Annotated in this window: 52 protein-coding genes, 1 pseudogene and 1 other annotated feature; of the genes and pseudogenes, 41 read left to right on the top strand and 12 right to left on the bottom strand. The window is 39.9% G+C overall.

The window, feature by feature from the left end:
• Positions 1-2 precede the first annotated feature (2 nt).
• The 3 genes from purR (at position 3) to H541_RS0103385 (ending at position 3,294) form a co-directional block, all read left to right on the top strand.
• Complete coding sequence (gene purR / locus H541_RS0103395; protein ID WP_022795944.1) at positions 3-812, top strand: pur operon repressor; 810 nt, start codon at positions 3-5, stop codon at positions 810-812.
• Positions 813-881: 69 nt separating this feature from the next.
• Entirely contained in the window at positions 882-2,252 is a 1,371-nt protein-coding gene (gene glmU, locus H541_RS0103390; RefSeq protein ID WP_026501586.1) for a bifunctional UDP-N-acetylglucosamine diphosphorylase/glucosamine-1-phosphate N-acetyltransferase GlmU, read from the top strand.
• A gap of 52 nt (positions 2,253-2,304) precedes the next feature.
• Positions 2,305-3,294, top strand: a complete 990-nt coding sequence (locus H541_RS0103385; protein WP_022795942.1) for a ribose-phosphate diphosphokinase — start codon at positions 2,305-2,307, stop codon at positions 3,292-3,294.
• A gap of 398 nt (positions 3,295-3,692) precedes the next feature.
• On the opposite strand, the gene H541_RS0103380 is transcribed toward H541_RS0103385, so the two are convergent.
• Complete coding sequence (locus H541_RS0103380) at positions 3,693-4,661, bottom strand: L-lactate dehydrogenase (RefSeq protein ID WP_022795941.1); 969 nt, start codon at positions 4,659-4,661, stop codon at positions 3,693-3,695.
• Between the two features lie 278 nt (positions 4,662-4,939).
• Here H541_RS0103380 and pth point away from each other — a divergent pair, with 278 nt between their 5' ends.
• The 16 genes from pth to H541_RS0103300 all read left to right on the top strand — a co-directional run bounded on the left by pth (position 4,940) and on the right by H541_RS0103300 (position 23,594).
• Entirely contained in the window at positions 4,940-5,509 is a 570-nt protein-coding gene (gene pth / locus H541_RS0103375) for an aminoacyl-tRNA hydrolase (RefSeq protein ID WP_022795940.1), read from the top strand.
• A gap of 441 nt (positions 5,510-5,950) precedes the next feature.
• Entirely contained in the window at positions 5,951-9,493 is a 3,543-nt protein-coding gene (mfd, locus tag H541_RS0103370; protein ID WP_022795939.1) for a transcription-repair coupling factor, read from the top strand.
• Complete coding sequence (locus H541_RS0103365) at positions 9,477-11,102, top strand: polysaccharide biosynthesis protein (RefSeq protein WP_022795938.1); 1,626 nt, start codon at positions 9,477-9,479, stop codon at positions 11,100-11,102. The genes mfd and H541_RS0103365 overlap by 17 nt, the downstream gene beginning before the upstream one ends.
• A gap of 188 nt (positions 11,103-11,290) precedes the next feature.
• Entirely contained in the window at positions 11,291-11,560 is a 270-nt protein-coding gene (locus H541_RS0103360) for an RNA-binding S4 domain-containing protein (RefSeq protein WP_022795937.1), read from the top strand.
• A gap of 78 nt (positions 11,561-11,638) precedes the next feature.
• Positions 11,639-12,010, top strand: coding sequence for an FtsB family cell division protein (locus tag H541_RS0103355; RefSeq protein WP_022795936.1), 372 nt, complete (start codon positions 11,639-11,641; stop codon positions 12,008-12,010).
• 61 nt (positions 12,011-12,071) lie between these two features.
• Positions 12,072-12,503 carry a S1 domain-containing RNA-binding protein gene (locus H541_RS0103350; RefSeq protein ID WP_022795935.1) on the top strand — a complete coding sequence of 144 codons (432 nt, stop codon included), beginning with the start codon at positions 12,072-12,074 and terminating at the stop codon, positions 12,501-12,503.
• Positions 12,504-12,738: 235 nt separating this feature from the next.
• Positions 12,739-14,304 (top strand): tRNA lysidine(34) synthetase TilS, encoded by a 1,566-nt coding sequence (gene tilS / locus H541_RS0103345; protein WP_022795934.1) that lies wholly within the window; start codon positions 12,739-12,741, stop codon positions 14,302-14,304.
• Between the two features lie 136 nt (positions 14,305-14,440).
• Positions 14,441-14,983 carry a hypoxanthine phosphoribosyltransferase gene (gene hpt, locus H541_RS0103340; RefSeq protein ID WP_022795933.1) on the top strand — a complete coding sequence of 181 codons (543 nt, stop codon included), beginning with the start codon at positions 14,441-14,443 and terminating at the stop codon, positions 14,981-14,983.
• Positions 14,984-15,264: 281 nt separating this feature from the next.
• Positions 15,265-17,412 (top strand): ATP-dependent zinc metalloprotease FtsH, encoded by a 2,148-nt coding sequence (ftsH, locus tag H541_RS0103335; protein WP_022795932.1) that lies wholly within the window; start codon positions 15,265-15,267, stop codon positions 17,410-17,412.
• A 150-nt stretch (positions 17,413-17,562) separates the two neighbouring features.
• Positions 17,563-18,534, top strand: coding sequence for an Hsp33 family molecular chaperone HslO (hslO, locus tag H541_RS11445; protein ID WP_022795931.1), 972 nt, complete (start codon positions 17,563-17,565; stop codon positions 18,532-18,534).
• A gap of 67 nt (positions 18,535-18,601) precedes the next feature.
• Positions 18,602-20,098, top strand: coding sequence for a lysine--tRNA ligase (lysS, locus tag H541_RS0103325; RefSeq protein WP_022795930.1), 1,497 nt, complete (start codon positions 18,602-18,604; stop codon positions 20,096-20,098).
• 89 nt (positions 20,099-20,187) lie between these two features.
• Complete coding sequence (locus tag H541_RS0103320; protein WP_022795929.1) at positions 20,188-20,583, top strand: YbgA family protein; 396 nt, start codon at positions 20,188-20,190, stop codon at positions 20,581-20,583.
• Positions 20,584-20,705: 122 nt separating this feature from the next.
• Complete coding sequence (gene proS / locus H541_RS0103315; RefSeq protein WP_022795928.1) at positions 20,706-22,145, top strand: proline--tRNA ligase; 1,440 nt, start codon at positions 20,706-20,708, stop codon at positions 22,143-22,145.
• A gap of 106 nt (positions 22,146-22,251) precedes the next feature.
• Positions 22,252-22,920, top strand: a complete 669-nt coding sequence (locus H541_RS0103310) for a TVP38/TMEM64 family protein (protein WP_022795927.1) — start codon at positions 22,252-22,254, stop codon at positions 22,918-22,920.
• A 30-nt stretch (positions 22,921-22,950) separates the two neighbouring features.
• A complete protein-coding gene (locus H541_RS11440) occupies positions 22,951-23,142 on the top strand; it encodes a hypothetical protein (protein ID WP_022795926.1) in 192 nt (63 codons plus the stop codon).
• Positions 23,139-23,594 carry an HIT family protein gene (locus H541_RS0103300; protein WP_022795925.1) on the top strand — a complete coding sequence of 152 codons (456 nt, stop codon included), beginning with the start codon at positions 23,139-23,141 and terminating at the stop codon, positions 23,592-23,594. The genes H541_RS11440 and H541_RS0103300 overlap by 4 nt, the downstream gene beginning before the upstream one ends.
• An 8-nt stretch (positions 23,595-23,602) precedes the next feature.
• On the opposite strand, the gene H541_RS0103295 is transcribed toward H541_RS0103300, so the two are convergent.
• The gene (locus tag H541_RS0103295) at positions 23,603-24,646 is read right to left on the bottom strand and encodes an Rgg/GadR/MutR family transcriptional regulator (RefSeq protein ID WP_022795924.1); all 1,044 of its coding nucleotides are present in this window, start codon (positions 24,644-24,646) and stop codon (positions 23,603-23,605) included.
• A 427-nt stretch (positions 24,647-25,073) separates the two neighbouring features.
• Between H541_RS0103295 and H541_RS0103290 the strand changes: the two genes are divergently transcribed.
• Complete coding sequence (locus H541_RS0103290) at positions 25,074-26,372, top strand: MFS transporter (RefSeq protein WP_022795923.1); 1,299 nt, start codon at positions 25,074-25,076, stop codon at positions 26,370-26,372.
• Positions 26,373-26,433: 61 nt separating this feature from the next.
• Positions 26,434-28,131, top strand: a complete 1,698-nt coding sequence (locus H541_RS0103285) for a M3 family oligoendopeptidase (RefSeq protein ID WP_022795922.1) — start codon at positions 26,434-26,436, stop codon at positions 28,129-28,131.
• Between the two features lie 197 nt (positions 28,132-28,328).
• Here the strand turns inward: H541_RS0103285 and H541_RS0103280 are convergent, their stop codons facing one another.
• The 4 genes and pseudogenes from H541_RS0103280 to H541_RS12485 all read right to left on the bottom strand — a co-directional run bounded on the left by H541_RS0103280 (position 28,329) and on the right by H541_RS12485 (position 32,124).
• Complete coding sequence (locus H541_RS0103280; RefSeq protein ID WP_084684511.1) at positions 28,329-28,808, bottom strand: YehR family lipoprotein; 480 nt, start codon at positions 28,806-28,808, stop codon at positions 28,329-28,331.
• Between the two features lie 328 nt (positions 28,809-29,136).
• The gene (locus H541_RS0103275) at positions 29,137-30,330 is read right to left on the bottom strand and encodes a M20 family metallopeptidase (protein WP_022795920.1); all 1,194 of its coding nucleotides are present in this window, start codon (positions 30,328-30,330) and stop codon (positions 29,137-29,139) included.
• A 63-nt stretch (positions 30,331-30,393) separates the two neighbouring features.
• Positions 30,394-31,314: a transporter substrate-binding domain-containing protein gene (locus H541_RS0103270; protein ID WP_022795919.1), complete on the bottom strand. Its 921-nt coding sequence runs from the start codon at positions 31,312-31,314 to the stop codon at positions 30,394-30,396.
• 55 nt (positions 31,315-31,369) lie between these two features.
• Positions 31,370-32,124, bottom strand: a pseudogene (locus H541_RS12485) (transporter substrate-binding domain-containing protein).
• Between H541_RS12485 and H541_RS13590 the strand changes: the two are divergent.
• Positions 32,123-32,281, top strand: a complete 159-nt coding sequence (locus tag H541_RS13590) for a hypothetical protein (RefSeq protein WP_022795918.1) — start codon at positions 32,123-32,125, stop codon at positions 32,279-32,281. The pseudogene H541_RS12485 and the gene H541_RS13590 sit on opposite strands and share 2 nt — an antisense overlap.
• 102 nt (positions 32,282-32,383) lie before the next feature.
• Here H541_RS13590 and H541_RS0103255 read toward each other — a convergent pair whose 3' ends face one another.
• The 4 genes from H541_RS0103255 to H541_RS0103240 all read right to left on the bottom strand — a co-directional run bounded on the left by H541_RS0103255 (position 32,384) and on the right by H541_RS0103240 (position 36,193).
• A complete protein-coding gene (locus tag H541_RS0103255) occupies positions 32,384-33,274 on the bottom strand; it encodes a transporter substrate-binding domain-containing protein (RefSeq protein WP_022795917.1) in 891 nt (296 codons plus the stop codon).
• A 53-nt stretch (positions 33,275-33,327) separates the two neighbouring features.
• The gene (locus tag H541_RS0103250) at positions 33,328-34,062 is read right to left on the bottom strand and encodes an amino acid ABC transporter ATP-binding protein (protein ID WP_026501582.1); all 735 of its coding nucleotides are present in this window, start codon (positions 34,060-34,062) and stop codon (positions 33,328-33,330) included.
• A 55-nt stretch (positions 34,063-34,117) separates the two neighbouring features.
• Positions 34,118-34,834, bottom strand: a complete 717-nt coding sequence (locus H541_RS0103245) for an amino acid ABC transporter permease (RefSeq protein ID WP_022795915.1) — start codon at positions 34,832-34,834, stop codon at positions 34,118-34,120.
• Between the two features lie 150 nt (positions 34,835-34,984).
• Positions 34,985-35,220 (bottom strand) — a binding site (T-box leader).
• Between the two features lie 88 nt (positions 35,221-35,308).
• On the bottom strand, positions 35,309-36,193 hold the full coding sequence (locus H541_RS0103240) for a helix-turn-helix domain-containing protein (RefSeq protein ID WP_022795914.1): 885 nt from the start codon (positions 36,191-36,193) through the stop codon (positions 35,309-35,311).
• A gap of 393 nt (positions 36,194-36,586) precedes the next feature.
• On the opposite strand from H541_RS0103240, the gene spx reads away from it, so the two are divergent.
• The 12 genes from spx to H541_RS12740 all read left to right on the top strand — a co-directional run bounded on the left by spx (position 36,587) and on the right by H541_RS12740 (position 46,361).
• A complete protein-coding gene (gene spx / locus H541_RS0103235) occupies positions 36,587-36,997 on the top strand; it encodes a transcriptional regulator Spx (RefSeq protein ID WP_022795913.1) in 411 nt (136 codons plus the stop codon).
• Between the two features lie 196 nt (positions 36,998-37,193).
• The gene (locus tag H541_RS0103230) at positions 37,194-37,844 is read left to right on the top strand and encodes an NUDIX hydrolase N-terminal domain-containing protein (protein ID WP_022795912.1); all 651 of its coding nucleotides are present in this window, start codon (positions 37,194-37,196) and stop codon (positions 37,842-37,844) included.
• A 64-nt stretch (positions 37,845-37,908) separates the two neighbouring features.
• The gene (locus tag H541_RS0103225; RefSeq protein WP_084684510.1) at positions 37,909-38,463 is read left to right on the top strand and encodes a chromate transporter; all 555 of its coding nucleotides are present in this window, start codon (positions 37,909-37,911) and stop codon (positions 38,461-38,463) included.
• The gene (locus tag H541_RS0103220; protein ID WP_022795910.1) at positions 38,460-38,996 is read left to right on the top strand and encodes a chromate transporter; all 537 of its coding nucleotides are present in this window, start codon (positions 38,460-38,462) and stop codon (positions 38,994-38,996) included. Before H541_RS0103225 ends, H541_RS0103220 begins: the two co-directional genes overlap by 4 nt.
• Positions 38,997-39,112: 116 nt before the next feature.
• The gene (locus tag H541_RS0103215) at positions 39,113-40,900 is read left to right on the top strand and encodes a sensor histidine kinase (RefSeq protein ID WP_022795909.1); all 1,788 of its coding nucleotides are present in this window, start codon (positions 39,113-39,115) and stop codon (positions 40,898-40,900) included.
• Positions 40,900-41,625, top strand: a complete 726-nt coding sequence (locus tag H541_RS0103210) for a LytTR family transcriptional regulator DNA-binding domain-containing protein (protein ID WP_022795908.1) — start codon at positions 40,900-40,902, stop codon at positions 41,623-41,625. The genes H541_RS0103215 and H541_RS0103210 overlap by 1 nt, the downstream gene beginning before the upstream one ends.
• A 624-nt stretch (positions 41,626-42,249) precedes the next feature.
• On the top strand, positions 42,250-42,708 hold the full coding sequence (gene lrgA / locus H541_RS11430) for an antiholin-like murein hydrolase modulator LrgA (RefSeq protein WP_022795907.1): 459 nt from the start codon (positions 42,250-42,252) through the stop codon (positions 42,706-42,708).
• Positions 42,705-43,391 carry an antiholin-like protein LrgB gene (gene lrgB / locus H541_RS0103200; protein WP_022795906.1) on the top strand — a complete coding sequence of 229 codons (687 nt, stop codon included), beginning with the start codon at positions 42,705-42,707 and terminating at the stop codon, positions 43,389-43,391. The genes lrgA and lrgB overlap by 4 nt, the downstream gene beginning before the upstream one ends.
• Before the next feature lie 259 nt (positions 43,392-43,650).
• A complete protein-coding gene (dhaK, locus tag H541_RS0103195; protein ID WP_022795905.1) occupies positions 43,651-44,640 on the top strand; it encodes a dihydroxyacetone kinase subunit DhaK in 990 nt (329 codons plus the stop codon).
• Positions 44,641-44,652: 12 nt separating this feature from the next.
• On the top strand, positions 44,653-45,237 hold the full coding sequence (gene dhaL / locus H541_RS0103190; RefSeq protein ID WP_022795904.1) for a dihydroxyacetone kinase subunit DhaL: 585 nt from the start codon (positions 44,653-44,655) through the stop codon (positions 45,235-45,237).
• Positions 45,230-45,610, top strand: coding sequence for a dihydroxyacetone kinase phosphoryl donor subunit DhaM (dhaM, locus tag H541_RS0103185; RefSeq protein WP_022795903.1), 381 nt, complete (start codon positions 45,230-45,232; stop codon positions 45,608-45,610). Before dhaL ends, dhaM begins: the two co-directional genes overlap by 8 nt.
• A gap of 7 nt (positions 45,611-45,617) precedes the next feature.
• Positions 45,618-46,361 (top strand): class I SAM-dependent methyltransferase, encoded by a 744-nt coding sequence (locus H541_RS12740; protein ID WP_022795902.1) that lies wholly within the window; start codon positions 45,618-45,620, stop codon positions 46,359-46,361.
• A 172-nt stretch (positions 46,362-46,533) separates the two neighbouring features.
• Here the strand turns inward: H541_RS12740 and H541_RS0103175 are convergent, their stop codons facing one another.
• Entirely contained in the window at positions 46,534-47,442 is a 909-nt protein-coding gene (locus tag H541_RS0103175) for a DMT family transporter (RefSeq protein ID WP_022795901.1), read from the bottom strand.
• Between the two features lie 160 nt (positions 47,443-47,602).
• On the opposite strand from H541_RS0103175, the gene tsaB reads away from it, so the two are divergent.
• From tsaB to tsaD, 3 genes are read left to right on the top strand one after another with little or no spacing between them, the layout of a single operon-like run.
• Complete coding sequence (gene tsaB, locus H541_RS0103170; protein ID WP_022795900.1) at positions 47,603-48,322, top strand: tRNA (adenosine(37)-N6)-threonylcarbamoyltransferase complex dimerization subunit type 1 TsaB; 720 nt, start codon at positions 47,603-47,605, stop codon at positions 48,320-48,322.
• The gene (rimI, locus tag H541_RS12735; protein ID WP_022795899.1) at positions 48,282-49,364 is read left to right on the top strand and encodes a ribosomal protein S18-alanine N-acetyltransferase; all 1,083 of its coding nucleotides are present in this window, start codon (positions 48,282-48,284) and stop codon (positions 49,362-49,364) included. The genes tsaB and rimI overlap by 41 nt, the downstream gene beginning before the upstream one ends.
• Positions 49,342-50,361 carry a tRNA (adenosine(37)-N6)-threonylcarbamoyltransferase complex transferase subunit TsaD gene (gene tsaD, locus H541_RS0103160; protein ID WP_022795898.1) on the top strand — a complete coding sequence of 340 codons (1,020 nt, stop codon included), beginning with the start codon at positions 49,342-49,344 and terminating at the stop codon, positions 50,359-50,361. The genes rimI and tsaD overlap by 23 nt, the downstream gene beginning before the upstream one ends.
• Positions 50,362-50,433: 72 nt before the next feature.
• Here tsaD and H541_RS0103155 read toward each other — a convergent pair whose 3' ends face one another.
• Complete coding sequence (locus H541_RS0103155; RefSeq protein WP_022795897.1) at positions 50,434-52,383, bottom strand: ABC-F family ATP-binding cassette domain-containing protein; 1,950 nt, start codon at positions 52,381-52,383, stop codon at positions 50,434-50,436.
• Positions 52,384-52,623: 240 nt separating this feature from the next.
• On the opposite strand from H541_RS0103155, the gene H541_RS0103150 reads away from it, so the two are divergent.
• From H541_RS0103150 to H541_RS0103135, 4 genes are all read left to right on the top strand, one after another.
• A complete protein-coding gene (locus H541_RS0103150) occupies positions 52,624-53,292 on the top strand; it encodes a redox-sensing transcriptional repressor Rex (RefSeq protein WP_026501579.1) in 669 nt (222 codons plus the stop codon).
• Positions 53,293-53,567: 275 nt separating this feature from the next.
• Positions 53,568-53,831 carry a co-chaperone GroES gene (locus H541_RS0103145; protein ID WP_026501578.1) on the top strand — a complete coding sequence of 88 codons (264 nt, stop codon included), beginning with the start codon at positions 53,568-53,570 and terminating at the stop codon, positions 53,829-53,831.
• Positions 53,832-53,890: 59 nt separating this feature from the next.
• Positions 53,891-55,519, top strand: a complete 1,629-nt coding sequence (groL, locus tag H541_RS0103140) for a chaperonin GroEL (protein ID WP_022795894.1) — start codon at positions 53,891-53,893, stop codon at positions 55,517-55,519.
• A gap of 266 nt (positions 55,520-55,785) precedes the next feature.
• A partial coding sequence (locus H541_RS0103135) for a helix-turn-helix domain-containing protein (RefSeq protein ID WP_022795893.1) occupies positions 55,786-56,040 on the top strand: 255 nt, incomplete at its 3' end.

Raw genomic sequence — 56,040 nt, 5'->3', positions numbered from 1 at the left:
ATATGGTGTATTACTTGTTGGAGCACCCACATCAATTGATTACATTAAGTTACTTCACCAAAAAATATCACTCAGCTAAATCATCAATCAGTGAAGATTTAGTGATTCTAAAAAAGACATTTGCTGAGCGAGGTATTGGGAAGGTTGAAACAAACTCAGGAGCTGCAGGTGGGGTCCGCTTTATCCCGTTACTAACAAAAGGTCAAGCATTAGAGGTCGGGAATCATTTAGTTGAGAAATTAGCTGATCCTTCTCGCTTACTTCCGGGGGGCTTCATGTATTTGTCTGATGTATTGGTCGATCCTGAGTTATTGAGGCAGCTAGGTCATTTGATTGCTAGTAAGTATGCCTTCAAACAAGTTACTGCAGTGGTAACTGTAGCGACCAAGGGAATACCGATTGCTCAAACAGCTGCTCGCTATCTGAATGTACCATTTGTGATTGTGAGACGAGATTCTAAAATTACAGAAGGATCAACAGTTAGTATTAATTACCCATCTTATCGGACAAATAGGGTTGAAAAAATGGAAGTATCCAAAAAGAGCCTTAAAAAAGGGGACCGAGTGCTAATCATTGATGACTTTCTAAATGGCGGTGGGACAGTGCAGGGTATGCAAATCCTAGCCTCTGAATTCGAGGCAGAAACGGTTGGCACCTGTGTCTTATGCGAGTTGAGCAACCATGATAGAGATCAAGTTGGAGATATCGATGCCTTAGTTCATATTGATGCTTTGGATGAACGAAAACGAGTGCTAAGGACTAGTTTGGGCTCTTTTTTTGATGATTTGAGGGCGTTTGATCCAGAAAAATAACTGAATCATTTTTTGTCTGGAGAGCGAGAGTCAATAGTTAGTGGTGTTACGGAAGTTTGGAGGAAATACATTTTGGAAAAATTTGCAATCGTATTAGCAGCTGGACAAGGAACACGTATGAAATCAAAACTATACAAAGTGTTACATCCTATTTGTGGTCAAGCAATGGTCGAACACGTGGTTGATCAATTGGAAGCTTTGGGAGTTAGCGAAATCGTGACGGTAGTTGGTCATGGTGCTGAGATGGTTGAGGAAGTGCTTGGAGATCGCGTTTCTTATACATTGCAAGAAGAGCAGTTGGGGACGGCTCATGCTGTGATGCAGGCTAGAGGAGCTTTGGAGGGGAAAGAGGGCACTACATTGGTGATTTGTGGTGATACACCTCTATTGACCGATGATACATTGCAACAATTGATCACTTACCATGAATCGATCCATTCGAAGGCAACTGTCCTTACTAGTATAGAACCAGATCCTACTGGCTATGGTCGCATCATCCGCAATGAGCAAGGCGTACTGGAAAGAATAGTAGAACAAAAAGATGCTGAGACAACTGAACTGGCAATCAAAGAAGTTAACACGGGAACGTACTGCTTTGATAATAAAGAACTTTTTGAAGCGTTAGAAACGATTGGCAATGAAAATGCTCAAGGCGAGTTTTATTTGACAGATATCATTGAAGTGCTAAAAGTAAAAGGGAAAGTTGTAGCCGGATATGCCATGCCTGACGCTAGAGAGGGACTTGGTGTCAATGACCGTGTAGCATTAGCAAAAGCTAGAAAAGTGATGCAAGAGCGCATCAATCACCGTCTAATGGTCAACGGGGTGACCCTGGTCGATCCACAAACCACTTATGTGGATGTTAAGGTGGAAGTTGGTCCAGATACGGTGATTGAAGGAAATGTCTCGCTATTGGGAACGACTAAGATCGGGTCAGATTGTCTTATCACATCGGGATCAAGGATCAGTGACAGTACTATAGGGGATTCTGTTACTGTGACACAATCTGTGATTGAACAGGCGACGCTTGATAACGGTGGTGATTGTGGACCTTTTGCGCACTTACGGACGAACGCCTCACTTGGTGAGAATGTTCATGTTGGTAACTTTGTAGAAGTTAAAAATGCCACTGTAGGCAAAGACACCAAGGTGGGCCATTTGACCTATGTAGGAGATGCTGATCTAGGCCGAGAAATCAATATTGGATGTGGCACGATTTTTGTGAATTACGATGGCGTCAATAAACATCGTTCAACAGTTGGAGATGGTGCTTTCATAGGTTGTGATACCTCGATTATCGCACCTGTCACGATTGGAAAGGGTGCTTTTACAGCTGCGGGATCTGTTATCACGAAGGATGTACCTGAAAAAGCATTAGCAATTGCACGTGCTAGGCAAGAAAATAAAGAAAAATATGCAAATAGGCTACCGCATAAATAAAAAAATGATAGAATGGATGGAGAAAAGCTATTGACCATAACGGAGGATGAAAATGACAAAACATTATGATGATCCTAAGCTAAAATTGTTTGCACTCAGTTCAAATATCCCATTAGCGGAAAAAATCGCAACAGAATTAGGTGTAGAGTTAGGCAGGATATCATCAACTAAATTTAGCGATGGCGAAATTAAGATCAATATCGAAGAAAGCATTCGGGGAGATCATGTCTATATTCTACAATCGACTTCATCGCCTGTTAACGATAACTTGATGGAATTGTTGATTATGATTGATGCTTTGAGAAGGGCCTCAGCGAAGACTATCAACGTGGTGATTCCTTACTACGGTTACGCAAGACAAGACCGTAAAGCACAATCGAGAGAACCAATCACATCTAAATTGGTTGCCAATATGATAACGACAGCAGGTGCAAATCGAGTCTTGACACTTGATCTACATGCGGCTCAAATCCAAGGATTTTTCGATATGCCAGTGGATCACTTGATGGGAGCTCCTTTATTGGCTAATTATATTTTGGAGCATGAAGAATTAAAAGCTGATAAGGACGATGTCGTAGTCGTGTCTCCAGATCATGGTGGCGTGACAAGAGCACGTAAATTAGCAGAATTCTTGAAGGCGCCAATTGCGATTATCGATAAAAGACGCCCTAAAGCAAATGTTGCAGAAGTTATGAATATTATTGGTGACGTCAAGGATAAACATTGTGTCATCATAGATGATATGATCGATACAGCTGGAACAATAACATTAGCAGCTCAAGCATTGAAAGACTATGGTGCAAAAGATGTTTATGTTTGTTGCACACATGCTATTCTCTCTGGACCTGCGCCAGAACGCCTGACACGTTCAGTGATCAAAGAAGTTATTGTGACAGATTCTATCCAAATTAGCGAAGAAAAACATATTGAAAAACTTCGTCAAGTTACAGTAGCTCCATTAATGGCAGAAGCCATTCGCCGAATTCATGAAAATCGGTCTGTTAGTCCTTTATTCTCCGAACAATTTAAAATGTTCGATTAATACTCTCCCTAGAGTATCTCTAGAGTGAAGTAGATGTATCCTCCATAAGCAAAGTGATTATAATGACTAAAGCAAGTGCTTTTGGTGGAGTAAGCACTATTGGAAAAGTATGTAATGCATGTAATACCGGTCGTCTATATGTTGTTGATACAGAAAAAATATATTTTTAAGACACAAAAATGGGCTATGACAATCACTGTTGTCATAGCCCATTGATTCATCTCTGATTATCTTGCCTTATGGCTCGAAGTTAAGCGCTTATTGAACAAACCTTATAGTCGGTGTTCCTGAAGTAGCTTTTTCGGAAATAAGTCACCCTATCTCGAAAATTCAAGACCTTATTTTCAGATAGGTTTCCTTATTTCTCAAAGCTGAACACTTCATGAACAAACCCTTAGTTATTCGGCTTCTAGGTCTGCGAATGCTTTGTTCAGGGTATCTTTCAATACTTTAGCTGAATGTGCCATTTTTTCTTTTTCAGAATCTGCTAGAGGTACGTCGATAATTTGAGTAATACCATTACGTCCAACAACAGCTGGTACTCCAATATAGATGTCTTCTTGATCATATTGTCCGTCAAGGTATACTGAAAGTGGTAGTATAGCATGCTCATCATCGAAGATAGCACGAGTGATGCGTGATAATGCAGCAGCGATTCCGTAGAAAGTAGCGCCTTTCTTTTCAATGATTTCATAAGCAGCGTCACGAACCTTGAAGAATAATTTTACCATTTCTTCTTCATCGACTTCAGGGTGACGTGCAACCCATTCGTGGATAGGTAATCCACCAACGTTAGCTAAAGACCAAACTGGGAATTCTGTATCACCATGTTCACCCATGATGTAACTGTGGACGTTACGAGCGTCAACGCCAATCATTTGAGCTAAAGTTTGACGGAAACGAGCTGTATCCAATGATGTTCCTGATCCAATAACACGTTCTTTAGGTAAACCAGAAAATTTCCACGTTGCATATGTTAAAATATCGACAGGGTTAGATGCAATCAAGAAAATCCCATCAAAACCACTTGCCATGATATCTGAAATAATTGATTTGAAAATGCGTAAGTTTTTACCAACTAAATCCAAGCGTGTTTCACCTGGTTTTTGGGCTGCACCTGCAGTAATTGTTACGATATCAGCATCTTTACAGTCAGCATAGTCTGCGGAGTAGATTTTTTTAGGAGCATTGAATGCCAATGCATGTGAAAGGTCAATCGCATCCCCTTCAGTCTTGTCTTTCGCGATATCGATAATCCCAACTTCTTGAGCTATTCCCTCTAAAACTAATGCAAAAGCGTAACTAGATCCAACAGCGCCATCACCGACTAAAATTACTTTTTGATTTTTCTTTGGAACATAAGCCATAACGAAATTCTCCTCTCAATTTGTGTTAAAATAATACAGTCACATTATAACAGTAAACGAAGCAGAATGCACAATTTTTCACTAATAAATTTATGTAAGTGATTTCGTGCTGAGCGTTTTAGTCGCTATTTGTAGACTAATGTAGGACAATAATTGTATATGACTTTAAATAGTAAAGCGCATTCAAGTGAATAATACAACGAAAACTAAACATGAGACTAGTACAGATAAAACGCCTGTACTAGTGTTGTGAAACGGTTTCAGATAGGTGGCATAAAATGGTAAAGATGATAGTGGGTCTTGGTAACCCAGGGAAAAAATACGAGAATAATAGGCATAATGTTGGTTTTATGACAATTGATCGTTGGGCAGCAAAGAACGGTGTTCGTTTGACAATCGATAAACAGCTATCACAGTATGCCGAAACCTTTATAGGTACAGAGAAGTTGTTAGTGGTCAAACCTCAAACGTTTATGAATCTATCCGGAGACGCAGTTAGTGCGATTGTTGATTATTACACAGTCCCAATAGATGATCTGCTAGTAGTCTATGATGATATGGATCTCGACGTAGCATCTCTGAGATTACGCACCAAGGGATCTGCTGGTGGACACAATGGGATGAAACATATTATCGCCCGTCTGGGTACGACAGAAATCAAACGCATCAAGATTGGAATTGGTCATCCGATTAAAGGACACACGGTCATTAATCACGTGCTATCAGGGTTTTCAAAAGAGGAACAGATCAAACTGGATCAAACGATTGATGAAGCTGTTGATGCCATCGATTATTGGATAGCAGGGCATACCTTTGCTGAAACGATGTCTCGATTCAATCATAAGTAATACGTTTGATATCCTGTATAAGCAGACGCTCGAATGAGGCGCAAATGATTTTTAAACGCTATGCCCAAATCACCTTGAATAAGGTATACTGTAATAGCACGCTATTAGAAGTTTCTAATTCAATAGATGTATTCAATAGATGTATTCAATAGATGTATGTAATAAATGTATTTATATAGATGTATTCAATGAAAAGAGTACAAGAACATAATGACGTCATCGTTAATACCACTATGCTTTTTTAAGCTAGTGGCTTTTGACGTCTGTTGCTGTTTTGTGTTTGTTGTTTTAAAAAAGCACGTAAAAATCTCTTAGAAAGAACTAAAAAACACTAAGTAAGAACTAAAAATCACTTAGAAAGAACAAAATGCACTTATTTTTGAAAGACTTGACCAGGTTATGCTGGTCAGAAATAATACAGTTGTGAATAAGGAAGGTATTATGAAAACTATATTAAAGGCGATTTCCGAGGCTCCTAGTCTCAAAAAATGGCTTGATCAAGCCAACAAGCCTAAACGACATTTAATGACAGGTTTACAGGGGTCAGCGGAAGCGCTGAGTCTTGTTTGTCTTGCAGATAAAGACGATTCTCCGGTCATTGTGGTCACTCCTAACCGATTGGCTGCGACGCAATTGAAAGAATCTTGCGATCTATTGGTATCAGATGATATGATGACCACTATCTTTTCAGCTGAGGAAACATTAGCAGCTGAAATGGCTATTGCCTCAAACGATTTATTGATGGAACGCTTGCAAGCATTATCACAATTGCTGACGCAAAAAAAGGGGATTGTCTTTGTCCCGGTCAGTGGGCTATTAAAACCGTTATTACCTCCTAAAATATGGCGCGATCATGTCAGATATTTGAGTGTTGGCGAAGAAGTCAGTAGTTTGGATAGCCTGGTCACTGATTTAGTCAACATGGGATATGAGCCTCAAACGATGATTAGTCGTCCGGGAGAGTATGCAAGACGTGGAAGTATCGTTGATGTTTTTCCGTTAACTAGTGAGAATCCTGTGAGAATCGACTTTTTTGATACCGAGATCGACTCAATTAGATTGTTCGATGCAGACACCCAACAATCACGTGAGAATATTGATGACATAACAATTTGGCCGGCTGATGAATGGCTATACCCAAAAGACCAATTTGAAGCTGTCGCAACTGCCTTACAAAAGGATCTCAAGAGTAGTGTTGGCAAGATCAAAGATGAAGAAGTCCGTACTACTCAAACAGATCATTTTGAGGCTATTATTGACCAGCTATCGCAAGGTGAACTGCCACTCAATGCGCGTTACTATATTGAGTATTTTTACAAACACTTGGTTCCCGTAACTGCTTACTTTGATCGTTCCAACGTAGTGATTGTAGAGGATTATGCCCGTATCAATGAGTCGATTGCGAGATATGAAGAAGAAGCCGCACTTTGGATTAGTGAACAAGTCGTATTAGGAGAAGTATTATCTAATCAGCGTTTTACCGTTAATGGTAAGCAAGCATTATTAGACTTGCCTAATCCTCAAACCTTTATTTCAGCTATCCAAAGAGGTCTTGGACGGCTTAAATTTGACGCTATAGAAAATATTCAGTATCGACCAATGACACCTTTCTTCTCACAAATGCCACTCTTGAAACAAGAAGTAGAGCGATGGACAGCACGGGAAACAACCGTGATCATCTGTGTTCCTGACAAGACGCAACAAAAGAAATTAGAACAAACACTAAATGGCTTTTCAATCGATTATGCTTATTCAGATAAAAGCGAGATTGCGACGGGACAATTGCAGATTGTAGCTGAACCATTAAGTAGTGGGTTTGAGCTTCCGTCTGACCGATTGGCTGTTATTACAGAAAAAGAATTATTCAATAAGTTGACTCGGAGGCGAAAACAATCCCAAAATCTTCCTAACGCCGAACGATTAAAAAGCTATAATGAGCTAAAAAAAGGCGACTATGTGGTGCATGTCAATCATGGTATTGGGGTCTATAAAGGAATTAAGACACTTGAAATAAGTGGCATTCATAAACAGTATGTAGCAATAAATTATAAGGACGGGGGCAATCTTTTCGTTCCGGTTGATCAATTAAATCTTGTTCAAAAATACGTTTCCTCAGAAGCGAAGGTGCCTAAAATCAACAAATTAGGTGGCACTGATTGGGCTAAAACTAAAGCAAAAGTTGCTGCAAAAATTGAAGATATTGCTGATGATTTGATTGACCTCTACGCCAAAAGACAGGCTGAGAAGGGTTTTGCCTTTAGTCCAGACACACCTGAGCAACAAGACTTTGAAAATGCTTTTGGTTATCAAGAGACAGAAGACCAGTTAAGAAGTATTAGAGAGATCAAAGCTGATATGGAAAAGGAACAGCCAATGGATCGTTTATTAGTCGGTGATGTTGGCTACGGGAAAACAGAGGTTGCAATGCGGGCAATCTTCAAATGTCTGATGGACGGTAAACAAGCTGCTATCTTAGTACCAACTACGATTTTAGCGGAGCAACACTTTGAAACATTTACAGACCGCTTCAGAGATTATCCATTTGAAATTGGACTGTTGAGTCGGTTCAGGACCAAGGCTCAACAAAAAGAAACAATTGAAGGCCTAAGAAAAGGAAGCATCGATATTGTGATTGGGACACACCGGCTATTGAGTAAGGATGTGTCATTTCTTGATCTTGGACTATTAGTCGTTGATGAAGAACAGCGGTTTGGGGTGAAACATAAAGAACGGTTAAAATCATTACGGTCGCAAGTAGATGTATTGACGTTGACAGCTACACCTATCCCGCGGACTTTACATATGTCAATGCTTGGTGTGCGTGATCTCTCAGTGATTGAAACGCCACCAGCGAATCGTTATCCAATCCAAACCTATGTAATGGCTCAAAATCCCATTGTTATTAGAGATGGCATTGAGCGTGAAATGGCTCGTGGGGGACAGGTCTTCTATCTTTCAAATCGGGTAGAGACGATCCATCAAAAAGCTGAAATGATCAGACAATTGGTTCCTACTGCTAATGTTGGGATTGCCCATGGTCAAATGGGAGAGCATGAACTAGAAGATGTGTTGATGGCTTTCTTAGAACGCCGTTTGGATGCCATCGTGACAACCACTATTATTGAGACGGGCGTTGACATGCCAAATGTCAACACCTTGTTTATTGAGCAAGCTGACCGCTTTGGTTTATCACAACTCTATCAGTTGAGAGGACGTGTCGGCCGGACAAACCGCTTAGCCTATAGCTACCTGATGTATAATCCTAATAAGTCACTTACCGAGGTTGGAGAGCAAAGACTACAAACGATGCGAGAATTTACAGACCTCGGCTCAGGATTCAAAATTGCAATGCGAGATCTTGCTATTCGTGGAGCAGGAAATCTGCTAGGAAAACAACAGCATGGATTTATCGACTCAGTCGGGTACGATTTGTATACTCAAATGCTAAATGAGGCAGTCGCTAAACGTAAAGGAGAAGTTAAAACGGACTATTCGTTGGCAAATATCGAGATTGACCTTTCGGTGGAGGCGTACTTGCCAGATGAGTATTTAGCAGATGAGCACCAAAAGGTAGAGTTCTATAAACGAATCAGACAAATTGCTTCCGAAGGTGATTACCGTGAGATACAAGATGATTTGATCGATCGATTTGGTGAGTTTCCTGATGCTGTGGCTAATTTAGTGGAAATTGGCTTGATCAGATATTTGGCAATCTTGAGTGGCATCACTGAGATCAAGCAACAAACAGATACCGTTAGACTTGTTTTTACTGATCAAGCAAGCCAAAAAGTTGGCGGTATGAAGCTATTTGAATGTCTCAATGCTACGACAATGAAAGCACAAGTAACCCAAGATGGGCAAAAACTCATTATTTTATTTAACCCAAAGAAACTCTATCCTGATCAGTTATTAACGCAACTCAAACTTTTTTTAAAGGAAACAGCGTCTGTTATAAGTGGTGAGAGCGATGAAGAAAAAGAATGATCTGACCCAGGGTGCGATGACACTCACGATTATTTCGTTTGTCGTTAAAGTCTTGAGTGCTATCTATCGAATTCCATTGCAAAATAGTGTGGGTGATAAGGGCTTCTATATTTATCAACAAATCTACCCTATTTATGGAGTTGCTCAAATAATGGCATTGACTAGCCTACCTGTTTTTTTAGCATCAGTTATAGTAGAGCAGGAAGATGATGAGCAAAAGATAAGCGTCATTAAGTCAGCCTATCTATTGTTTAGCATACTGGGTGTTTTTGGCTTTTTGAGCCTTTATGTGGGCGCCGACTTTATTGCCCAGGGGATGGGAGATGAGTTGTTGCAACCGATTATTCGGTCTGTGAGCTGGTTTTTCCTTCTCATCCCAAGTCTGGTGATTTTACGAGGAGTATCTCAGGCTAACTTTGATTTAAGACCTACAGCGTGGTCTCAATTAATGGAACAACTTGCTAGAGTGAGTATCATTTTGATCGTTGCAACTTCAATCACTGGCGATCTCTATCATATCATTGGTGTTCTAATGAACAGTTCGTGGCTAGCTGCCCTAGTCGCTTTAGGTGTTTTGCTTGTTTTCTATCTGGACAGAGTCGATCTGAGAAACATCGTTAATTTGAGACGTGTTAAGCCGAAGTGGCAAAATAAAACGACTAGACAAAGCAGTTCCTCACCAAATGAGAGAGAACACAACAAGTGGCATACCATAGGGTCGTTGGTCAAACGATTTTACCATGAAGGGTCTGTCTACCTTTTATTAGCGGCTTTTCTCGTGTTATTGCAATTAGTAGATGCATTCACTGTTTATAAAGGGTTACTTGACAATGGAATGAGTGCCACAAGCGCCAAAGTTGTGAAAGGATATTATGATCGAGGCCAACCTATCGTCCAAGCAGGGGTCGTATTTGCAACAAGTATCACAACTGCGTATATGCCATTATTAAGAAAATGGTTTGTCGAACGAGATACCGATCGCTTTAATGAAATTAGTTTATCTCTCTTAAAAGTTTGTGGTATTTTCTCAACGTTTATTACGGTGGGAATCATTATAGTGATGCCAGCATTGAATCAGTTTCTGTTCAAGGATCGCTCTGGAACGACTGAACTGAGATGGTTTGCTTTGCTGATGCTACCATATGGTATTTTGATTGCGTGTCAGGCTATCCAACAAGGGAAGAAACAATTTAGACCTGCCATGCTGGCCTTGTCTGTAGGATTGTTACTGAAACTAGCAACAAATCGTGTTTTAACAGCTCGATATGGAATTTTAGGCAGTTCGATTGGAACAACTCTAGTGGTTTCAGTTGTTGCAATAAGTGTGTTGATTCCTGTACTCAAAACGCTAGCCAAGCCCCTAAAGCTAAGAAATCTCTTATGGTTTGGCGTCATTATAGTGGCTATGAGTCTGGGTTCTTTAGCTATACCCTACGTATTCAACGTACTTGGTATCGGAGAATCACGATTTATTGCTGCCAGCGTGCTATTGTTACAAGCCATAATTGGGGCGAGCATAGGTCTGGTTTTGCTTGCAAAAACAAGATGGTTAAGCCAATTTGAATGGGAATTGATTCCATTCGGTTCGAAGATTTATCAGCTCTTTTAGTCAGAAAATAGCACTGAGCGATAACGGAGCAATAGTAGCCAGGGTCAGAATATATGACGGAATAGCATGGTTAGTGTCACAGAACGTTATTTATAATATAATGATAATAGATGACAGAGCTAATAGCTAATAGGTGATAGTGCCAATAGGTGTTGATCGGTTAGTATGAATAAGGGAGAGTCAAGTAAATGAGAATAGATAAGTTTTTAAAGGTCAGTCGTATCATAAAAAGGCGAACCGTCGCTAAGGAAGTTGTTGATCAAGGTCGTGTGAGCGTCAATGATCAGGTCGCTAAAGCAGGAACAAAGGTTACGCCAGGCGATAAAATTACGATTCGCTTTGGTAACCAAACGATGACGGTTAAGGTGAATGATATTAGAGAAACGACTAAAAAAGATGAGGCAGAACAACTCTATGACATCATTAGTCAAGAGAATAAACCAAGTGATAGCAATTAATTATGAAATAAGATAGACATTTCAATTTGATTATTGCTATAATTCACAGTAGATACCAATATGAAATGAGGGGATTTTATGGCTAGAAAAACTGAAAACATCACAAAGTTTAAGTCAAATGATGCGACTAGTTCTCGGATAGTCAAATACCGTCTTTCGTATGGCACAAAGTTTATTATAGTGATCATGCTTTTATGGTTGGCAGTGATGATTTTTCATATAGTGGGCAACTATCACGAATCATTGACACTTCAACGCGATATGTCGACTCAAACAGATGAGATAGAAACGTTGACGACAGAAAATGATTCATTAGATAAAGAGGTTTCTCAGTTGAAAAATGACGAGTATGTTCTGAAAATCGCTCGGAAGAAATATTTTTTCAGTGAACCAAATGAGTTGATCTTCCAATTACCAGACGCTAAGGACACAAGCACTAATAAAGAGTAAAAAGATCAACGATCTAAATAAAGCGGGATAGTTGATTTTATTAAGGAGGAACGCTTTTTATATGTCAATTGAAGTGGGTCAAATTGTAACAGGGAAAATAACCGGTCTTACCAAATTTGGTGCCTTTGTCGAGCTCGAAAAGGGGACTTCGGGATTAGTTCATATCAGCGAAGTATCTGATTCGTTCGTCAAAGATATCCATGATGTGTTAAGCGTTGGTGATACAGTAACAGTCAAAGTATTGAAAATTGCAGATGATGGTAAAATCAGTTTATCGATTCGTAAAGCGGTTACCAATACTCAACCAAAAGAACCTAGGAAAAGTTTTCATAAACCATCATTTACAAAGAAAAGCAATACCCCGACAAGTGGTAAGGGCAAAGACTTTGACTCATTGATGAGCGACTTCTTAAAAGACAGCGACGAACGATTGTCTTCTTTGAAAAAGAACACCGAAGGAAAACGCGGTGGACGTGGCGGTCGTCGAAACTAACAGTTGTTGCCACTCTAAATCGTTTTGATGGGGACATCTAGTGTGTTTAAGAAAGATTAGAAACAATTAAAACGGGGATAGGACGGTAATCGTCTTATTCTCGTTTTTGAGTTTAAACCTATCTATGTTTTAAACCTATTATGTTTTAAATCTATTTATGTTTTAAATCTATGTAGGTATAGAAATTGTTTAGGATTTTGAACTGTCGGAATTTGAAAAAGAGGAGGGATGATCAGTGGTCGTTAGAAACAACAAAGAAGGGTTGCAGCAGAAGGTCAATAGAGATGCTTTATTAGATCTGAAAGAAGAAGTGCTAGTCGTGGCATTATCTGGAGGGGTAGATTCCATGACTTTGGCGGATTTTCTATTCTCGCTCTCGTTACCACAAACTATTATACTGGCTCATTTTGATCATCACCTCAGACCGACAAGTACGAAGCAAGCTAATGAAATTGTGGCGTACTGGCAGGAAAGAGGTCAGCAGGTGATCGTTGGAGAGTGGGAGACACCAAGTCCTGGTGAGCAAGGCGCCCGAGAGGCACGGTATGAATTTTTGACGCAAATCGCAAAGGAAAAGCATGCTGCTTTAGTGACTGCTCACCACTTGGATGACCAAGTGGAGACGTTTTTCCTCAAACTGTTTCGGAAAAGTTCTTTAAAAGGGTTGAGCGGTATGCCGCACATGAGCATAGATCTGGGAGTGCCAATCATCAGACCCTTTCGTGACATCCCCAAAAAACAGTTAGAAGAGTATGCAAAGCAACAACATTTGCCGATTTGGGAAGATGAAACCAATAATGACATAATTTATGCACGTAACTGGGTTAGAAACAGCCTACTGCCAGTGATAACAGAACGCTTTCAACAAGCGCCGCAGTCTGTTACGACGGTAATGGGGGACATTGAAGCAGCCGAGCAAATCGTACGACCGATAATGGCGAATATTATCCAAAAAAGTTGCCTATTTCATCCTATTTCTGTTGAACAGAAAGAAACTGGAGCAAGGGCAATCGAGATTGATACGAATGTCATTACTGAGTTATCAGTTTATGAAGAACGTTTGTTTTGGCAAGCGTTGGCTGATGAAGCGCAGACCCGTTATGGGATAGATCTTTCCCGAAAGCAGACTCAGGCTATCAGCCAGTTGATTAGGAGCAAAACGACTGCGCAAGGAACCCTTTCTCTTAATGGACGCTGGCAAGTCATTAAAAGGTACGAGATCGTCGTTTTTGAGTTATTACCGTGTAGCAAGTCTACTGGTAACTCTACTGGTAACCTTAATAGTAAAGTGACTAGTAGTAAAGTGAGTGGTAACGCTATTGAAAAGGAGCTAAAACGGCAACAAACTGCTACTAAAAGTTTCGATATTGCTGCTCAACAAGAAGGGTTTGCAAGAGTAGATTGTCAGTCTTTTGGAAGCTATAACCTAACAGGGAATCTTAGTGTAAAAATCACGCGACTATCGTTGAATTCACGGACAACTAAAGGTATGATTGAAACACAATTGATTTATCCGAATGATTTGATTAACTGGCCACTTACTGTTCGTCATCGTAAGCCAGGAGACCAACTCTTCTTTCAAGCTAAGAAAAGCTTTCATCAAAAAGTCAATCGCTGGTTTATCAACCATAAAATATCAAATGAGGTAAGAGACGAAGCATGGCTAGTGGTCGACAGTGACGCAAACGTTATCGGTATTTTGGATCATCTTAATACCGTCGATCCCACACTTGGTGAGCGTGACTATATTGCTATCAGTCTCGTCAAAACAGAGAGTTCAGAGAATGAAGCTAGTCACTAAAAATCAAATGAGGTTAACTAAAGGATAAGTTGGATTAAGGGCGTGCCCTTAAATAGAAAGTTAACAGTCACAAGTTAGGCAAATAATCGTATTATAGCATTACATCTAACAATCATAATAACAAAGGGGTATTGGCATGCTAGCAGAAGATATTAAGAAAGTACTAGTAACAGAAGATCAGATAAAGGAACAAATTAAACATCTAGGGGAACAGCTGACGGTAGATTATAAGGATAAAGAACCACTAGCTATCTGTATTTTAAAAGGAGCAGCGTTTTTCATGACAGATCTCGTTCGCTTTATGGATGTTAAGCTAGATATCGATTTCATGGATGTTGACTCATATGGTGATTCATTTGAGTCTTCTGGTGAGGTCAAGATAGTGAAGGATCTGGATCAATCCGTATCTGGTCGTGACGTGATTATCGTTGAGGATATCATCGATACAGGCCGCACCTTACATCATTTAGTGGCCCTAATGAATCACCGAAATGCTAAGTCTGTTAAAATCGTGACATTGTTGGATAAACCTGAACGTCGCGAATTTGGATTAGAGGCTGACTATGTTGGACTTAAAGTTCCCAATGAGTTTGTTGTGGGCTATGGTTTGGATTTCAAGCAAAAATATCGCAATTTACCCTACATTGGTGTTTTAAAAGAGGAAGTCTATCAAGATTAAGCTGATTTGCTCGCAAATTAAAGCAAATTTATAGTTTAAAAATCATCAAGTATGTTATGATAAGGGTTGCGTAAGTGCATTTTTTCTCTTTGCTGATCATAGTATGAGCTTTCGTTATCATTCGATAGATAATAATGCTATCAGTCAATTCTCGATAGTTACTAGTTGATCGAAGCACGCAAACCATAATTAGTAGATGATGATGCACCCAACTACCTAACAAATGACTGATTAGGAGTTAATCAGTAATAGGTAAATTGATAAAGTTCCAGGGGGTAACAATGAAAAAAAACAATATTATTCGTAATGGCATAGGATTCTTGATGGTATTGCTTGCTATCATGTATTTAGTGCAACTCTTTACAGGGTCATTAGGCAATCAAGTCAACGAGATTTCAAGTAGTGAATTCATGCAAAGCCTAGAAAAGGGCGAGGTAGAGAAGTTCTCTCTGCAATTTGATTCGGGTGCCTACACTGTTACAGGTGAGTTTGACGAACCTAAAGCACCAAGTGGTACAACTGATGAGGATACCTCAAATAATCTGTCGATTTTTGATACACGTTCTACAAAGAGCAAAAACTTTGAAGCACGTGTGTTGACCAACGATGGCACATTGAGTCAAATTACCGAGTTAGCGAAGGAAAGCAACACAGAAGTGATTGCGTTACAAGAAAGTCAATCAGGACTATGGTGGACTTTGATTTTAAATCTTGTACCTTTTCTGATCATCGGATTTTTCATCTATTCTATGATGAGTTCATCTGGTCAAGGGGCAAAGGGCCCAATGAGCTTTGGTAAAACAAAAGCTAAAGATGTCTCAAAAGAAAAGATAAAAGTTAGATTCTCAGATGTAGCCGGAGCTGAAGAAGAGAAACAAGAATTAGTAGAAGTTGTCGAATTTTTGAAGGATCCACGTAAATTTACGGCACTCGGTGCAAGGATTCCAGCTGGTGTCTTGTTAGAGGGACCTCCTGGTACTGGTAAAACCTTACTAGCTAAAGCTGTTGCCGGTGAAGCTGGTGTACCATTTTTCTCGATCTCTGGTTCAGAGTTCGTAGAAATGTTCGTGGGTGTCGGTGCAAGCCGTGTACGTGACTTATTTGAAAATGCTAAGAAGAACGCACCGTCTATCATCTTTATTGATGAAATAGATGCAGTTGGTCGTCAACGTGGTGCTGGTATGGGTGGCGGTCACGATGAACGTGAACAAACCCTGAACCAATTACTGGTTGAAATGGATGGGTTCTCTGGTAATGAAGGAGTTATTGTCATTGCTGCGACAAACCGTTCAGATGTATTAGACCCAGCCCTATTGAGGCCAGGTCGTTTTGACCGTCAAATATTAGTTGGACGCCCAGATGTCAAGGGTCGTGAAGCGATTCTTAAAGTGCATGCTCGTAATAAGAAATTAGCACCTGATGTTGATTTGAAAGTTGTGGCTCAACAAACGCCAGGATTCTCTGGTGCCGATCTTGAAAACTTACTGAACGAAGCAGCTTTGTTAGCAGCTCGTATGAATAAAAAACAAATCGATGCACTTGATGTCGACGAAGCTGAAGATCGTGTCATTGCTGGACCTGCTAAACGTGACCGTGTCATCAGCAAAACAGAACGCCGAATGGTGGCTTTCCATGAAGCAGGTCATACCATTTGTGGTCTCGTATTAAGTGATGCACGTATTGTCCATAAAGTAACTATCGTTCCGCGTGGACGTGCAGGTGGATATGCTATCATGTTGCCGAAAGAAGATCGTTTCTTGATGACACGCAAAGATTTGTTTGAACAAGTTGTCGGTCTATTAGGGGGACGTGCTGCTGAAGAGTTAGTGTTTAATACACAAACTACTGGTGCCAGCAATGACTTTGAACAAGCAACTGGACTCGTTCGCTCAATGGTCACCGAGTATGGGATGACAGATAAATTGGGAGCTGTCCAATATGAAGGTAACCATCAAGTATTTGTTGGACGCGACTATGGACAAACCAAGACGTATTCTGATCAAGTGGCATACGAAATCGATAACGAGATTCGTCGCATTATGAATGAAGCCCAAGAAAAAGCGCGGACGATTTTAGCAAGTCACCGTGAACAACTTGACTTGATTGCTAACAAGTTGCTTGAGTATGAAACACTCGATGCAAAATCAATCAAGAGCTTGTTTGAAAGCGGCTTGATGCCAACTGACCGTGAAAACAATGAAGAATATCCTCATGAAGTAAAAGCACAAACCTACGAAGAAGCTAAAAAAGCGCGTGAAGAACGTGAAAAGAAACGTCGCGAAAAAGAACAAAGTGGTGATAGTGAATCCACGAGTGATGAAGTAGATCAAACGGAAACACCTGATGATACTGCTCCAAGTGATAACACTGAATCCAAAGAGACAGCGATAGATGAAGAAAATCAGTCAAATGATGAGTCAAATGACTAGTTGTATGAGCAAGAACAAGATGCACAGAAAGAGTAATAGAAGTTGAATCAATCATAAAATGAGGTTCGGTGCAAAAGCCGGCCTCATTTTTTAACGATTGAACAAGGACCAATAAACAAAGAACAAGTTTACAATGAAAAGAGGAGAAGTATGACAGATTATTTAATCAAGGCATTAGCATTTAATGGTGAAATCAGAGCATTCGCAGTCGATGCTACTAAAACAGTTGAAACAGCCCATGAGATGCATGACACATGGAGTGCTTCATCAGCCGCTTTAGGTAGAACATTGATTGCTAATGTGATGTTTGCCAAAAATCTTAAAGGGGACGACGAAATTAGCATCCAAGTCAACGGAGACGGATTGGGAGGTAAGATCTTCACCACTGCCAAAGCTAATGGAGACGTAAAGGGTTATATCTCAAATCCAAGAGTTGTCTTGCCCCCAACAGAAGCTGGCAAAATAAATGTACGAGCAGTTGTAGGGACAGAAGGAACAATCACTGTCATCAAAGATCTAGGCTTAAAAGAGCCTTTTACAGGACAAATCCCAATTGTTGATGGAGAACTCGGAGCAGATTTCACTTATTATATGGCCGTTTCAGAACAAATTAATGGTGCAATCGGATTATCTGTTCTAGTAGATACGGATGACACGATCAGAACGGCAGGCGGATTCATGGTCCAAGTGATGCCAGGAGCTAGTGAGGAAACATTAGAAATACTAGAAAAGAGATTGGCTACCTTGCCACAAATTTCGCAACTAATGGATAAGGGAGCAACTCCGGAAGATATCTTGACAGCATTGTTTGGTGAAGAAAATTACCAAGTCCTTAGTCACGAACCTATTCAATTCAAGTGTCATTGTAGTAAAGAGCGCTTTGCTACAGGACTCAAGTCGCTTGGAAGAGCTGAATTAAAAGCTATGATCGATGAAGACCATGGAGCTGAAGTAGTTTGTCACTTCTGTAATAAGAAATACTTTTTTGATGTAGATGAATTACAGGCCATGATCGATGACATAACAGCTAAAATCACTAAAATAGAACAAGAAGTTGATGAAGACAATGCTCGCATAGATGACATTGCTGAAGATCAAGATGATAAAGACGGAGGACTGTGATTTAACTTGATTTTTAAGGCAAAGATTGTCATTATTAGCATGAAAGAGTTTTGGAGGAGGAGAAAGTGTGGTTCAAGAAGAGTTAAACGATCAGTTACAGGTTCGCCGGGAGAAAATGGAAGCTTTGAAAGCGAAAGGGATCAATCCTTTTGGCAATAGCTTTAAGCGGACCCATTTATCAGCTGACATCAAAAAACAATATGGCAATGAAACAAAAGAGTCCTTTGCCGAGAAAGACCCTATTGAAGTAGCAATCGGTGGTCGAATGATGACCAAACGTGGAAAAGGGAAAGTCGGTTTTGCGAATTTAAAAGATAGAGAAGGGCAAATCCAAATCTACGTCCGTAAAGATGAAGTTGGAGAAGAGAACTACGATATCTTTAAACAAGCTGATATTGGCGATATTCTAGGAGTTGTTGGAACGTTAATGGTCACCAACACTGGTGAGTTGACTATAAAAGCTGAGAAAGTTGTCCACCAAACAAAATCTCTCCACCCATTACCAGATAAATATCACGGCTTGACGAATGTGGAACAAAAATACCGTCAACGTTATCTAGACCTTCTGATGAATGATGATAGTCGTGACCGTTTCTTAAAGAGAACACGTATTATTAGTGAGATTCGTCATTATTTAGATCAAAGAGGCTATATTGAAGTAGAAACACCAATCCTTCAAACATTAGCGGGTGGTGCGGCTGCTAAGCCATTTGTCACTCACCACAATGCTTTGGATATCGATATGTATCTTCGGATCGCAACTGAGCTTCATTTGAAACGCTTAGTTGTGGGTGGTTTTGAACGTGTCTATGAAATTGGGAGAAATTTCCGTAATGAAGGAATGGATACCACCCATAATCCTGAGTTTACGACAGTTGAAGTGTATACTGCCTTTTCAGACTACCATGATGTGATGGATCTGACTGAAGGGTTGATTAGAGATGTTGCCAAAAACGTTTTAGGGACGACAAAAGTGACTTATGAAGGCGTCAGTTTTGATCTAGGTGTTGAATGGCGTCGTGCGCACATCGTTGATTTGATCAAGGAATTGTCCGGGGCTGATTTTTGGCCACATATGAGTGATGAAGAGGCTCGTAGCCTAGCTCGCTCGCATCATGTCGAAGTCAAAGACGATATGACCTATGGCCATGTCGTTAACGAGGCTTTTGAGCAATTAGTAGAAGACACGATTACTGAACCTACCTTTGTGTATGGTCATCCAAAAGTTGTCTCTCCGTTAGCATTTACAGATGAGGCGGATCCACGTTTTTCTGACCGCTTTGAATTGTTTATCATGCGTCATGAGTATGCTAATGCATTTACTGAATTAACAGACCCTATTGATCAACGGGAACGTTTCGCTGAACAAGTAAAAGAAAAAGATGCTTGGAACGATGAGACGCATCCTTATGATGAAGATTTCATTGAAGCCTTGGAATATGGGTTGCCACCTACGGGGGGCCTTGGAATCGGAGTTGATCGGTTAGTCATGCTATTGACAGATACCCCATCCATCAGAGATGTGTTACTCTTCCCAACCATGAAACCAATTGATAATGATTAGTTACTGGGGTTAAAAAAGTAATTATAAAGAGAATGAGACACAGTCGCATTCTCTTTTTTGCTACAGGAATAAGAGAGGAAGTGGCTTTGATGCTAACCATCGAGGTGGCACAACACTTATGGGCGGAGAACAAGTATCTGGTCATGTCTCGATCACAACAAGATTATAATGCTCTCAGACAATTATTTAGTGATAATGAATGGTCTGATTTGAAGAGCTCAGAATTTATAAAAATATTGGCGTCTAATCGTCAGAAAAAACCGACACGAAAGACGCTTGTGACTACTTATCAACATGTTTGGGGTTATTTCAAAAAGCTTGCTACAGCAGAAGAACGCAATTGCTATAAAAAGCTTTTAGAACAAGTGACGCCTGACGATGATGACTTGGAATCGTTCTTATATAAATTGGCTGTAAAGTATGAGGTTCGCTACCTAATCAACTCTCGCTTGTTTAAACAATATGATAACGGTTTAAGTCTCTAATAACGTTAGCTTTGTCTAAATAAAGTTGTAGTGTCGCTTAAAATAACTTACAATAAATAAGAATAAATCAGAATGAATCAGTAATAATAAAGAATAAATCAGTGAACTGAAGGGGTATTATAATGGATATTTCGCAACGTGAAGATTTCTCGAAATGGTATTTACAAACGATTCAACAAGCAGATTTGATGTCTTATTCTCCAGTGAGAGGTTGTATCATCTTTAAACCAGATGGCTACGAGATTTGGGAGCATATACAAGAGGCCTTCAATAAACGGTTTAAAGAAGAAGGCATTCGCAATGCTTATTTTCCAATGCTAATTCCTGAATCTTTCTTTTCAAAAGAAAAGGAGCATATTGAAGGATTTAGTCCTGAGTTACCATGGGTCACAGAAGCTGCTGGGGAAATTTTAGAAGAGCGTTTGGCACTTAGACCTACTTCTGAGACGATGATTGGAACAGCATTTAGCGATTGGATACAGTCTTATCGAGATCTTCCTTATGAAATCAACCAATGGGCAAATGTTTTTCGTTGGGAAAAGAAGACATTACCATTTTTAAGAACCTCTGAGTTCCTTTGGCAAGAGGGGCATACCGCTCATCAATCGGCAGAAGAGGCGAAAGAACGGACGCAACGGATGCTGGATATTTACCAAGAAGTCGTTGAAAATGTTTTATCTGTCCCAGTTTACGAAGGTGAAAAAACGCCAAGTGAACGGTTTGCAGGTGCTATGAACACTTACTCAATCGAAGCAATGATGAAGGATGGGAAAGCTGTTCAAGCTGGGACCAGTCATTATATGGGGACTAAATTTGCTGAGGCATTTGATATTCGTTTCTTAAATGAAGCTAATGAACATGTTTATGCTCACACAACATCTTGGGGTGTCTCAACTCGCTTGATTGGATCTTTAATTATGACACATGGGGATGATCAAGGGCTGGTTCTACCACCATCCGTAGCACCAACTCAAATTGTACTCTTGCCGGTTGGACCATGGCAAAAGAAGCCTGAGATCGTCGAACAATTACAATTGATCGCTCAAGAGCTGAAAGAATCAGGCTATCGTGTCACACTCGACGATAGTGATAATACTCCCGGATTCAAGTTCAATGAATGGGAACTGAAAGGTGTACCATTGCGAATCGAATTTGGGCCAAGGGATATGAAAAACCAACAAGTCATGGTCAAATGGCGTGATCTAGCTGATAAAGAAGCAGTGAAACTAGCTGATCTTTCTAGCTATGTAGCTGAAGGGTTACCTAAGATGCAAAAAAGGCTGCTAGAAACAGCTAGGGCCTATCGAAAAGAAAATGAGCATTATGATATCGATACCTTACAACAATTAGAAGATCATATTGAAGCGGCAAAAGAACAAGATATCCCAGCTGGTTGGGCACTGATTGGTTGGGATGGCAGCGATGAGACAGAAGCGGCTATCAAAGAAGCAACCGGGTTCACGATTCGCAATATTCCCTACAACCCACCAATGAAAAAATCAGTGGATATCGTCTCCGGTAAACCTGCCGTTCAGACAGTTTGGATTGCTCGTGCTTATTAGCTTCTTATTAGTCTCTGAGGATAGTGATAAAACTAATAGAGGATTTGGCAAGAATAATAGTGATTATTAATAACGCTGATAGAGCGGTTTAGAAAGGTAACAAAACATGAATCATCCAAAACGACTACTATTAGCTATAGGGATCATCTTATTTCTCACGATACTCTATTTTAGTTTTCAAGAATTTTTACCAGATTTCAAACTGTTGCTAGATCGAACTGCTTCTGAAGATACGTTTACTGAAGTAATCAGACGACATGGGGTGCGCTCAGAAATCATGCTCGTGTTATTAGCGGCAACGATGTGCAGTATTCCAGGTATTTCAAATGTCGTTGTCTGCATTCTTATGGGTCTTTGTTATGGGCCGCTCATCGGATTTCTGCTGAATGTGACATCCAATGTTTTAGGGAATACAACTCTGATTGTCATTTTGTCTAAAATAGGGTTGTCTGACAAGTTTCAAAAACGATTTTCGATGGTCAATCGTATCAAGGAGATGCATCACCCGTTTGTAGGGTTGACGCTAGGTTACATTGTGCCTCTCTTCCCAGCTATCATTGTCAATTTTATTGCGACGCAGTCACAATTGACGAAAGGCGAAATATTCCTCAGTATGGTTTTAGGGGTTGCACCAACATCTTTTGTTTACGCATTTGGTGGCGATGCTATCTTTAGGGGAGATCACGTTAGAGGGATTACAATTATCGTGATAGTACTATTAGTGTTCAGTTTAATCACCTATAGTGTTAAACGGAAGGGGAAAGCAGTCGAATAATGATTGCATTAGGAAGGGAGCGTTGCAGCTATGGCTTTAGAAGAAAAGGACTTTGTCTTAAGACAAACCAAAGAATTGGCTAAAGGACTAGGGCAATTCTTGAGTGATGATACGCTAGATGATTTGTTCAATGATACCACTCAAAGTAGTGATGGGCAGAATGATGCCAAGAAAAATAAGAATCAACAAGCTCGTCATGATGCTTCAGGTAAGAAGAAATGACGGATTGGCGTCAAAATCGTATCCAATCTGCCATCAATGGGACCAACCCCATGGTATTAGCAGAGTTAAGTGGTGGCTATGCTGTATTGGGAGATACACAGTTCTTACCGGGCTATTGCGTGTTGTTACCGAAGATGGAAGTTAACTCGTTAAACGACTTACCACTTGAAGAGCGGACACGCTTTCTCAGCGATATGACGATCCTGGGGGATGCTATTATAACTGTTTGTGATCCCCTAAGAGTCAATTATGATATTTTAGGGAATACAGACCACTTTCTCCATGCACATGTATTTCCCCGTTATGACACAGAGCCAGGTGATTTACTACAAAAACCGGTCTGGCTCTATTCTCCTAATCATTGGACGGATGAGCGTTACGCCTACAATGCTACTAAGCATGGGGCACTCAAGCAAAAGCTGATGAGAATTTTGAACCAAGAAAAAGTGTAATATGAAGCTTAAGAAAAATAGGTGGGAAAAGATTTGTTTTGACTTTTTAGTAGAATATGTTTCAGTATATTCTGATAGCTTTTGGCAAGTTTAGGTTGATTAAGAGCAGCAAAAATAGTAATGGCAGACTGGCACTTTTTAGTGCCAGTTTTTTTGTGGCCTTTTAAGATATCTATCCACCCGTTGTAAAATACGAGTTGGTTACTATTTAGGAGATCTTTTGAGTCGTTAAGGGTGTCATAGGCTAAACTCAGGGCATCATCTGCGGCTTTCAGTTGATTGAAATTGGCAAAGGTAGATACAGCGGAAAAAATCAGCTCACAACGCATGTCGTTCATCACTGTAAAATCTTTCATCTTCGTTGTTCTTTTCAAAGCAATTGGCAGTAACTGGATAATGGTATCCATACTAAAGGTGAATAAGAAAAAGCGGAAAAGTGTCACTTCGTAAATACTCCAATTCTCTACTTTGTAGAGGTAACTCACAATTGGAAGCGAAATTTGACGAAAGTCGGCCATCTGCCGTTTAAAAAAGATATCAAATTGAGTAGCGGAGAGCTGGTTGTCAAGGCTATCCAAAAAGCCAGTATTGGCCATATTGATATCATAAATCTGTTGTAGTAATTGAATATACAAACGTAGAAATCGTTGCCATTGACTAGTGGCCTTCAGCTCACTAGCAACTTTCTCTAATTGCTTCTTGGCCGTCATATAACGATCAGTGAAATCGGCGGGATCATTAATGGAGTCGATTTGCGCGTTGATATGTAGAATGCGATCTAAATAGCTATAGAAAGGACTTGATAAATAAGCTGGAATCTGCGAAAACGTCACGGCTGTTTGTCCTTCAGTGGACTGGTGCTTCAGAAAATAAAATTCCTCTATCGTCACATTGATTTTATCAAGGAGATGCTCAAAACGTCTCATTGTGATGTCACGCTCGCCATTTTCAAATTTACTGATGAATGACAGACTATTCTGTTCGTCTGTCAATTGTCGTAATGTTAGTCCCTTATCTTGTCTAATGTGTTTAAACAACTCACCATTTTCCATACATAGATGCACCTCTTATGTTTAGTCCTAGCCTAATACCCTAGGAGCTCTTACTTCTCATTCTATTTTTCTATTACAGTATAAGCGATGGTTTAACAATTTAGCTTTTTTTCTACTATAGTAGAATTTTTAAAGAGATTCCGCAAGATCTTCGTATACTTAAAATAACTCATTTCCTAAAACAAGCGCGTTAATGATAATGGCTATTGTGTAGTGATTAGGGTAGAAAGTAACAATAACCACCAATAAACCACCAATAAACCACTATAACAACTCTTAGTTGTCTATTATTTCGTTAAAAACAACTAGTAGTTGTGCAATTCAACTCGCTATCCCTATTTTTTATCAGGGTGGACGGATAGAATGTGAGTCATAAAAGTTATCGGGTGGCAGCATGACAGAGACATCCGTTTGGAGGAACTTATCAATGAAAGAGTATTTAAAGAATAAAGCATATCGGGCTCTGATCAATGCGGCAGTATTAAATGGTATCGGAAATAGTCTATTCAATATTGTGTTCGTGATTTATGCTAGCCAGATCACGCCACAGAAGTTAGCGGTGTCTATCGCCTCAATCACCATGTTTATCCCCAGTCTGTTGCAGATTGTTATGGGTTATGCAGCTGACCAGACCAAGGCTAAAGTGAAGTTATTATTATGGACGCGTTTAGTACAAGCTATTTTATTTGTGGGCTTAGCTGGATTAGTGCTATTACCCAATACTTTTGGTTTATTTCTTGTTTTACTAGTCATCAATGTCACGGCAGATTGTCTAGGCTCTTATGCAGGAGGGCTGCAACTCCCACTTCTTAAACAGATTATTCCAGAAAGCGAATTGAATGCTGCTATGGGATTTCAAACGGCCTCACAAACAATCGTCCAAATCATTTTTCAAGGAGTTGGAGCATGGGCTATTGTGTTAATCCACTATAACTATAGTCTGTTTGGCATAATCAATGCCTTGATGTTCTTGTTATCAGCAACAGTAATTTTTAAAGAGAGAACAATACTTACGGCGGCTGAACCGCATAAAGCCGTTCAAAATGAAATGGCAATGGGAGAGAAGAAAGATAGAACAGGTAAAGGCGTCTCGTTTAAAACGAGTGTCACAGAGACGTTTAGTATTCTAACAGATAATCGTTTTTTGGCGAGGGTGCTCGTATTTGCTTTTGTGATTAACTCTCTATCTGCTAGTCTTGATGGCTTGATCACTATCACTTTATTGGACCATCATGAGCTATGGCTCGCTAATTTTGAAAATACGGTTGCTATGATTGGAATGACAATCTCCATTGGAATCATAGCAGGATCATTAGTTGATAGTGATCCCTTTAAAAAAACGGGGTTGATCCCGTTGGTTGGCATGGTTGGACTGTTGCTCTTGGCTTTTTCGTTAAATATGATGACGATCAGACAGAACTGGCTGATGATTCTAATCCTGTTTGCGACAGGTTATTTACTAGGTAAGCTCAATCCGCGGATGGGAGCTTACATGCTTAAAACCATTCCACAAGACAAACTGGCAATCGTGAATGGTGTCTTTGGAACAGTCGTATTGATTGGTGCTCCTCTGGGGCAGTTCATCTTCCTAGGTATTGGTAATATGTGGAACGTGACCCTTAGTTGGGCATTATTTGCTATTGGAACAGTGGTCATCATCATGATGGCCATTAAAGATAAGACAAGTGATCCAATACAAGTGAAAAACGAGAAGTTAATAGGCTAGTTTTTAGAAGAAGTGATATAATAGTAAGCAACTAGACTAAAAAAACAAAGGTGGGAACTGAATGAAATTTCCAAATTATCCATATGAACGTCCAGATTATGAAGCGGTGAAGAAGGAAGCCACATTTTTGGTAGACCAAATCACTCATGCAGAAGACGCCTCTGAAGTTATAGCGGCTGTTAAAGCCTACGAAGCATTGACTTCAAAAGTCGACTCTAATTCGCAAATTGCAGCGATCCGTCATTCAATCGATACACGGGACCCCTTCTATGATGCAGAAAATTCATATTGGGATGAACACGGCCCGCTCTATACAGAATTGAATACGGCTTATTATAAAGCTATCTTGGAAACACGCTTTGAAGAAGAATTGAGTGACGTTATACCTGAAACCTTTTTCAAAATGGCAGAATACCAACTTAAAACACTCAGCCCTGAGGTTATCCCGTTACTTCAAAAAGAAAATGAAGTAAGCAGCTCGTATAACAAGCTGATTGCGAGTGCTCAAATCGATTATGATGGGAAGAAATTGAATCTTTCTCAATTTGGTCCTTATCTCCAATCGACTGACCGTGAGGTTCGTCACTCTGCTAGCACTGCACAATGGCAGTTCTTTGCAGATCACGAAAAAGACTTTGATGACATTTATGATCAATTAGTCAAAATCAGACACGAAATCGCTCAAAAACTGGGTTTCAAAGATTACGTAGAATACAGTTACTACAATATGATGCGTTTTGACTACAACAGAGAAATGGTCAGCACCTACCGGGAACAAATCTTAAAAGATGTTGTACCAGTTGCTAATCGTTTATATGAAAGACAAGCAGAACGTATTGGTGTAAAGGACATGAAGTATTATGACCTTCCCCTTAATTTCCTAGATGGGAATGCGACGCCAAAAGGGACACCTGAGGAGATCATTAAGTCTGGTCAAAAAATGTATCATGAATTATCCCCTGAAACAGGTGAATTCATCGACTTCATGTACGATCATGACCTTCTTGATCTCTTAGCAAAAGAGGGTAAAGATAGTGGTGGTTACTGTACCTATATCCCAGAATTTAAATCGCCGTTTATTTTTGCGAATTTCAATGGGACTTCAGGGGATGTCGACGTCTTGACCCATGAAGCTGGTCATGCCTTCCAAATCTTTAATTCACGTTGGATTACGCAACCAGAAATTGTCTTCCCAACGTATGAAAGTTGTGAAATCCATTCTATGAGTATGGAATTCTTCACCTATCCTTGGATGAATTTATTCTTCGGTGATCAAACTGATAAATACAAGTTTGCCCATCTCGGAAGTGCCGTCCAATTCTTACCTTATGGGGTGTTAGTGGATCATTTCCAACATGTTGTTTATGAGAACCCAGAATTAACACCGGATGAACGTAAAGCTGAATGGCGTCGTTTAGAGAAGCTGTATAATCCACATAAAGACTATGATGATAATGATCTATTAGAACGTGGGGGTTGGTGGTTCCGTCAAGGACATATCTTCGGAGCTCCATTCTATTATATTGACTATACTTTAGCACAAGTGTGCGCCTTCCAATTTTATAAACGCGCCTTAGTTGATCATGACGATACCGCTTGGTCAGATTACTTAGAAATTTGTAAGGTCGGTGGGACCAAGACTTTCCTTGAGATCGTTAAATTAGCTAATCTTGTCTCTCCATTTAAAGAAGGCTCATTAACGGATGTTATCCATACTATCGCAGCAGAACTCGATAAAGTGGACGACAAAAGTCTATGAAATGATTAAATAAAAACGATCTAATAGGAATTTTCCTATTAGATCGTTTTTATTTTATAGTATTTGAACACGAGTCCTATTTGAATGTGAGTATTATTTAAACGTGAGTATTGTTGAACAGGAATATTATTTAACGGGAGCTGATGATGACATAACCGATAACTCTTTCTTTCAACCTAGAATAAAGTTAAAAGAGACTATTCCGTTTTTTCAGTATAGCCATTTTGTTCGAGAAGATCGCGGCTCTTCTCTAAACTAATCCCGTTTTCACTGTTTTCGTCAAAAGTCATACCAGGTAAGCTTCTGGCTTTATCAAAATCAAGTGTTTCATAGTCGATTTCCAAGTGCTCTACTGCGTGGTCATCATTGTAGGTCATCTCATGGGTGATACCTTTGATCCCTTTAAATTGAGTTACAAATGGCTCCAAAATTTCTTGAGCTTCTTCTTTTGTTTCAACAGGAATGCTGGTATAAGGAATCACATTGTCTGCCGTTTGTTTTTTGACGTCATCACCAGAGTGGTAGTAAGTCAAAACGGTTTGCACACCACCGTTTTTTGATTCAAAGACAGTCGTCTCAAGAGCATCAGATTTTGAACAGCCAACAAGAAATACTAAAACACCGAGCAATAACCAAGTAAATCGATTGGGTGATGAGTGGCTAGGTTTGAACATCATAATTTCCTCCTTGTCAAAAAGCGATTGCGACAGTGCGTGGCTATGAGGGAAGTGAATGATTACTATATGGTTATTTTAGCAAAATAAAGGTTATTCTGATATTAATTGGCTTTATGAGATGATATATGGCGCTATATGAATCTATGACAAGTTAGGAAATACAAATTATAAATTACAGATTAAGGCTGACATGTCATTCCTATCATCATTAGCGTATTACATCAAAGTACTACATCAGAGTATTACATCAAAGTATTATATGAGCGTATGACATCAAAACAAAACACCGTAGAGGGGGTCTACGGTGTTTTGTTTCAAGAATGACAGCTTATTCGGCTGTGAGTGTCTTGATGTTTTCTTCGTGTTCTAATTTTACGGCTTCTAAAGTTTCTGGGTGTTCAAGTAAATCTAATGCCATTAAGGCGAGACCTTCTGCGGCTTTTATTAAGCCATTCTTCCCTTGTTCGGTCAGGGTGGCAGCAGCCATTTCTTTCGTGTGTGCACTCACTGAATCGTCTACTATTTTGATATAACCTTGGATGGTAGGACATTTATAGCTAGCTGCTCCAACATCAGTTGAACCACCAGTTACTTCATCTACTTTTTGAATATTAGGAACGCCTAGTTCTTCATATTTTTCGGTCAATAAATCAGCTAATTTATAGTTGATCACTGTATCTTCATAAGGACATTCGTAAACTTCTGTTTTGACTGTCGTTCCATTAGCCTTGCAGATTCCTTTGACTGCTTGAATGGCTTTTTCGGTTACTTGCTTAGCATAGGCCATAGTTGGTGCTCTAAAATAGTATTCTAGAGAAGCATAGCCTGGGATGACATTTGCAGCTTCGCCACCATCCTTAATAATACCGTGGATAAAGGTATGGGGAGCAACAAACTGACGTAAGAGATTGATTTGAAGATAGCTCATGACAGCGGCATCTAACGCCGATTTCCCTAGTTCAGCATGGCAGCCATGGGCATTTTTACCATAGAAGTGGAACTTGATTGGGTTCAATGCACTGGATCTTGAGCCAACACTATTTTTACTTCCTGGGTGAACCATCATTGCGACATCAATATCGTCAAAAACACCAGCGTTAGCCATCGATACTTTACCACCAAAGTTTTCTTCAGCAGGGGTCCCTAAAACAATCACTGTACCACCAAATTGATCAATGATTTCCTTGATGGCTACACCAGCGGCAATTCCAATACCAGCGATAAGATTGTGACCACACCCATGTCCAACTTCTGGGAGAGCATCGAATTCACACATCACAGCAATGGTAGGTCCGGGCTTATGAGACTGGTAGACCCCCTTAAAGCCAGTAGGGACGATGTAACCAGAGGTGGTCTCAAAACCGACTTTATCAAGATAGGCCACAAGAACTTTGACTGTTTCAAATTCTTGATTACCAATTTCTGGGTTGTCGTATAATGTTTTGACGATTGTCATGTAGTCATCAATATGAGATTCGACAGAATCGATGATCGCTTGTTTTGCTGTTAAAGTTGTTGTCATTTCACATGTTTCCTTTCATCTTGTCATCTTGCTTCATCACATGGCTAGAGCCCGTAGTTTAGGTTATTCAGCGTCTATTGCTTCTGTGGATTGTGCCTTGGCCTCATCTTTCCATTTTTCAATATTACCATTGCCTTTGTTGTCTTGGATGACCTTGTTGACTAAGTCAATAAAGCTTTTATTGTTGTCGTCTTTTGGAAAACCAACGACGTTAGTGCCATAAACATTATCACTATCAAGGTCAAAGCCGTCTTTTGGTAAGATGGTCAGATCTGGGAATGATGAGATCACTTGTGACGCAGAGGAAGTAGAGACAGTTACTGCATCGATATCACCCGAATCAAGAGCCATGATAGCAGCATCTGTTGTGCCATATTGCTTGATGTTTGTTTCGCTAGTCAGCTTTTGGGCAATCTCATATTGAATCGAGCCGCCTTGTGCACCGATAGTTATCTCAGCATTTTTTAAATCATCTAGTGTCTTGTACTTATCAACAGCTGCTTTAGGTACGATAATACCTTGATAGCCATCTGAAACTTCTTGTTGGTAGCCTTCAGAGAAATCCATTACATCAGCCCGAGCCTCAGTTTTAGCGAAACCTGAGATGCCAAGATCTACAGAACCCGTTTGAATATTAGCCAAGACCCCATTGAAATCAGTTGCTTTGATCTCGAGATCAACCCCAATTTCATCTGCAATTGCTTGCGCTAGTGAGATGTCACTTCCAACGATTTCCTTTTGGTTGCTATCGTTTAAGACATAAAACTCAAATGGTGGAAAGTCTGGTGAGGTCCCTAGTACGAGCTTACCAGCTTTTTTAATCTCGGCTAATTTGTCATCTTCAGCTGTTTCTTGATTAGAATCACCATCAGATGTATCACCATTGTTGGAACAAGCACTTGTTACGATGAGTAACAGTAATAGAAGTGGTAAGAACAAAACGTATTTTTTTAACTGTTTAGATATTTTCGATTGTTTAGACATGGATAGACCCTCCAATTTCGAGTTTTAACTTTTCTTTGATATGCGTTATAACGGTTTATTCTTCAATAGCATCTTTTGATAATTTAACAGCCGCTTCTTTCCATTTATCGATATTGCCATTTTCGATATTGTCTTTAATTACTTTATTAACTAGCTCGACGAGGCTTTCATTGCCATCTTTCTTAGGGATACCAATCACGTTTGTGCCATAAAGATTATCAGGATCAAGGCCAAATGTGTCTTCTGGTAGAATCGTCAAATTAGTGAAGGATGCAACAGTTGGTTCGACGGCTGTCGTCAAAACGGCTACTGCATCGATATCACCTGCATTGAGTGCAAGAATGGCATCATCGATTTGTGAGTATTGTTTGATATTAGGAACTGAAGTGATGGTTGATGCTAACTCATGTTGAATCGATCCACCTTGGACTCCTACCGTTAATTCTGCTTCTTTTAACTCATCCAAAGAAGAATATTTTGCCGCTGTTTCTTTAGAGACAACTAAACCTTGATAGCCGTTAGATGTTTCTTGTTGATAGCCATCAGAGAGACCCATGACCTCTGCCCGTTCTTTGGAGTAAGAGAGTCCGGAAATACCAAGATCAATCGATCCTGCTTGAATATTTGCTAGGACACCATTAAATCGGTAGCCTTAATCTCTAGATCCACACCAATTTCATCAGCAATAGCTTGTGCGAGATCAAGGTCACTTCCAGCGATTTGTTTATCGCCGTTTTCATCTAGAACATAGAACTCTAAAGGTGGAAATCCTGGAGAAGTCCCAACAACGAGTTTCCCGGATGCTTTGATGTCCGCTAAGACGTCTGGAGCAGAATCAACAGCTCCAGCTGATTCATCTGAAGCATCGCTACTGTTAGAGCAGCCAAACAGAAAGAAGAGAAGTAATAGAATGGGAAAGAGTGATAAGAATGATTTAGCTTATGTTGTCATTGGGTCAACCTCCTAATGGTTTGAGTGGTAGTATCAGAGTTCAGTGTGATAGGTAGAGGCAATGAATGGAAAGTAGTCGTTGATACTGCTGAAGCTTTTAATGCTGTTAATGCAATCCTTATTCTTCAATGGCGTTAGTGGATCGTTCAATGGCCTCTTGTTTCCATTTTTCAATATTGCCATTGTCTTGGTTTTCCTTGATGACTTTATTGACAAGTTCGATCAAGCTTTCGTTTCCTTCTTCTTTTGGAATACCAACAACGTTAGTGCCATAGAGATTGTCAGGATCCAAATCAAATTCGTCTTGTGGCAAGATTGTTAAATCTGGGAATGATGCTAGAACTGGTTCAACAGCTGATGTCAAAACAGCAACTGCACCGATATCTCCAGCATTCAGAGCAAGAATCGCATCGTCATTTGTGCCGTATTGTTTAATATTTGTGGCTGAAGTGATGTGGGTAGCAAGCTCAGTTTGAATGGAACCACCTTGTGCTCCGACAGCTAGATCAGCTTCTTTTAATTCGTCTAAGGTCTTGTATTTTGCGGCTGTTTCTTTCGTCACCAGGATTCCTTGATAACCATCTTCGGTTTCTTGTTGATAGCCATCTGAAAGATCCATTGCTTCTGCACGTTCTTCAGTGTAAGAAAATCCTGTGATTCCTAAATCAACTGATCCGGTTTGAACGTTAGCCAAAACCCCATTGAAATCGGTTGGTTTGATTTCAAGTTCTACACCAATTTCATCGGCGATTGCTTGTGCTAAGGAAATATCACTCCCAACGATTTCTTTCTCACCATCGTCATTCAGAATGTAGAATTCCATTGGTGGGTAGTCAGGTGAGGTACCTACAACTAGTTTTTTAGCTTCTTTGATTTGTGCTAGTTTATCTGGGCTATCGGCCGAGTCATTCGTAGAAGAATTGTTACTGGAACAAGCACCTAACAGTAAAGTCAGTAGTAGCAGCGGTATGAGAGTGAAGAGAACTGTGAGAGAGTTACGTTTAGTCATGGTTTTAGAGACTCCTTTGATTTTTGATTTTAAGTAATGCGTAAACTAATGATTTAGTAATTGATTTGGTCTAAGAAAGCCTTCGTACGGTCATGTTTTGGATGATTGAAGAGTTCTTCAGGGGTGCCTTCTTCTACGATGACACCTTCATCAATAAAAATAACTCGGGAAGCTACGTGTTTAGCAAAATTCATTTCATGAGTGACGATAACGGTTGTGAGATGACTTTTTGCGAGATCTTGGATAACTAGAAGGACTTCTTTGACCATTTCTGGGTCAAGAGCACTAGTTGGTTCATCGAAAAGCATGACATCTGGTTCCATGGCTAGGGCTCTTGCAATGGCTACCCGTTGTTTTTGACCACCCGATAATTGGTTAGGATAGGCATCTTTCTTGTCAATCAAGCCCACTTTATTAAGCAGTTGTTCTGCTTTTTCTTGCGCTTGTTCTTTTGTCATTTTATGTCGTTTGACGGGAGCTAACATGATGTTCCCTAGCACTGTTTTATTTGGAAATAAGTTGAAGTGTTGAAATACCATACCGATATTTTCACGAAACTTGTCGATCTGACTCTCTTTCAAGTGTGGATTGTTCAATAGGTTACCGTGAAAAAATACTTCACCAGAAGTAGGTTTCTCCATCAAGTTCATACAGCGTAGTAACGTAGATTTTCCGGATCCGGAGGGTCCGATAATGGCTAGCACTTCACCTTGTTTTACTGTAGTAGTGATTCCTTTTAAAACCTGAAGATCACCAAATTGTTTTTTCAAATCGATTGTTTCCAACATCTTTTCATCAGATATTGGACTAGCATTTTCTTGAATGAGTGTGTCTTGATTGGTATCAACCATAAACTTTTAACCTCTTTTCTAGTATCTTCAATAAGCTGGTCAAAATAAACGTAAGAACGAAGTAGATGGCGGCGACAACGATCAATGGTTCAAATATCGAGAAGGTTGCAGCTTTAACAATATTCGTCGTATACATGACATCGAAAACTCCTACAACAGAAACGATAGAGGATTCTTTGATCATTGTGATAAATTCATTTCCTAACCCAGGTAGGACGACCCGAATAGCTTGAGGAATGATAATAGACGACATCGTTTCACGACGGCTGAGTCCTAGAGAACGACCAGCTTCCATTTGGCCTTTATCAATCGATTCTAATCCACCACGAAGGAGTTCACAGATATAGCCTCCAGAGTTGATTGATAAGGCAACGACAGCAGTCAAGAATTCTCTAGACCCGTAAACATTGCCGAGAAATGGCATAGCTGGAACAGAGATGCCGATGATTGGGAAGCCATATAACCAAAGAAACAATTGAACAAGCATCGGTGTTCCACGGACAATCTGGGTATAACATTTTACAATGGCATGTAAAAATTTGAATCGGGATTGTTGCATCGAAGCTGCAATCAAACCGATGATCGATCCAATGATAACTGTCGAGAGAGATAAAACAATTGTCACCACTGTGCCATCGATAAAGGTGGGTATCCATTTCACCAATCGGGGAAAATTTAATTTAACAGCTGATAATAGTAATAAGTTCAAGGAAATTAACCTCACTTTCAATTTGGTAGTCGAATTTGGTTGTTATAGGTAAAGTTATGTAGAAACAAAGTTATAAATAAATCATTAGGAGTCATATTTTAACTGTGAGAAGTAGGGAAATAAAAAAATCTCGTCTCTGTGCCCAATAGACACAGAGACGAGATTTTTCCCGCGGTACCACTCTAGTTAACAACACCAATCATTGCGACATGATTGGATTTATTCACTCCTTTTGGTAACGCCCAGACGGCGAGGCTAGCTATCAATCATTCTTTGCTAGCCTGTCTCATAAGTGCGGTTCAGCTTAGACAAACTTGATAGGCTTCCACTCTGTCCTATCTCGCTAGTAGCTTGCTCTAGCTTACTCTCTTACTCAACGACTTGTTTATAAACTTGTTTTATTAACTTGATGAAAATTCTATCAATCTATTTACAGTAAGTCAACACTTATTTACACAATTACTCATTATTTTTTCATTTTTGGGCGAAATCAGCTTTAAAATACGTATTTACTAGCTTTTCGTAGTCCTTTGTCCAAGCATTATAACGGTCAAAAGTCGTCGTCATGTCAATCAATTTAAAGAGTTTGACTACTTTTTTTGCCTCAATTAAGTAATCTCCGTCTTTTTTAAGATAGTAATTGGCAATGTTAATAATCCATTTTCGACACAAACTATAGTAGACATATTTATCATCGATAGTTAGTCTTGAAATCTTTTCAACTATTTGACGCACTTTTGCATTTTCTTGGCAAAGGATCAATAAGGATATCATGTTGATTGATAACGGAATGACACGTACTTGTTCATCTTCAGGCAACTTTGAAAGGGTTTGATAAGCTTTTGAATAAAGTTCAAAACAGACATCAGCATCCGCGAAGATAAAGAGTGTGTTGTTCAAAAGGGTTATCTCGTACTTTCCCCAGTTATTGCAACGAAAGAGGTAGTCACGGATGACCTTCTTGTCGTGTTCGTCATAGTCCTTTTGCGCGATGCGAGCGAGATAAAGGCTCGTTAAGGCCTCTAGGTGGGTCAAGTAGATTGTATCGTGGGTAGCTCGTTCGACTGCGATATCGTGCCGTAATTTGTACAAAGAAATAGAATTTTTAGAATTAAAAGCAGTATAAAGTCTCTTTTCCCATTCTTTTTTTCGAAGTGCAATATCTAGATCTGCTAGTTTTTGAAATTCCTCTAGCGTAACGTTGAGTCTCTCTAAGATATGCATGACTGTTGTAAAAGAGGTTTCGATCTTATTATTTTCGAGTCTCCAGTAATTTGCTTCGTCCATTACGCCGTTACAAATCAATCGAATGGGGATATTTTTATCTTTGCGCAAAAATTTCAATGTTGATCCTATCACGTTTTTTCACCTCGATATTGTATTTATACAGTAAATTGTCACAAATCGCAAGAAGTAGTGTACAACTATAATATAAGGTTGAAAGACTAAAAAAGGAGGGAACTGTTATGTGGGAATGGGAAATCATTACGAATGGCGTTATCGACTTATTCAAATTGATCACTATCTTTTTCTAACCGCTACTAAAGTTGCGATATCATTTCAAAAGTCAAATTCTAGTCACTGATTGTTTCGTCTTGTTACGATGTTGATCGCGTGATCACCGTATCTAGGCCTTGGTTCCCCTAGTGTGTCGTTTACAGGGTCTCTACTCAGAGCTGTTGACCCACAACGATAATCGGACAAGCCAAGCTAACTTCTAGGGACAAACAATGGATCTAAAGGAGGGATTTCATGGTAATTATCTATACTGCTCCAAGCTGTGCGTCATGTCGTAAAGCCAAAGCGTGGTTTGATGACCACAAAATAGACTATGTTGAGAAAAACTTTTTCCAAAAATCATTGACACATCAAGAAATCAAGGCAATATTGCGAATGACCGAGAATGGAACTTCCGATATTATCACGACACGTTCTAGTTCTTATCGAAAATTGAACGTCGATTTGGATTCATTGCCTTTGAAGGAGTTACTTGATTTGTTAGTGGCACATCCTGGTTTACTTAAAAAACCAATCATTATGGATGAAAAGCATTCACTGGTTGGCTATAGCGATGATGAGATTAGAAGGTTTTTACCTCGGAGTATCAGACGCGCTAATCTACGCCAAGCGGAATTAAGAGCTAACGCATTGCCGGCGTCTTGACTGGGCCAAGAGAGTACGTTGACAATTAAATCAGAATAAAACATGACAGTTAGACCGGTCGGCCCACAAGGCAGACCGGTTTTTTATGGTTGTGAAGCATGTTAGAATAGACTTACCTGTGGCACATGCTTCTAGGTAACAAGAGTCATAGCTATCAGCCAGTGGTTTAAAACAGAGGAAGCGAGTGTGCCAGATCATGGATTATTTGAAACAGTTTAGACGGCTGTTAGCAATTGCTGAAGCCGGAAAGTATTATGGAAAAGATCCGTTTGATCAAGAACGGTATGACGAACTAGCTGAGGTGGCGTTGGAACTGATAGCAAGCCTCGATCATTCTTCTGTCAACGAGTTAGAATCACTGGTCAAACCCGAGCGTGGCTACCCTACTCCTAAGGTGGATGTTCGAGGCTTTATTTGGCATAAGAATAAGGTATTACTCGTCAAACATAGGGCGACTGGGGAGTGGTCTTTACCCGGTGGCTATGCTGATGTTGGGTTGTCTCCTAAAGAAAATGTTTTAAAGGAGATTGAGGAAGAGACAGGACAACTAGCTGACGTCCTCTCACTTAGGGCCATCTTTGATACGAATCTGGAAGAAAACCCACAACAATTATTTCAATATTATCGCATGATTTTTGAGTGTCGATTGAGACAATCAAGTGAGTCTAGAGAATCAGACAACTCCGATGAAACTTGTGAAGAAATGCGATTAGCATTCAGTCCTACTACTGAAATCACTGAGATTGGGTTCTTTTCTCTAAACGATTTACCTGTATTGTCAAAAGCACGGACAACAGTTAAACAATTGACCTTTCTGTTTCAAGACCATCAACTTTATAGCGATTGACTGCAGTAGAAGACTAAAAAGTACAGAATAAATAAACATCTAGAAAGGTGCGAGACAGAAAAGTATGGTTATTTGGCATTTATTTCGAATTTTCTTTATTTCAGGGTTGTTCACCTTTTCAGGTGGTATCGCAATGATTCCCATGTTGCATACGGAGTTAGTCACAAAATCAAATTATTTAACCGAAGAGGAATTTTATTATTATACTGCTATATCTCAGACCCTACCTGGGGTCATCTCATTGACCTTGGCTTGTTTTGTTGGGAAAAAAATCAAAGGGTGGAGGGGGCTTATAGCCTGTGCACTTGCTGTTATTTTGCCAGCCTATTCCATCATGCTTATCCTAACAATCCTGTACCACAGTCTCCCACAAAATGGCGCGATTGACGGCGTCTTTACAGCAGTGAGAGCAACTGCGGGGGTTTTCGTTTTGGAAGCATCACTTAATATGGGGCGCATTACTGCGAAGACGACCCGAAAAGTGATGGTTGTCATCGGTGTGGTATTTGCAGTATATGTCTTAAATATTTCAGTTTTGACCATCATTGGCTTGACCTTTATTTATGCCATCCTACTTTCAGCCTATGATTACTTTTGGAGAGGAGGGGGTAGAGCATGATGTGGTGGACGTTATTTGTCACATTTCTAAAAATAGGGTTCTTGGGATTTGGTGGAGGCTATGCTATGTTGGCTCTGATTTACGCTGACTCAACTGCTCTGGGTCTAACGGTCCAACAATTTGCTGATCTTAACGCACTTGACCTCCTGGCTCCAGGACCAATCGCCATCAATTCAGCTACATATGTTGGTTATCTAACAGGTGGGATACTAGGGTCAACTTCAGCGACACTAGCCGTGGCTGTTCCTTCCGTGGTCTTTGTGACCCTCTATCTTCATTATGAAGATGCTTTGTTAAGACAACCTGTGATCGCCCGTTTTCTAAAGGCAATTAAAATCGTTGCCGTTGGTCTGATTGGTGCGGTTGCTATATCGCTATTGGTTGAAGCAAGTGGTATCAGAGCCTCACAAGTAGATTGGATAGCTTTGATTGCCATCGTATTTGCTGTTTTTGCGAGATTCAAGTTGCGATTGAACCCTATTCTCGTCATCATTTTAAGCGGAGCAGTAGGGGGTATCTTAAGTCTTTGGTAAGGAGCATAAAGATAAAGTCTAGTTTACTCGTGGCAGTGGGCTAACAGTAAAGTGTTAAAAACAAACAATCTGAACCGTAAAATAGCGAGTGGGTAGGTCAGTCGGAGGCCGTTGACATGATAAATTTAATCTTTTTAATGATAGAACGTGTTGGCTTAATCATTATCGTTGCCTATATTTTGATGAATAGTCAACATTTTAAGAACATTTTGACAAAGCGTCAAAGCCTAAAGACCCAACTACAACTGATATTGATCTTTGGACTTTTTGGGATCATCTCGAACTTTACCGGAGTTGAGATTAGTAATAACCATATTGTGTCTGATCAAATTTTAACCAGTCTATCGGAGAATGCTTCGCTTGCGAATACACGTGTATTGACGATTGGCGTGTCAGGCTTGGTTGGTGGCCCGGTAGTCGGCACAGTTGTGGGATTGATTTCGGGTATTGTCCGCTTTCTACAAGGAGGGGAGGAAGCATATATCTATGTGATCTCATCTTTGATTGTAGGAATTTTCTCTGGCCTGTATGGGTGGCGAACAATCCGTAAGAATTCTTATCCAAGCATCCTAGAAGGGGCAACCGTAGGGGCTTGTATGGAGCTTGTGCAAATGAGTTGTATTTTGATGTTTGGTTCATCAATCGTGACCTCTTGGTCATTGGTAAGATTGATTGCCATCCCAATGACATTTATCAATAGTAGTGGGACAGCTATTTTTCTCTCAATCATCGATTCCACGTTGAAACAAGAAGAGCAAACGAGAGCAGTCCAAACGCATGACGTGTTGGAGCTAGCGAACCGGACAGCACCGTTTTTTAGGTCTGGTCTAAACGAAGCCTCTTGTATGGAAGCAGCCAAGATTATTAAACGTTTTATCAAGGTATCGGCTGTTAGTATTACGGATACTGAGAGCATACTGGCTCACGTAGGAGCGGGGAGTGATCACCATAAACCGACCGAAAAAATCATCACAAGCTTGTCAAAAGAGGTTTTGAGGACTGGTAAAACGAAAGAGGCTCATTCACATGACGAGATCGGTTGTAATCACCCAGGCTGCCCATTGGAGGCAGCAGTTGTAGTGCCACTATTTTCAAAAGGGAGAATTGTTGGGACGCTAAAACTCTATTTTACGGACGCTTTCAAGTTGACCTTTGTTGAACGGCAGCTCGCAGAAGGACTCGGTAATATCTTTTCAACACAAATCGAACTAGGGGAAGTGGAGTTACAAGGTAAGTTACTTCAAGATGCCGAAATCAAATCGTTACAAGCACAAGTTAACCCCCACTTTTTCTTCAATGCCATCAACACGATATCAGCCTTGATACGCGTTGACCCTGAAAAGTCTAGGAAACTCCTGATCCAGCTCGGACATTTTTTTAGAGCCAATTTACAAGGCGCGAGAAAGAGTCTAATTCCACTTGAAACGGAACTCAACCAAGTTGAAGCCTATCTATCATTAGAACAAGCTCGTTTTCCTGATAGATATGATGTTACGCTTGATATTGAACCAGCTATTAAAGACGAAGTTTGGTTACCGCCATTTATTATCCAGATTCTAGTGGAAAATGCCTTGAAACATGCTTTTGGTAATCGGAAAACGGATAATCATGTTTGGGTGACTGTCTGTCGCAAAACGATAATGGATAAGCACTCAAAACCTATTGAACTGTTATATCTATCCGTTAAGGACAATGGGAGTGGTATTGATAAAGAAAAAGTATCGCTGTTGGGTCAAGTTGCCGTCTCCTCTGAAAAAGGAACCGGGTCAGCTCTTGAGAATCTTAACAAACGGTTGATTGGTTTGTTAGGACCTGAAGCAGCGCTTCATTTTGATACATCCCCTCAAGGAACAACTGTCTGGTGTTACTTACCAAAAGGAATTAAGCAAAAGGAGGCAATCTGATGCATACATTGATCGTTGATGATGAACCCTTAGCAAGAGGCGAACTCAGATACCTTCTAGAAAAGTGCGATGAGATTACTAGTATTAGCGAAGCAGATTCAGTTCAGGATGCTTTGAGTGAAATTCTGAAACAGAAACCAGATCTTCTGTTCTTAGATATTCATTTAACCGATGAATCTGGTCTGACCCTTGCTGAAAAAGTGTTGCAGATGAAACAACCACCATTGATTATTTTTGCAACAGCGTATGATGAGCATGCTATACAGGCTTTTGAATTGAATGCTATCGATTATGTCTTAAAGCCCTTTGAACAACCAAGGATTGAACAAGCAGTGAAACGAGCAGCCAATTACTTTCATCGTTTGAAAACGGATCAGCAAACTGATAGGCCAAAAATTATGGATACTATTCCTATACAAATGGAGGACCGAATCTATATCGTAAAAATCGATCAAATCATCGTAATGGGTGTGTTGGATGGTGAAACAACAATCCACACAAATGACCGTGCCTATACTACGAAAGAACCACTGAGCACGTATGAAAAACGACTGAGAAGTGATGACTTTATTCGTGTCCATCGCTCCTATATTATTAACCAAAAATATATCAAAGAAATCGAACCTTGGTTCAATCACACCTACCAAGTTACAATGACCAATGACCTCAAAATCCCCGTTAGCAGATCATATATCAAAGAATTTAGAGAGAAAATAGGAATCTAAAAAGGATGTTCATGAAGCGTTCAACTTCGAGACATAAGATGAGCTTGCTGAGAATTTTCAATTCTCAAGTGAGATCGACTTATGTGCGAAGAAGTTGCTTCAGGAACACAGATTAAAAAAGGATGTTCATGAAGCGTTCAACTTCGAGCTATTAGAAGTTGCTGATTGAACATCCTTTTTTTGTATTTCACTCCCATATTGTTGCAACTGAGGCCCAATATATCGCATGTCGGCATGATTTTCCACATGAAAGCGGTTAATAAAGCTAAAATAACAGTGTAAAGAAAGTTAGATGTTCCACAAGGATAGATATTCAACAAAGTTAGATGTTCGAGAAACATAGATGTTTGAGAAAGATAGATATTATGGAAAGATGGATGGATTTTTAAAGTGAGTGGTAATCGTATTGAATCCAATAGCACATTGACCATTACTTTGATTTTCATATCAATTATCTTAACTATCTTTAAGCATTAAGAGTTCTAAATCTCAAGAGTTTTAAGTCTCAAGAGCTTTAAACATCAATAATTTAAAGCAAGTCAAACAACTCAAGCATCTCAAACATCTCAAATATCGCAAAGAGTATAACATCGTAGCTGAAATCACGTTATGGAGGTATTTATTATGAAAAAGTCAAAAGAAGCACCGATCATGAAGCAGATTGCTATTATTTCAGTGATTATGTTGATTTCTGAATTAATATCTAATTTTATTCCGTTTCCAATGCCATCATCAGTCATTGGACTGATCATCCTTTTTGTCGCTCTGTGTACAAAGGTTATAAAACTTCAAGATGTTGAAAAATTAGGAACTGCTTTAACAGATAATATTGGATTATTATTTGTACCAGCGGGTATTTCAGTTATGAATTCCTTTGATGTGTTAGCTCAAAGTCCAGTATTGATTCTCTTATTGATTGTTATCTCTACGATTTTATTGATTGTCTGTACGGGGGTTGGGAGTCAACTGATCTTAGCCATCAGTGCTCGTGTCAAAGCAACTGACAAAAAGGAAAGTCAACGTGCTGATAGGGCTCGGATGAGACAACGTAAATCAATCGTTGAAGGGAGAGAAGATAGATGAGTATGTCACCTTTTTTTGGAATCGCGGTCACTGTCATCGCCTTTGGAATGGGCAAGTATCTGTTTAAAAAATTTAATGGCTTCTTCCTATTTGCACCACTATTTGTCGGAATGGTGTTAGGGATTGCTTTCTTAAAGACCTTCAATTTAACTTTTGAGGCCTATAATGAAGGGGGTAAGCTAATCAACTTCTTGTTAGGTCCAGCAACTATTTCCTTTGCAATTCCGTTATATAAGAAACGGGATGTTTTACTGAAGTATTGGAAGCAAATTATTGGTGGTATCACGTTAGGTAGTTTAGTGGCTATTTTTGGAATCTATATGGTTTCTAAAGTCTTTCAACTGAACACTGAAGTTATTGCTTCGATGTTACCTCAAGCAGCAACAACAGCAATTGCTCTACCAGTTTCAACTGGTATCGGTGGGATCTCTGAATTGACCTCTCTGGCAGTTATTTTAAATGCAGTAATTATCTATGCCCTAGGGAAATCTATTTTAGCCATCTTCAATATAACTGACCCAATCGCAAGAGGATTGGCCTTAGGAACAAGTGGCCATGCCTTGGGTGTTTCTGTAGCAGCGGATATGGGCGAAACGGAGGCATCGATGGCCAGTATCTCAATGGTCGTGGTTGGTGTGATTGTCGTGGTGATTGTCCCGATACTGGCACCGATTCTATTGTAGAGTTATAGCACCTATAGTGTTAATACCATAACTGAGTAAAGAGTTAAAGTAGTTGTATGTTATAACGTATATAAAGCATCTGGTGAGCAAAATTGGCTCACCTTTTTTGTTGGACTTTGATAAGAATTGGCTGGTATTTGATTGTATTGTTTGACAGTTTTATAGGATTTTATTGATAATAGAAGTATCGAGTAGCGATAGGTAGAGTTACCGATTGTTGATAGAATTTCTATAATTAAACCAAGGAGGATATTGATCAATGAAGAAAATCATGAATGATCCAAGTCAGATTGTAGATGAAATGGTAGCGGGTTTTGTGAAGACCCATGATGACTTAGTAGAGTTGATACCAGATACATTTGCAGTCAAAAGAAAAAATCAGCCTGATGGGAAAGTAGCGTTAGTCAGCGGTGGCGGTAGTGGTCATGAACCGACTCACGCAGGTTTTGTTGGGCAAGGTATGCTAAGCGCTGCAGTTTTTGGACAAGTCTTTACATCACCAACGCCAGACCAAATTGAAGCGGCTATTAAGGGGGTCGATCGTGGCGCCGGAACGTTATTGATCATCAAAAATTATTCTGGTGACGTCATGAATTTTGAAATGGCTCAAGAAATCGCTGAAATGGATGATATCAAAGTTGAAAAAGTCATTGTTGATGATGATATCGCAGTTGAAGACAGTACGTATACACAAGGAAAACGTGGTGTAGCTGGAACAGTATTAGTGCATAAAATCTTAGGTGCTGCGGCTGATCAAGGGACATCATTAGATGACTTAAAAGACCTTGGCGAAAAAGTCATCAATAATACTAAAACAATAGGAGTGGCATTAACTGGCGCTACTGTACCAGAAGTTGGGAAGCCAGGCTTTACCTTGCCAGAAGATGAAATCGAATATGGGGTTGGTATCCACGGCGAACCTGGTTATAAACGCGAAAAATTAAAAACATCAAAAGAAATGGTCCATGAATTATTGGGCAAATTAAAGAAAGCCTTTGACCTCAAATCTGGTGAAAAATATGGTGTGCTCGTCAACGGTATGGGTGGAACGCCATTAATGGAGCAATACGTCTTTATGAACGATGTATTGAATGAGTTAGAGAGTTTAGGAGTGACAGTTGGGTTCAAGAAAGTGGGTAACTATATGACCTCACTTGAAATGCAAGGTGTTAGCTTGACCTTGATCAAATTAGTAGATGATAAGTGGATTGATTATCTTGAATATCCTGTTGTGACACCAGCTTGGTAGGGAGGACTAAAAATGTTTACATTAGAAAATAGCAAAAAATGGTTAGAATTATTCAAAGAGACAATTGATGAAAAGCATAGTTACTTGAGTGAGCTTGATACACCTATCGGTGATGGAGATCATGGGAATAACATGAAGCGTGGAGTAACTGGTGTTGCTGAAGCCATCGAAAAACGCAAGCCAGAAACAGTTGCAGATCTTTTCAAAGTAACGGCGATTGCACTGACCAGTAAAGTTGGTGGGGCTAGTGGACCTCTTTATGGGACAGCTTTTCTTGAGATGGCAAAGCAAAAAGACTTCAATGACGTCTGTAGTGTATTAAAAGCAGGACTTGAGGGCATCCAAAAAAGAGGAAAAGCTGAACCAGGCCAAAAGACGATGGTCGATTTGTGGCATCCAGCTCTAGGACTTCTAAAAGAAGGGAAATTAACTCCTGAGAAAGTGGATGAATTAGTGGAAAATACCAAAGATATGAAGGCAACCAAGGGAAGAGCTTCTTATGTTGGCGAACGGTCGATCGGACATATCGATCCAGGTGCGATGTCAAGTGGCTATCTCTTCAAAGCATTAATAAAGGCAGGTATATTAGATGAGTGATCAAAAATTAGGAATCGTTATCGTGTCCCATGTCAACCATTTAGCTGAAGGGTTAGAAACTTTAGTTAAGGCTGTTGCAAAAGATGTTCCTATTACTGTAGCAGGTGGATTGGAAGATGGTTCAGTAGGTACTAGCCTCGAAAAAATTGAAGCTGCTATCAAAGACAATGCAGCAGATGAACTATTAGCATTCTATGATCTTGGTAGTGCAAAGATGAATTTAGAGATGGCCTTAGAGATGTCTGACAAAAAGATTCATCTATATGACGCTTCATTTGTTGAGGGAACTTACACTGCTGCTGCGCTCCTCCAAGCAAGAACAGGTCTAGATGCGGTAGAGGCACAGTTGAAACCGTTGATTGTTAAGGAATAATTGCTCGATGGATGAAAGGGAAAGTCCTGGTAGAGTCTATGAGGAGTCAATTTATCCAATGATGGACGACGTGTTTGTCGACCCAACAGTTAGCAAATTAGCAGAACTTTCTTTCGGCAAAGATGTCTTGGAACTAGGCGTTGGGACAGGTAGAATTGCACTTCCTTTAGCAAATAAAGGGTACAGGGTCACGGGTGTTGATCATGACTCTGAACTATTGGCGTGGCTAAAAGAAAAAGATGACAAGCATTTAGTGACGTCATTTCTATCAGATATGGTCACAATCAGATTAGACCAACAATTTGATCTAATCTATAGTATTATGAATACTTTTGCGTTCTTGGAGTCTATTGAACGGCAAAAACGGTGTTTAGTTACAATCCAGAAGCATTTAAAACCTAAGGGTCGTGTGGTCATCGAAATGCCTCTTCCAACTTTTGCTAGGAGAAAAGCAAATCAACCAATCATAACATCAGTCTTTGAGTCCTCAACAGAATATTTGGGGTTTGATCGCTATCAGAGGAAAGAGCAACGAATTGAATCCTTCCAATTTGCCTTTCAACTGTCCCGTGAGTATTTTGAGGTCGTTGAGAGTGACCATAAGACACTTCATTACTTATGGCCAAAACAACTCGAAAAAATGGCGGAAGCAGTAGGCCTAACTCCAATAACTGTATTGAAAAATTGGGAAGGAAGCCCAATAGACGAGACGGCTAATAGTTTTATTATGATTATGGAGAATAAGAAATAGGACGCCGGCCTTATCACCCGACGTCCTATTTTTTATTCTTATTTTAGTTATTTGTGTTTATTTTCCTTATTTCCACTAAATCTTGTTAAATCCTAATTCTTGTTTCCGCTATATTTTGTTAATTTTGTACGCTTATTAAATCTTTGTTCTTATTCTATTCAGAATACAACACTCAACCGTCATAGAAACCTAGCATCGCGATTGCCACCATGATAACGGCAATCACACTATACTGTGCTCTGGTGAGTTTTTCTTTTAAAACGATACGTCCTAAAAGAACAGATACGATGGCATAAGAGGCAATCATCGGTGGTACGATGATTGCATTGCTAGCCATGGCAGGAACGTAAAAGAATTGTCCGATAGTTTCAAATAGGGCAGCTAGGAATTTATCTTTTTCCTTAGGAATCTCAAACCGTTGTTTTTTAATCAGGGATAAGTAGATGAAAATCACGATAGCGACAATCAAGAAAGTAAGTTCGTAAGAGATCAAGGCAGAGTCTTCGGATAAGATTGGGTCATTTTCATTCAAGTAGACGCCATCTAAAAACGTGCCTAAAGAATCGATCAAGGCATATAAAAGAGGGAAAATAAGAGCAAGTGCTCCCAAGCGATAATGCCGTTCTTCAGGTGACTGTTTGAGATCGGATTCTTCAGTAGCGTATCTATTTTCTAAGAAAGATAGAGAAACGACTCCAACTGTGATCATGATAACTGCAATGAATTGAATGCTATTCATCCGTTGACCCATGATGAAGAAGGCTAACACTGCTGCTATTGCCCCTGAAGTATTCGATAGTGGTGACGATAGAGACACTTCCAAGTAACGCAGTCCGACATAGCCAATGACCATCGATAAGATGTACATCGAGGAAACAGGGAGATAAATGATTAGGTCCATAGGGTCATATGAATCAACAACAAATAATAACATGTAAATAGCTTGGACACCCATCACTAAACCAACTGCTATCGCAATTTTAAGATGACTATGGCGGTCATTCGGGGCAGAGCCTTTCTTATAAAATAAATCAGCAGTCCCCCAACATAATAAACATAGTAGTGCAGAAGTAAACCACATTTTTTTCAACTCCATTCTGGTATAGTTTGCTAGTCGTACACAGTTTACTAGCTGTAACTTTAACATTCTAGCACATTCAATCACTGTCGGGAGATATAAAATCACTTTTGTGAGTAAATTATGCTAAAATGAACGCATACTTGATAAAGGAGTTTTCATAATGGGGACACAAGGGTTAGCAATCGAGACTTCAGGAAAAACGATGAGTGTGGCACTATATGGAGACGAGGGTTTTCCAGTAGCAACTGTCACAGTGACCTCACGGTTACAACATTCTAGGCAATTGATGCCTGCAATTGTCCAATTGATGAGGTTGGCAGGGTGGCAACCAAAAGATTTGACAGAGGTTGCGATAGCAGAGGGACCGGGCTCCTATACGGGCGTTCGAATCGGTGGGACAACCGCTAAAGTGTTGGGAGAGACATTGAATCTCCCCTTACGAGCTGTCTCAAGTTTGCAGGTATTGGCAAAAAATGTTTCTTCAGATTTTGATGGAGTGATCATCCCTTACATCGATGCTAGAAGAAAAGCAGTTTTTTCAGGAGCCTACCGCTATGAGAACAATAGCCTTCTACCGGTATTGAACGATTGCTACGTTGCTTGTGACGAATGGATTAGTAGCGTTAAAGAAGCCGTACATGATGAACAGCTTTTATTTATTGGTGATAATCAAGACTTATTTAAGGGGCAACCCCATCTCAGTCCAACAGATAGCCTACCAAATGCTGTTAAATTAGCGGAACTAGCGCAACAGGTAGTACCAATTGCTCCTAAAGATTTTGAACCTCACTATCTGAAACGGGTCGAAGCAGAAGAAAACTGGTTAAAAGAGCATCCCGATGAGAAAACGAGTGCTGATGATTATGTGGCATACATTTAAGGAAAAAGTCTATCAACTGAAAAGGATCATTGAAGATAAGGTGGAAGAAGTGGGAAGTCCGGTGACGCTTGACCAGTACCCTTATTTTGAAGAGCGGCTACAGTATAAGGATCAAGAAGTCCTAATTCGGAGGATAAAGCCATCTGATATCAAAACGTTAGTCGCCATAGAAACATTAGCGTATGAAGGAAAAGGGCCTTGGGGGATAACTGGATTTAACTATGATACCAAACGGGCGAATACTTGTTATTATCTACTTGAAAACCGCTCACGACAAGCAATTGGTTACGTGGGAGTGCGGTTAGACAATGACGAAGCTCACCTGACCCAAATTGCAGTTATCCCTGACCAACAAGGCAAGCAATGGAGTTTGCTCTTGATGAACCGTGCTATCCAACATGCCCTTGATCATGGTGCTAAGCGAATGGTCCTTGAATGTCGTGTTGGAAATGTCAAGGCTCATAAGTTGTACATGAGTTACGGCTTTAAACTGACACACATTATCCCAAACTACTACCGTGCAACAAAAGAAGCAGCCTTTTTTATGATTAGATATTTTAAACAACCTACCCAACAACTAAAACAATTGGTTCAAACTGTTCCAAGCGATAGACTCTACCAGATTATGACGCTTAGTTTTGAAAGGGCGCCATGGTCGTTAAAGGATATCGCATCAAACAGGCGCCTTGCAACTAGTTATTATTTTGGATGGTATGTGGACGATAACTTGGTAGGATGGGCTGGTTTTCAAGTGCTTCCAAAAGAGGCTGAATTACTAATGATTGTGGTATTACCGGATTATCAACAAACAGGGATTGGAAAAAACTTACTGCAAGAGAGTTTAAAACGTCTTGTAGCTCACGGTATTGTTAAAGTGACTCTAGAAGTTAGAAAAGAGAATCAAAAAGCAAAAAAATTATATGATAGAACGGGTTTTGTTGTGGCAGGGATTAGAGAAAACTATTATAGTAAACCTGATGACGATGCTCTTATCATGGTCAAGGAGTTTAAAGAAGAAAATGACACGAATATTAGCCATTGAGACAAGTTGCGATGAAACAAGCGCTGCCATCGTCGATGATGGAACACTTATCAAAAGCAATATAGTGGCGAGTCAAATCGCTTCTCATAAACGGTTTGGAGGCGTGGTCCCTGAGGTGGCAAGTCGCCATCATATTAATAGCATCAATCCTGTAATCGATCTAGCACTTGAGGAAGGCGATTCTAGCTGGGATGACATCGATGCTATTGCTGTGACGGCAGGACCGGGTTTAGTTGGGGCCTTGCTGATTGGTATTACTGCTGCTAAGACACTTGCATTTGCACATCAAAAACCGCTGATTGCTGTCAATCACATGGCGGGGCATATTTACGCCAATAATGCGATTAAGCCACTAGAGTTCCCGCTGATGGCCCTTATTGTTAGTGGCGGACATACCCAACTGGTTCATATGACGGATCATTTACAGTTTGAAGTGATTGGCGATACGAGAGATGATGCAGTAGGAGAAGCCTACGATAAAATTGGACGCGTGTTAGGATTGCCTTACCCAGGTGGTAAGAAAATGGATGAATTAGCAGCTGTTGGACAGGATGTTTTTGATTTTCCTCGTGCTATGATCAAAGAAGATAATTTCGATTTTTCGTTCAGTGGTCTGAAAAGTTCCGTTATCAATCGCATCCATAATGCTAAGCAAAAGCAGGAAGAACTAGATCCGGCTGATGTCGCGGCAAGTTTCCAAGCCGCTGCTGTATCGGTTCTTGTGACAAAAACGGTCAAAGCTTTGGAAGAATATCCCTCTAAACAGTTGATACTTGCGGGTGGGGTTGCGGCCAATAAAGGCTTGAGATCAGCCTTAAAGCAAGCAGTGACTCAGCTAACAAAACCAGTAGAGTTGTTGATTCCACCTTTTGAACTGTGTGGAGACAACGCAGCGATGATTGGATTAGCCGCTTATTATTACTATCAAAAAGGACTAGTAACCTCTCTTGACTTAAATGCTTATCCTGGTTGGGATATAGATCTTCCTTTAGGCTGATGTCGTTCGGTTTTTTTCTAAAAGTGTCGATTAAATGCTAATCTAGAATTACAAAGAAAAAAAGAAGAGAGGCTATTGCCACTCTTCAAGTTCCATTCCAATAGTAGTCCACTCTTCTTCGAGTTGGGCTTCTTTTTTGTCTAGGGTAGAAAGGTCTGCTTGCAATGATTTCATTTTTTCAGCGTCTGTGTAGGTGTCAGGATTCTCAAGGTCTAAGTGGATTGCTGTCTTCTCAGTCTGTATGGCCTCTAAGGCCTCTTCCACACTAGCAAGTCTTCGTTTCAGTTGTCGCTCAGCCCGTGCTTTCTTCTTTTGGTCTTGAAAATCTTGTTCGTTTGTCGTTAAGGTGGTGTCGGAAATAGGGTTGTTCTTTGCCTTCTCTTCTTCCAATAACTCTGCAATAGCTTTTTCTTCTGCCTTTTTCTCTTGGTAATAATCGAAATCACCTGGGTATAATCGCGAGCTAGTCCCATCTAATTCTAGGATACTAGTGGCTATCTGATTGATGAAGAAACGGTCATGCGACACAAATAGGAGCGTGCCGTCAAATGATTGTAAGGCATCTTCAAGAACTTCTTTACTATCTATATCCAAGTGGTTTGTTGGTTCATCTAGTAAAAGGGTATTGTCATGATCTAAAGCTAGCTTTGCTAAAGAGACACGAGCACGTTCGCCACCGCTGAGCTGACCAATTGTCTTTAAGACATCCTCGCCGCTGAACAAGAAACTCCCTAATAACGTTCGAATAGCTTCTTCAGGAAGTGTAGGATGGCCGTCCCATAATTCCGCTAAAATCGTTTTTTTCGCCGTCAAACTTTGTTGCTGTTGATCATAATATCCGAACGATACCTTTGTTCCTACTCGAATTTCTCCATATATCGGTGGTATTTTGCCAAGTATCGTTTTTAATAAAGTCGATTTTCCAATACCATTAGGGCCGACAATGGCAATAGCTTCTTGTCTTGTTAATTCGAGTTCGATGTCTGTAGCAAGTGGATGATCGTAGCCAATACTTAAGTCTTGTAAAGACAACACATCTTTGCCACTATCCTCTATAGTGCTAAATTGAAGATGCATGTCACGTTTGTTTTGCTTGGGTCTTTCAAGGCGGTCCATTTTTTCAAGTTGTTTCCGGCGGCTTTGGGCTCTTTTTGTGGTGCTGGCTCTGACGATATTTTTAGCTACGAAGTCCTCAAGTTTTGCTATTTCTTTTTGCTGCTTATCAAAAGCCTTGAGACGGGTCTCATAGCGTGTCACTCTTTCTTTGAGATAAAAAGAGTAATTCCCATTATAAAACTCTAAGTGATTTGGCGATAATTCATAGATTTTTGTACAGATCTTATCCAGAAAATATTGGTCATGGCTCACAACAATCAGAGTGGTTCTACGGGTAATCAAGTAGTTCTCTAACCATGCTAATGTTTCAATATCCAAGTGGTTCGTCGGTTCGTCTAGAATTAAGATATCAGGTTTTTGAAGGAGTAATTTAGCAAGTGCAAGCCTAGTCTGTTGTCCCCCAGATAAGGTGGTGATTGACCTGTCATAGTCCTCTTGAAAAAATCTGAAGCCGTTCAAGACGATTTTGATCTCGGCTTCATAGTTATAAGCATCTGTTAAGTCAATTTGCTGTTGCAAGGAGTCTAGTTCCATTAGCAATTCTTGGTAGAGAGCTTCATCTACCATAGTACTTGATGAAGCAATTTTTTGGGCAGTACGATCATGTGCTGCTAAAAGACCACGCTCTTTATCAAAACATGACAGCATTTCATCCCAAATTGTGCGATGGCTTTTTTGCAGGGCATATTGGTCGAGATAGCCAACTTGTTTATCTCTAGCTAAACTGACTTGACCCGCATCCGGTTTCTCGATTCCGGCCAATATTTTTAAAATGGTAGACTTTCCAGTTCCGTTTCGCCCTAATAGACCAACACGATCGTGCGTCTGAATCTGGAGGGAAATGTCTTCAAACAGAAGCTCGGCTCCAAAATTTCGGGCAATTTTTGCTGCTTGTAGTTCAATCATTAAAATGATCTCCTTTGTGACAATAAGTAGTTGTTGAAAATAATAATGAAAACGTTATTTGCTCAACAATGTTCAGGTGAGCAATCTTTTTGTAAGAATGCGCGTTATTTATAAACTTTTGTGAAAAAACAAGTTTTAAGATTGTTTATTATCAAGGCTTTTTTGGTATAATGAATTTCGAACAACAATAGAATTGTGAATTATTCCAATTGTGAAAGATATTATAAAGGAGATAAATTGATGAAACAACCTCAAATTCCAAAGGCAACTGCGAAGCGATTGCCGATTTACCACCGATATTTACGGTTTTTGCATGATGCAGGTAAAGATAGAGTGTCTTCAAGTGAATTAAGTGAAGCAGTAAAAGTAGACAGTGCAACAATCAGACGTGACTTTTCTTATTTTGGTGCTTTAGGAAAGCGTGGATATGGTTATGATGTCTTGAGTCTACTAGACTTTTTTGGTAAGACATTGACACAAGATAGATTAACAAACGTCGCATTGATCGGTGTGGGTCATCTGGGTCATGCCTTATTGAACTTCAATTTCTCAAAGAGTAATAGTGTTAGGATCAGCGCAGCTTTCGATATCGATGATGAGAAAGTCGGCCGTATTTTACGTGGCGTGCCAATCTACGGGATGGATGAGCTTAAAGAACAATTAGAGCAACAACAGATCGAAGTTGCTATATTAACTGTACCGCAAGAAGTGGCACAAGATATGGCTGATAAATTGATCGACAGCGGTATTAAGGGAATTCTTAATTTTACACCAATCAGATTAGCCGTTCCGAAAGGAATTCATGTTCAAAACGTGGATTTAACGAATGAACTCCAAACATTGATCTATTTCTTGAATTCAAATAATAGCCTTCATCAAGATAACCCTTCTTCTGATGATGCTCAATAAAATCACTCATAAAAGCACTCAATGATTAAAATTTAATAGTAAAATCTAGATGAGTTGGAGCTGCGACAAAACCTTTGTCACAGCTCCTTCTTTCTTATATAGTAGCACATAGTGGCCTATCTGGAAACAGAGTGGCTGAATTGAAAAAGATTCGTAAAATCGTTATCGTTCTACTTGCATCATTGGTCAAAATTGGTTACTATTATTCTTGGAGTTAGCAATCGATGGTTTTGAGTGCTAACTTAATGAAACGAAATTTATTTGGAGGCGACATCATGTTAAAACCATTAAATAATCGTGCCGTTTTAAAGGCGGTCGAAGAAGAAAAGACTGTTGGAGGATTTGTATTGCCAACATCAGCAAAAGAAAAATCTAATATTGGAGAAGTTGTTGCAATCAGCGACAAGCAAGAAGAAGAGGTAGATGTCAAAGTAGGCGATAAAGTTATCTATGAAACTTATGCAGCTACTGAAGTATCTGATAAGGGCGAAGATTTCCTTGTCATCAAAACGAAAGACATTATTGCAGTCGTAGAATAAAGCGGTAGACGTCATCCGAAATAGGATTGTCATCGAATCAGTTAAAAGGAGAGAACAACATGGTTAAAGATATTAAATTTTCTGAAGACGCACGTGCGAAAATGTTGCGTGGTGTTGATGCATTAGCTAATACAGTTAAAGTAACATTAGGGCCAAAAGGTCGTAACGTTGTACTTGAAAAATCTTACGGATCACCATTGATCACAAACGATGGGGTAACAATTGCGAAGGAGATTGAGCTAGAAGACCACTTTGAGAATATGGGGGCTAAGTTAGTCAGTGAAGTAGCCTCAAAAACGAATGATATTGCTGGTGATGGTACAACAACTGCTACTGTCTTAACCCAAGCTATTGTCCGTGAAGGTTTAAAGAATGTCACAGCTGGTGCTAATCCAGTAGGTATCCGTCGTGGTATTGAAACTGCTACTAAAGCAGCTGTTGAAGCATTGAAAAAAGCTTCCAAGAAAGTAGATTCTAAAGAATCCATCGCTCAAGTAGCAGCTGTTTCATCTGGTAGTGAAGAAATCGGTAAATTGATTGCCGAAGCAATGGAAAAAGTGGGTAACGATGGTGTTATCACGATTGAAGAATCAAAGGGTATCGAAACAGAATTGGATGTTGTAGAAGGGATGCAATTCGACCGTGGTTACTTGTCACAATACATGGTGACAGATAACGAAAAAATGGTAGCAGACCTTGATAATCCTTATATTTTAATTACAGATAAGAAAATTTCTAACATTCAAGAAGTTTTACCATTATTAGAAAGTATCTTACAACAAGGACGTCCACTATTGATCATTGCCGATGATGTTGATGGTGAAGCTTTACCAACATTGGTATTGAACAAATTACGTGGAACATTCAACGTTGTAGCAGTTAAGGCTCCTGGTTTTGGTGATCGTCGTAAAGCTATGCTAGAAGATATCGCTATCTTAACTGGTGCTACAGTTATTACAGAGGACTTAGGACTTGAGTTGAAGGAAGCTAAAATCGAACAACTTGGTTCTGCAAGTAAAGTAACAGTAACGAAGGATTCAACAACAATCGTTGAAGGATCTGGCGATAAAGAAGCTATCAAACAACGTGTTGCTCAAATCCGTGCGCAATCAGATGCTTCTACGTCTGAGTTTGATCGTGAAAAATTGCAAGAACGTTTGGCTAAGTTAGCTGGCGGTGTGGCAGTCGTTAAAGTAGGTGCTGCAACTGAAACAGAATTGAAAGAACGTAAACTTCGTATCGAAGATGCATTGAACTCGACACGTGCGGCTGTTGAAGAAGGTATTGTTGCCGGTGGTGGTTCAGAATTGATTGATGCGCAAAAGGCTGTATTAGCACTTGACTTACCAGGTGATGAAGGGACAGGTGCTCAAATCGTAGCACGTGCCTTAGAAGAACCTGTACGTCAAATCGTAATCAACGCAGGTAAAGAAGCTTCAGTGATTGTCAATGAATTGAAGAATAAACCACAAGGTGTTGGTTATAATGCTGCCACTGATGAAATTGTAGATATGATCAAAGCAGGGATTGTTAATCCAACTAAGGTTACACGTTCTGCTTTACAAAATGCTGCAAGTGTTTCTGGGTTGATTCTAACTACAGAAGCTGTAGTAGCTGACCATCCAGAAGAAAACAAGGGTGGCCCCGCTGCTCCAGGAATGGACCCAAGCATGGCAGGCATGATGTAAGACTAGCCTACTAGTTAATAAGTAAATACGGTTAATAGGTGAACCCTATGGAAGGATGTGATTTAAACAAATCACATCCTTTTTCAACCTTTGAGATATGACCTAGGACAAAGCTAGCTTATGGGATTAGTTGAAATATGGCGTTCAAGGATTAGAGTCGTCAGAAATGTGTAAGGTTACAATACATGTGTTACATGAAAATAAAAAAATAGAGGAAGCTTCTGCTATACTGTAATTACCACACCACAGAAAGGAAAGCTTCCCCTATGAAGAATATTATAACAGAAGAAATGCGATACAGAAAGAAAGTCGTTGATTATGCGGTTAAACATGATAATAATGCCAAGGCTGCACGCAAATATCACACAAATCGGATGCAAGTCAAACGTTGGAGAGACAACTATGATGGGACATGGGATAGTTTAAGAAATAAGAGTACAAAGCCCCACTCACATCCCAATCAACACACTGAAGAAGAGTTAAATATCATGAAAAAGACCTACCAACGGTATGGCCATGAG

This window comes from Bavariicoccus seileri WCC 4188 (genome assembly GCF_000421665.1).
Classification (GTDB): Bacteria; Bacillota; Bacilli; order Lactobacillales; family Aerococcaceae; genus Bavariicoccus; species Bavariicoccus seileri.
Note: the sequence above shows the minus strand (reverse complement) of the source record. Positions and strands in the feature narration are given on the sequence as shown.

Bases quoted from the DNA above. Each gene is read 5' to 3' on its own strand.
- purR (WP_022795944.1), top strand. From the start codon at position 3: ATGGTGTATTACTTGTTGGAGCACCCACATCAATTGATTACATTAAGT.
- H541_RS0103385 (WP_022795942.1), top strand. From the start codon at position 2,305: ATGACAAAACATTATGATGATCCTAAGCTAAAATTGTTTGCACTCAGT.
- H541_RS0103380 (WP_022795941.1), bottom strand. From the start codon at position 4,661: ATGGCTTATGTTCCAAAGAAAAATCAAAAAGTAATTTTAGTCGGTGAT.
- pth (WP_022795940.1), top strand. From the start codon at position 4,940: ATGGTAAAGATGATAGTGGGTCTTGGTAACCCAGGGAAAAAATACGAG.
- mfd (WP_022795939.1), top strand. From the start codon at position 5,951: ATGAAAACTATATTAAAGGCGATTTCCGAGGCTCCTAGTCTCAAAAAA.
- H541_RS0103365 (WP_022795938.1), top strand. From the start codon at position 9,477: ATGAAGAAAAAGAATGATCTGACCCAGGGTGCGATGACACTCACGATT.
- H541_RS0103360 (WP_022795937.1), top strand. From the start codon at position 11,291: ATGAGAATAGATAAGTTTTTAAAGGTCAGTCGTATCATAAAAAGGCGA.
- H541_RS0103355 (WP_022795936.1), top strand. From the start codon at position 11,639: ATGGCTAGAAAAACTGAAAACATCACAAAGTTTAAGTCAAATGATGCG.
- H541_RS0103350 (WP_022795935.1), top strand. From the start codon at position 12,072: ATGTCAATTGAAGTGGGTCAAATTGTAACAGGGAAAATAACCGGTCTT.
- hpt (WP_022795933.1), top strand. From the start codon at position 14,441: ATGCTAGCAGAAGATATTAAGAAAGTACTAGTAACAGAAGATCAGATA.
- ftsH (WP_022795932.1), top strand. From the start codon at position 15,265: ATGAAAAAAAACAATATTATTCGTAATGGCATAGGATTCTTGATGGTA.
- hslO (WP_022795931.1), top strand. From the start codon at position 17,563: ATGACAGATTATTTAATCAAGGCATTAGCATTTAATGGTGAAATCAGA.
- H541_RS0103320 (WP_022795929.1), top strand. From the start codon at position 20,188: ATGCTAACCATCGAGGTGGCACAACACTTATGGGCGGAGAACAAGTAT.
- proS (WP_022795928.1), top strand. From the start codon at position 20,706: ATGGATATTTCGCAACGTGAAGATTTCTCGAAATGGTATTTACAAACG.
- H541_RS0103310 (WP_022795927.1), top strand. From the start codon at position 22,252: ATGAATCATCCAAAACGACTACTATTAGCTATAGGGATCATCTTATTT.
- H541_RS11440 (WP_022795926.1), top strand. From the start codon at position 22,951: ATGGCTTTAGAAGAAAAGGACTTTGTCTTAAGACAAACCAAAGAATTG.
- H541_RS0103300 (WP_022795925.1), top strand. From the start codon at position 23,139: ATGACGGATTGGCGTCAAAATCGTATCCAATCTGCCATCAATGGGACC.
- H541_RS0103295 (WP_022795924.1), bottom strand. From the start codon at position 24,646: ATGGAAAATGGTGAGTTGTTTAAACACATTAGACAAGATAAGGGACTA.
- H541_RS0103290 (WP_022795923.1), top strand. From the start codon at position 25,074: ATGAAAGAGTATTTAAAGAATAAAGCATATCGGGCTCTGATCAATGCG.
- H541_RS0103285 (WP_022795922.1), top strand. From the start codon at position 26,434: ATGAAATTTCCAAATTATCCATATGAACGTCCAGATTATGAAGCGGTG.
- H541_RS0103280 (WP_084684511.1), bottom strand. From the start codon at position 28,808: ATGATGTTCAAACCTAGCCACTCATCACCCAATCGATTTACTTGGTTA.
- H541_RS0103275 (WP_022795920.1), bottom strand. From the start codon at position 30,330: ATGACAACAACTTTAACAGCAAAACAAGCGATCATCGATTCTGTCGAA.
- H541_RS0103270 (WP_022795919.1), bottom strand. From the start codon at position 31,314: ATGTCTAAACAATCGAAAATATCTAAACAGTTAAAAAAATACGTTTTG.
- H541_RS13590 (WP_022795918.1), top strand. From the start codon at position 32,123: ATGTCCGCTAAGACGTCTGGAGCAGAATCAACAGCTCCAGCTGATTCA.
- H541_RS0103255 (WP_022795917.1), bottom strand. From the start codon at position 33,274: ATGACTAAACGTAACTCTCTCACAGTTCTCTTCACTCTCATACCGCTG.
- H541_RS0103250 (WP_026501582.1), bottom strand. From the start codon at position 34,062: ATGTTGGAAACAATCGATTTGAAAAAACAATTTGGTGATCTTCAGGTT.
- spx (WP_022795913.1), top strand. From the start codon at position 36,587: ATGGTAATTATCTATACTGCTCCAAGCTGTGCGTCATGTCGTAAAGCC.
- H541_RS0103230 (WP_022795912.1), top strand. From the start codon at position 37,194: ATGGATTATTTGAAACAGTTTAGACGGCTGTTAGCAATTGCTGAAGCC.
- H541_RS0103225 (WP_084684510.1), top strand. From the start codon at position 37,909: ATGGTTATTTGGCATTTATTTCGAATTTTCTTTATTTCAGGGTTGTTC.
- H541_RS0103220 (WP_022795910.1), top strand. From the start codon at position 38,460: ATGATGTGGTGGACGTTATTTGTCACATTTCTAAAAATAGGGTTCTTG.
- H541_RS0103215 (WP_022795909.1), top strand. From the start codon at position 39,113: ATGATAAATTTAATCTTTTTAATGATAGAACGTGTTGGCTTAATCATT.
- H541_RS0103210 (WP_022795908.1), top strand. From the start codon at position 40,900: ATGCATACATTGATCGTTGATGATGAACCCTTAGCAAGAGGCGAACTC.
- lrgA (WP_022795907.1), top strand. From the start codon at position 42,250: ATGAAAAAGTCAAAAGAAGCACCGATCATGAAGCAGATTGCTATTATT.
- lrgB (WP_022795906.1), top strand. From the start codon at position 42,705: ATGAGTATGTCACCTTTTTTTGGAATCGCGGTCACTGTCATCGCCTTT.
- dhaK (WP_022795905.1), top strand. From the start codon at position 43,651: ATGAAGAAAATCATGAATGATCCAAGTCAGATTGTAGATGAAATGGTA.
- dhaL (WP_022795904.1), top strand. From the start codon at position 44,653: ATGTTTACATTAGAAAATAGCAAAAAATGGTTAGAATTATTCAAAGAG.
- dhaM (WP_022795903.1), top strand. From the start codon at position 45,230: ATGAGTGATCAAAAATTAGGAATCGTTATCGTGTCCCATGTCAACCAT.
- H541_RS12740 (WP_022795902.1), top strand. From the start codon at position 45,618: ATGGATGAAAGGGAAAGTCCTGGTAGAGTCTATGAGGAGTCAATTTAT.
- H541_RS0103175 (WP_022795901.1), bottom strand. From the start codon at position 47,442: ATGTGGTTTACTTCTGCACTACTATGTTTATTATGTTGGGGGACTGCT.
- tsaB (WP_022795900.1), top strand. From the start codon at position 47,603: ATGGGGACACAAGGGTTAGCAATCGAGACTTCAGGAAAAACGATGAGT.
- rimI (WP_022795899.1), top strand. From the start codon at position 48,282: ATGAGAAAACGAGTGCTGATGATTATGTGGCATACATTTAAGGAAAAA.
- tsaD (WP_022795898.1), top strand. From the start codon at position 49,342: ATGACACGAATATTAGCCATTGAGACAAGTTGCGATGAAACAAGCGCT.
- H541_RS0103155 (WP_022795897.1), bottom strand. From the start codon at position 52,383: ATGATTGAACTACAAGCAGCAAAAATTGCCCGAAATTTTGGAGCCGAG.
- H541_RS0103150 (WP_026501579.1), top strand. From the start codon at position 52,624: ATGAAACAACCTCAAATTCCAAAGGCAACTGCGAAGCGATTGCCGATT.
- H541_RS0103145 (WP_026501578.1), top strand. From the start codon at position 53,568: ATGTTAAAACCATTAAATAATCGTGCCGTTTTAAAGGCGGTCGAAGAA.
- groL (WP_022795894.1), top strand. From the start codon at position 53,891: ATGGTTAAAGATATTAAATTTTCTGAAGACGCACGTGCGAAAATGTTG.